We start from the raw sequence: 57,671 nt of genomic DNA, 5'->3' as shown, positions 1-57,671 counted from the left end.
TTAGAATAATGCCTAATCCCACATAGGCTCCGGCTAATAAAGTGGCAATAAAATAACCGAAGGGCTGCTGCTTCATATAATCACGCTTTGCTGCACCTGCTTCAGCAATCGTTTCTACGTTTTGTTTGAACATGTACATTCCTCTTTCACGTAGGATTCAAAGTTCCTATCTTATCAAGCCTTATCAAACCTTATTAAGCCCCATCATTACCGCACAACGTTACACATAAATGTATACCTTGTCATCATCAATAGCAGTATCATACGTTGCTACATATCCGTCATCTGGCTCTTGAACCGCTCCATCGAGCAAGGAAACTTTGAAATCATGAAGGGGACAGTACACATACTCGCCAGAAACGATGCCTTCAGCAAGCGGCCCTTGTGTATGAGGACAAACCCCGCCAATGGCCTTAACACGGTCATCCAGCAAGCGAAAAACGGCAATTTTAACGCCATCTACCACGATTTCACGTCCAATTCGCTGCGGCATCTCATCAAAATAAGCGACAAATATTTTTTGCTTGAATGGTGTCATTGTCATGGTTATCCTCTCCCCACGGTAAAGAGCTCTTTCTCTCTGCGTTCATTTTCACGAATTGTTGTCCATGGATCATTGCGTTTGCCAGCGACTGCCTCATCGAGTTCAGCAAGCAAACCTTTGCACTGTTGCGGGTCTAGCAGGACAGATTTAATATGATCCAACCCAAGTCTCTCCACCCACGGCGCAGTACGTTCTGTATAGATGCCCGTTTTGCGATAGTATTGAATCATCGCTCCACAAAGATCAATTACCTCTTGCTCCGTCTCAACCGTAGTTAGCAGTTGTGCCTCTTTAATTTCGGTTCCACCATTTCCTCCGATATAAATTTGGAAGCCGTTCTCCAAGCCTATGACACCAAAATCTTTCACTCCACTTTCTACGCAGCTGCGAGGGCAAGCAGAAACGCCCATTTTAAACTTATGCGGGGTGTCGATATACTCGAATCGTTCCTCCAGTTTAATGCCTAGGCCCATGGAATCCTGTGTACCGAATCTGCAAAAATTAGCACCGACACAAGTTTTGACAGAGCGGACTGCTTTTGCATAGGCGGAAGCAGATGTCATATCTAGCTCCTCCCAAATATCAGGCAGATCTTCTTTCTTTACACCGAATAAGCCAATACGCTGACTGCCTGTTATTTTAACAAGTGGAACCTCATATTTATCTGCAACCTGTGCAATTTTCAACAATTGCTGTGCTGTTGTTTGTCCGCCGCGCATCCTAGGAATAACAGAGAAGCGACCATCCTTTTGAATATTACCATGCATCCGTTCATTAACAAAGCGAGATTCTTTTTCATCTGTATGTTCGTTGGGGAAGGTAACATGAAGGTAAAAATTGATGGCAGGACGACACTTGGAGCATCCCTCAGCGTTGCGGAAGTTTAGCTCCTGAAAGACCTCTTTCGTTGTCGTTAAGCCTTTTTCATGGATCTGTAGTACGATTTCGTCTCTCGTTAAATGCGTACAAGGACAAATACCCGTAGGTGCCGCTGTAACTTTATCTCCGATTACATGCGTTAGTAGTTCATTGATAGTGGTTTTACATTTACCACAGGAATTGCCTGCCTTCGTGCAGCGTGTAACCTCTGCAACAGATGTTAATTGCTGTGCATGAATCGCTTGAACAATGGTGCCCTTCGTCACACCATTACAGCCGCACACCGTATCTGCATCATCCCAATCTGCAACACTCATGCTTGCCCCACCATCTGCTGAAGCCAGCAGTGTCACAGGATTGAGGGTCGTAATATCAACCCCATCGCGCAGCATTTTATAGTATCGATTTTCCTCTGTCGTATCACCATAAAGCACGATGCCAACCACTTTATTATTTTGAATAAACAGCTTCTTATAGCTATTAGCCAAGCCATTATAGGCTTCGATCCCTTTAATATCATCACACTCATGGATAATTCCTGCTGAAAAAAGGTCACAACCAGATACCTTTAAAGAAGTGGAGACCGTGCTGCCTCGATAGCCTTCTGTTGCTCGATCTGTCAATCTATCCGCCAACACGTTTGCCTGTTCATAAAGAGGGGCTACAAGTCCATAGATTCTACGATTATGCTGGGCGCATTCACCTACTGCATAGACACCCTCAGCACTCGCCGCCATAAAGTCATCGACCACAATTCCGCGCTCAACGCTCAGACCAGCATCTTGGGCTAGCCCCGTTACGGGCCTAATGCCAACGGCCATCACAACTAAATCAGCTTCTAGCACACTGCCATCACTAAATTCGAGTGCTTCTACTTTTGTTGTCCCTCGTATTCGAGTAGTTTGCTTCTCCATTAAAAATTGGATGCCTTGCTGCTCCAAATCTTGTTGCAGCAGTCGTCCTGCTTGTTCATTTAGCTGGGTTTCCATTAGCCATTTTTCCAAATGTACAACCGTTACTTCCATGCCTTGATCGATTAAACCTTTGGCTGCTTCAAGACCTAACAATCCTCCGCCAATGACTGCTGCGCGTTTGCAGCTTTTCGCCTGCTCCATCATTTGTATCGTATCGTCAATCGTACGGAAGCCTACCACTTCTTGAAGCTGTGCACCCTCAATCGGTAAAATAAACGGTCTTGAGCCCGTAGCCATAATACATTTGTCATACTTTATACAGATGCCACTCGCTGTTGTTACTTGTTTGTTGTTTGTATCTATTCGTGCAGCAGGATCGTGGTGAATAAGCTGAATGTTATTATCCTTATACCATTGCATGGGGTGGGTAATAGTCTCATCGACCGTCATCTTGTTCTGCAATACATGGGATAACATAATGCGATTGTAGTTGGTGTATGGCTCTTCGCCTATTATTGTTATTTCATATTTGGTGGAGTTGCGTTCCAAGATTGCTTCAATCGTTCTTACGCCTGCCATGCCATTTCCGATTAACAGTAGTTTCTCTGTCCCCATAGCAATCCTCCTCATTGCGAAAACATTCACTTTAATCTGTGAAAAGTTTCACATTTGATAAGTTTATTTTATCATAAATTGGGAAATGGGTAAATTAGAAAGGTCATTGAATAATAAGAAAAGGCTTGAAATATAGTGACCGACACCCTACTTATGTGGAGTGTTGTAGCTAGAGAAGACAAATTCACTAGGTGTAAAGGTTGATCCGAGCTCCTTTTGCTCGTATTCCCATAATCCATGTTGGTTGCAATACGCATACAACTTTCCAGCGGACAGCTTGGGGAAGCGTACTTCTGCTGGTTGTTCAGGGTACAATTTGATAATCATCATTCTGTCGTACGAGCAATACGCTGCAAATGATATATAGTGGTCTTTGCTCATTTCGTGCGCCATTGTAACAAAGTAGTCATCCTCCAGTTCGAGAACCGTTATGTGATGATCAGCGTTATCCGGCTTTGGCAGCAGAGGCTCCAGCGTTCTGCCGCAGCATGAAAGGCCCGCAGCTCCCGTACTGGTCATTACATTGTCACAAGTTTGGCAGACGTAAAATTTCACGTTCACCATATTTCCTTTATCCTGCTCGTTAGGATCTAAGTTACCTAATAGAATTTGCTCGATATTTACCCCTAACACGTTGGATAGTTCTCCAAGTAAGGACACATCGGGGCAACCTAACCCCCGCTCCCATTTTGAAATCGTCTTATCACTAATATTCAAAAGATGGGCTAATTCACTTTGCGTCATCTTTTTCTCTTTACGAACGGTATAAATCAGTCCTCCGACCTTACGGCAATCCATATAGTACACCTCCTGTACATGAAGAGTAACAATTATTAGCAGCTCCTTCAATAAACGCTCCGTAGAGTTTACGAATCCAATCTGGATTCCTAACGATCCCGAAAGGTTATTTTAGGAAATGGGCCGAGAAGTTGCTTTGTTTCTCCATTTGTCATTTATAATGGTACAATCGGGTTACAATAGAAGAACAGAGATAGAGTAAGGAGTTGAGAGAGATGAAGTTAGTAGTAGAAACAATGGCGGCACGTTGGTACAAAGAGCAAATGGAGTTAGTAGAAGGTGACAACCTGCGGATTTTCGTAAAGATGGGTGGCTGCGGAAGTGTGTGCCCGGGATTATCACTTGGTGTTACGAAGGATGAACCTACAAGACCAGGACTTACCCATACGGTAGAGGGCATTCATTTCTATATGGAGGAAGATAATCTCTGGTATCTGGACAGCAAAGATCTAACCATTTCTTTCGATGAAAAGTTGGAAGAGATCCATATGATCGTTGGATAAATGGTTGACCGCGTAAATTGTATAGAGAGGTATTTGATATAATGGATAATTTTTGGCGTGATTTGCCACGACCTTTTTTTGTACTGGCCCCGATGGAGGATGTAACGGATGTTGTGTTTCGCCACGTCGTAAGTGAAGCAGCCAGACCGGATGTGTTTTTTACGGAGTTTGCGAATACGGAGAGCTATTGTCACCCAGAGGGGAACCATAGTGTGCGCGGGCGTTTGACTTTTACAGAGGATGAACAGCCGATTGTAGCGCATATTTGGGGAGATAAGCCGGAATTCTTTCGTCAAATGAGTATCGGCATGGCGAAAGCAGGGTTTAAAGGTATCGATATCAACATGGGTTGTCCTGTAGCGAATGTAGCTGGGAATGGGAAGGGAAGCGGACTGATCTGTCGTCCCGACGTTGCAGCGGATATTATCCAGGCCGCCAAAGCCGGGGGACTGCCCGTCAGTGTAAAAACAAGGCTCGGTTTCACAGCAGTAGATGAATGGCGCGACTGGTTAACCCATGTTCTAAAACAGGACATTGTGAATTTGTCCATTCATCTGCGGACTAGAGAGGAAATGAGCAAAGTAGACGCTCACTGGGAGCTGATTCCCGAGATTAAGAAACTTCGTGATGAGGTGGCACCAGATACACTGCTAACGATTAACGGGGATATTCCAGATCGTCAGACGGGATTGCAGCTCGCTGAAAAATACGGTGTAGATGGAGTCATGATTGGGCGTGGTATTTTCCAGAATCCGTTTGCGTTTGAGAAGGAGCCGAAGGAACACAGCAGTAAGGAATTGCTGGATCTGCTGCGGCTGCATCTGGATCTCCATGATCACTATTCAGCACTGATTCCACGTTCGTTCAGCGCTCTTACGCGCTTCTTCAAAATCTATGTCCGTGGATTCCGAGGAGCAGGTGAATTGAGAAATAGCTTAATGAATGCCAAGTCGACGAGTGAAGCACGTGCCTTGCTCGATGAATTTGTGGTGGAGGAACAGTAAAGGTTCATACTGTAGACTTAGGAGGGAGGCGTTTAGCCTCTCTCTTTTTATTTTTTTGGCGACAGGGTTATAAAAGGTTTAGGGTGCTAGTTTTAGAAAAATGCGAGCAAGTATATTAAAATGACAGGCAATCATACAACAGGAGATGACTTAGCATGAACAAACTGGTTATACTATTCATTGCGGCAGTAACTATACTGACTGCTTGTAGTAATCAAGCAGATATCAGCAATCCGTACAGACAGAAGCCGTGCAAGAAAAGAAACCACTTACAAAAGAAAATACGAACTATGATGAATGGTCTACATTACCTGAGTATGACACTATTCGCTTTTAAATGATTCATATGGATGGGGATGGGCTAATTTTCAATGATATTTTGGAAAGTAAATAGAAGGGGGAAATGAATATGACAACGAGTCCAAGCAGCAGTAAAAAGGAATTATCGCTAGAACAACAAGAGGAACTACTTAAAATATTAAAAGCACGATTTGAGAAAAATATGGACCGCCATTCAGACCTTGAATGGACTAACGTTCAAGCGAAGCTCGAAGCTAATTCTGACAAACTGTGGTCGCTCTATGAGATGGAGAAGACGGAAGGCGAACCGGATGTTGTTGGTTATGATGAGCAATCAGGCGAATACATTTTCTATGATTGTTCAGCGGAAAGTCCTAAGGGGCGCAGAAGTGTTTGTTACGATCATGAAGCATTGGAGTCCAGAAAGCAGCACAAACCAGAAAATAGCGCCATAAATATGGCGGCTGACATGGGCATTGAACTGTTAACGGAAGAACAATACCGAGAGCTTCAGAAGCTTGGGGAGTTCGATAAAAAAACATCGAGTTGGGTGCAAACACCGGCCGCTATTAGAAAGCTTGGCGGGGCTATTTTTTGCGATCGACGTTATGATATGGTCTTTGTGTACCATAATGGAGCAGAATCGTATTATGCGGCTAGAGGATTCCGTGGCTCACTAAGGGTATAAATAATGGACAAAAGGTAAAGATGGACGTAGCCCTTCAAGTAGTAACAGATTGACTTGGATGTGATGCGATCTATGCTTCGTGGGGAATTGGGTGCTTACACGTAAGGTTGGGCCTGATCAATCCTGCCTAATTAAATATAAATCCCTAACCATATTTATAATGGGTTAGGGATTTTGCTTTTAGTATGTAATTCATAGTATGCAAGTATTCCACTTTTCATTGCCGTAACGCCTATTTTTATAGTTATCAATTTTCCATGTATCGGCCTTTCTCAATAACACAAACAGATATTCATCATCAAAGTTAGTTTCTGTTTTGATATAAACTTCTGCACGGTTTTTATTCTTACGTTCAACACTTGTTTCAATAGGGTGCTCTATCCCATTGAATTTCACCGGGAAACCAAAGCTCTGTCTGCTTGTACCGCCATACACCCTCTTTTTGTCGGTGCAGTATTCAACAAAAATAGGGCTGATTAGCCCCGAAAATTCTTCATGCCAATCTGTTCGTGTTACAAAATGATATTCATCACCGGTATATTTTTCTCTTAATTCAGCTTCTTCTTGTGTAAACTGCTTATAAATGCGATCTTCGATGACGTTCCATTTTGATCCGTATTCTTGGACGATATTAACTAAATGTTTGTTCAACTCTTGATTATCCATGGCTTAACACCTCTAATAGTGTGAAATTAGGCTATTACGTGTCCGATAATTGATTTTAATACGCTTGCTGACAAATGGATTAGCCGTAATAAGACTTATGGCCTCTTCCATAGTTTCTCATATATGAAGTAATAACTTCAATTTATATATAGTAGAGAATCAAAATGAAGTAGGAGATGATGGGATATGGCTAATACGATATATGTAAATGTGCGACATTGGCTATTTTGGTATGGAGTATATGGATTCTGTGAAAAAAGTTGTAATGATGAAATTGTATTATATTTAGATGAAGAAAAAACCAACTTTTTAGGACATTTTGATTTATTGACTCAACCTTGTCTCCTTAATTTATTAAACAATGAAATTGATAAAAATAATGTAGATAAAGATTTTTGTGACGGAATTAATAGCTTTATTAGAGGTAGCAAAGATGTTGATTATAGTTATATATATCCGAGGAACGAAGAAGAAATCGTATATCAAGTTAATCACGCTGCTCCAATAAATGATAAAGGACATAAGCCTACTTACATTTATGTATATTCAAAGCTGTCTCAAGAGTGGGATAAAATGAGTGTAGAGAGAATAGTCAGAATATTAGCTAATGATTTCTTTCACATGAACATTGAAAAAGTGGAATTTTTAGAAACTCCGACACTTGAAGAGACGAAAATATCATATGAAAATGATTATGAACCTTACATATAAAATTCGAGCAAGGAGCTGTAATTTAAAAGGTAGCCCCAGTCTGATTGCTTCAAAAAGGTGCAGGCTAGGGGGGCCTTTTTGTATAATAGGGAAAGCAGAGTAAGGATTACATGAGTCATAAAATCAATGGTTATAATCTTAATAGAAACCTTCAAGGAAAGAAGTGATATATGATGAATTTTGAAACGGTGATTCAAGAGCTTGAAGCGCTCGGTAAAGAACGAACGAAGAAAATATATATGTCTAGTGGTGCGCACGAGCCGCTTTTTGGTGTGGCTACAGGCCAAATGAAGCCAATTGCGAAGAAGATCAAGATCAATCAAGAGTTGGCTGAGCAGCTTTATGCCACAGGGAATTATGACGCTATGTACTTTGCTGGCATAATTGCAGATCCGAAAGCAATGACGAAGGCGGATTTTGATCGGTGGATGGATACGGCTTACTTCTATATGCTTTCCGATTATGTGGTTGCGGTAACGTTGGCTGAAGCAGATATTGCACAGGAAGTGGCAGATGATTGGATTACAAGTGGCGAGGAGCTCAAAATGTCAGCAGGCTGGAGCTGCTACTGCTGGTTGTTGGGCAATCGCAAAGACCATGAGTTTTCGGAAAGCAAAATCGCTAGCATGCTTGAAACGGTGAAAAATACGATTTATGATGCTCCTGAAAGAACGAAGTATTCTATGAATAATTTCCTGTATACGGTAGCAACTTCCTACATGCCACTTCACGATCTGGCGGTTCAAACTGCGAAGGCAGTAGGCTCGCTCGAAGTCCAAACAGAGAAAGGAAAAAGCAAGTTTATTAACGCGTCCGAAAATATTCAAAAGGCAATTGATAAAGGACAGGTTGGCTTTAAGCGTAAGCATGTAAGGTGTTAGTCCCTTATTTGTTAAGCTTCCCATATCAACCTTGTGAAGAGTAATATGAATTACGGAATGCGCGATGTGGATGGTTCGACATCAAAAGAACAGTGTGACTTATAAAGTAGTAAGCACGTATAGTAGCTTAGTTTAGAAGAGTGACGAGGGAACACACAATGCCTAAAAACGATAATATGCTCGCCATCCTATGGATGTTGAACGCTGGCGGAAAAATAACTGCAAAGCAAATAGCAGAAAAGTTAGAAATCAACATAAGGACCGTATATCGGTATATAGACGCCTTGTGTGCCAGTGGAGTGCCTATTATATCCGACGCAGGTCATCATGGCGGATATAGCTTGCTGAATCATTTCATTAAAGCGCCGCTAATATTTGATATGGATGAGAAGAAGGCGCTCCTTCATGCTGCTGTTTTTGCAAAAGAAGCGGGATATCCTCTGAGTGATGCATTAGAAAATGCGACATCAAAGTTGAAAATGTATTCCAATCAGGAGCAAGAAGCTAACCTTAGTCGTCAATTAACAGGATTTGAAGTTATCAATCGTACGGCAGCTCTTCCTTCTGTTCAGACGATATTGGCAGAATTGGAGCAGGCTGTAGCAAGCGAGTTTTCTGTAGAAATGGAATATCGAACAAACCGTGAAGAGCAACCGAAGCACAGGTTGGTAGATCCTTATGGAATGGTTTACTGGAACGATAAATGGTATACGGTTGCCTTTTGCCACCTTAGAAATGAGATTCGCTGCTTTCGCATAGACCGTATTCAACAAATCAAGCGTACTCAACATCTATTTGAGCGTCCTGATACTTTTTCGGCCCGTGAATTTTTTATGCAAAATTTGCTGCATGATGCAGCGGGCAAGAATGGTTTAGTTGCTGTAACTATCGGAGGCAGACCAGAAGCATTGGATGATCTATGCCTACATTGGTACTTGGGACATCATCTGAAAGATCGAACATCCAATCAAGCAACCTTTATACTTGAGGAAGAAGCCAGCCATAGCTATATCCCTTATTTACTACTACCCTATGGGAAATCCATTCAAGTCATCGAACCTCAAAGTGTGAAGGATGCACTTCTTGCAGTGGTGTCGGAATTAATGGAACATTATCAACTTTAACAGCTTCACTGACAGCAGTTGTCAGTGGAGCTATTTTATTATGGAGATAATCAATGATTAACGATGAATAGCAAGTTGATAGTATTCAACGGATAGTGAACTATGGGGGGATTTACTTAATGAATCATACGGTATATCTATATGTTTTTGACACAATGGCAGATTGGGAAATAGGTTACTTAACTGCGGAGTTGAACTCGGGAAGATATTTTAAGAAAGGCCTGTCCCCATGCAAAATCGTTACGGTAGGAATGGAAAAGACCCCTATAACGACTATGGGCGGATTGAAAATACAGCCTGACCTTCAACTGGATGATTGCAGCATTGAGAGCATAGATGCATTGATTTTACCTGGTGGAGATACGTGGACGGAAGCCATTCACCAACCCATTTTAAAAATGGCAGCGAGCTGTTTAAATGAGGGGAAGTTGGTGGCAGCGATTTGTGGTGCTACCATGGGACTTGCTCAGGCAGAATTGCTACATTCACGTTGGCATACAAGCAATGATCTGGAGTACCTTAAAATGATCTGCCCTGCTTATACGGGCGAAGCGTATTACAAAAAGGAATCTGCGGTAACGGATGGAGCTTTGATTACTGCATCTGGAGTAGCTCCGTTGGAATTTACGGTACAAGTCCTGAGGGCCTTGAATGTGTTCTCCGCAAAAACTTTAGATGCCTGGTATCGTCTTCATAAGACTCATGAACCTCAATATTATTATGAGTTGATGGATTCAATCCAATGAGTGTATAAGCTGAGCAATAAGCATGTGGGAGCAGGTGGAGTAAACGTAAAGGACGTAGTCGCAAGTGGAGTGGATTGATTGGATATTGAAAAGTTATGGGGGATTTTAGGTTCCTACTGTTACCTTTACATAGGCGAGTGCATAGGATGAGGGTAAACAATGCATTCATGAGAGGAACATGAACATGAGTATGAATTTGTACTGTAAGTCATGCAATAGCTATCAATGGCACAGTCCAAGCATGCCTAACAACGGGAATAACCAACATTCTATGTATAATTGGTATCCTCATCAATATAATTGGAACCCTAGCCAGCACGTCAATGATAGACTGATTCAGTTAAAGGATTATGGCCCAAATCCATTTGTCGTGAATATGGATCAAGCTGCTGAGCAGAATCGTAATTATCGTACGATTCTATGGACGGGTAATCATCTGCAAGTCGCTTTGATGAGCATTAATGTTGGAGATGATATCGGTCTGGAAGTTCACCCTGGCACGGATCAGTTCATACGGATTGAAGATGGTGAAGGGCTCGTACGGATGGGCGATAGGCAAGATAATTTGACGATTGAACAAAGAGTCAATGATGATACTGCGATTATGGTCCCTGCTGGAACCTGGCATAATATTATTAATACAGGTAGAGAACCACTCAAGCTCTACACCATTTATGCCCCGCCAGAGCATCCATTTGGCACCATTCAAGAAACAAAAGCGATTGCAATGGCTGCTGAATAAACGGCTTTACTGTATTTTGCTAGCAGATGAAGAAGAGTTTAATCGAGGGGTGCAAGTGAACAATTAGATTGCAAGACGCGGAATTGTGTTTCCGTGTCTTTTTACATTCTCGGTCCGGCTTCGTTCAAGCTAGGATACGTCATTCTGCGCCTCTTTCCAACTTATATACCTGCATTATTGTCACAATTTAAACGAAAAAGAACAAATACATACCATAAAATCACAACCAACAAAGTGTGTTAAATGTATCGGAATGGAGACAGAGGGATGAAGAAAAACATTTACTTTAACCATGACGGCAGCGTTGATGATTTAACTTCATTGTTCTTGCTGCTGCAAATGGACAATGTAAATTTGACGGGGGTCTCGGTGATTCCAGCGGATAGCTACTTAGAGCCAGCTATGTTGGCAAGTCGCAAAATTATTGACCGCTTCGGCAGTGGCAGAAACTTGGAGGTTGCAGCGTCTAATTCCCGAGGGAAAAATCCTTTTCCGAAAGAATGGCGTATGCATGCTTTCTATGTTGAGGCACTTCCGCTGTTGAATGAGTCAGGCAAAATTGTTACTCCTGTAGCTGATAAGCCAGCACATCTGCACCTTATTGATACGCTGCGTGCAACGGAAGGAAAGACGACCTTGCTGTTTACAGGTCCGCTAACTGACCTTTCTCGCGCTTTAGAGATCGATCCTACCATTGAAGAGAAAATAGAGTGCCTTGTATGGATGGGCGGAACGTTCCGTGAAGAAGGCAATGTGGAGGAGCCTGAGCATGATGGGACAGCAGAGTGGAATGTTTATTGGGACCCTGAGGCTGCTGCGCGGGTATGGGGGAGCGGAATTGAAATTGTTCTCGTCGCATTGGAAAGTACAAATCAAGTGCCCTTGACTTTAGATATTCGTCAGCGTTGGGCGAAGGGGCGTAAGCATGTTGGATTAGATTTCCTTGGACAAAGCTATGCGATCGTTCCGCCGCTAGTTCACTTCGAAACGAATTCGACGTATTACTTGTGGGATGTATTAACGACAGCGTTTATCGGTAAACGCGATTTGGTAAAAGTGCAGCCGATAAATAGCATTGTTATAACGGAAGGTGCAGGCCAAGGTCGGACGGTTGCAACGGATGTAGGCCATCCGGTACAGGTCGTTTATGATGTAGATCGTGAGGCGTTTTTTGATTATATTACAGAGCTGGCGAAGAGAGCGGAGGTACGTATTTTTTGAAAATAGAGAAAAAGCGATGCGGTCGCTTAAAAAAAGAAATTACATTGTCGTTTTACAATTTTGTTCGCACTGCGCATACAATCGACTCCATCCATCTTCTTAGCCTCCCGATTTTGAATGAAAACGAAGGAAGCCAAATGAAGCCATCTTTGCCTAAGGAAGTTATCCATGTATTGCGAATATTGCCAGCATGAATAATGAATAATAATGAGACGAAACCGTTGTGTCATGTGGAAGCGAATTGCAAGTGTAAGAGGCAGAGCAGCAAAAGCAGCAGAAGAAGCAGAAAAAGTAACAGAAGTATATAGAAGTAACAGCATAGGAACAAGAATAGCATTTACAGTAGAACACCGAAGGAAAGTGGGAACATACAAGACAATGAGATTCTTGGGCATGGGCAACTTATTTATATACAGCATCATTATTGGTGGAATTACGGGAGTACTGACATGGAGCTTCTTAGCAGTCGTTTCATTTACCACTCATCTTATTTGGACGGATATACCGAATATGCTGAATATGAAATTCTGGACTGTACTTGTCTGTCTGGTCGGAGGTATTTTGGTCGGGTTATGTCAAAAATATTTTGGCAATTACCCCCGTACGATGGATGCTGTACTTGCTGAATTCAAGTCAACGAACCGAATTGATTATCGCTCTTTATATAAAAGTGTCATCACTGCGATATGTGTTCTTTCTTTTGGAGCCAGTCTTGGTCCTGAGGCGGCGTTGGTAGGTATTGTGGGAGGGCTTGCTACATGGGCAGGAGAAGCCATTAAATCTTTTGTTAAGAAAAGAACAGTTTTGAATGAACATGGGGAATTTGTAATTGAGTATAGTGTGGAAGCGGCAGTGGGCATGATTTTTAGGGCACCGCTGTTCGGTGCTTATACGTTACTGGAAGATAGTAAAGATTCAAAGCGCGTCAAATGGATGAAGACTCTCGTTTATGTCGTGACTACGATCGCAGGCTTTTTTGTATTTATGCTGCTTTCTAAAATAGACAACAGGCAGTTGTCGCTTGCGGATTTTGGCCCTGCAGCAGTTGGGATGAATGAATTAATGGCGACAATCCCACTAATTCTAGTAGGTGTATTACTTGCGAAAGTATATAAATATTTCGGACATATTCTACATAAGGGTCTCAAGCCACTGGAGCATTATAAGGTCATAAAAGCGGTAATCGGCGGATTGATACTAGGAACAATCGGAACCTTACTCCCACTCACGTTATTTTCAGGGGAGCATCAGTTGAACATATTAGCGGCAGAGTGGACTCAGATGTCTGCTTATTTATTAATAGGTATTGGGATAGCAAAGTTATTTGTGACCGAAGCTTGCTTAGTTTCAGGATGGCGTGGAGGACATATCTTTCCGATTATTTTTGCGGGGGTAAGTATAGGTTATGGAATTGCGATGTTATTTCCGCTCGATCCTGTAACGTCGATTACGATCGTTACGACTGCGTTAACAAGTGCCGTGCTGAAAAAGCCAATCGCGGTTATCCTCCTCTTTATGCTGCTGTTCCCGCTAAAGCTAATACTGCTAATGGTAGCGGCAGCTTATTTGCCGAAGTATATGGCGAAGTTGACTTGGAATAAATCTGAAGCTTCTTGATGTAAACTGCTTATCCAATAAAAAGAGCCGTGCACGAACACGACTCCTAACCGTTATCTGCTTATTGAGCGTTTGGCTGCAAGAGTGAGATAAGAGATCGATATAGACTGAAACTATAGACTGCGACTATAGATCGTCCCTCTTGGTAGGCGGTCTATTTTGGTTTAGTAAAGAGCTTACACCAACACATCAAAATGTTTGCTGGCATCGAAGGTGATAAACTCCTTTTCCTGACTCACTCGACTTACCAAATCTGGATTGGCAAGGAAAGGACGTCCAAATGCGGCGGCATCAATGGTTCCAGTATGTATAGCCTGTTCGGCAAGCTCGGGATTCAAGTTTCCAACCCCTATAATGCTGCCGTCCCAATATGTACGGACAATCTCATGCAGGGTCAGGCCATCGGCAACGACTTGACTATAGTCCATCGTAGAAGGATGGATCATCGTTAATCCACTCTCCTTAAATGCTTCCACAAACGTGCGGACAGCCGCATCGGGATCTTCCCACATATAGTCACGCGCATCATCTTTGAAGGCAGAGAAGCGCATAATGGTCCGATCGGCACCAATTTCGGCTATAACGGCCTTCGTCACTTCTTTCATAAAGGTTAGGCGCTGGCGTAAGTCACCGCCGTATTGATCTTGACGGTGGTTCGATAGCTCGGAATTGAATTGGTCAATCAAATATCCATGCGCGCCATGAATTTCAACACCGTCAAAGCCAGCGCTACTAGCATTGTGTGCCGCCGACGCATATTGCTGAATGACTTCTTCAATGTCAGCTGCTGACATTTCTTCTGGGATATCGTATGGCTTACCGATCCTATGAACATGGCCGTTCGCTTGGATAGCAGAAGGTGCTTGCGGCGGAAGGCCGCCTGCAATCTCATGATGCGTAAGTCTTCCCACATGCCAGAGTTGCGCAATAATCGTTCCACCTGCTTGATGGACGGCATCGGTTACTTTTGACCAACCTTTTATTTGATCCTCTGTATACAAACCAGGTAAACCAATCGTACCCTTTGCACGAGGGCTGATCGTAATGCCTTCTGAAATAATGAGGCCAACACCATCAGCCGCTCGTGTGCGGTAATATTCGACCACATCGAGGCCGACAACTCCTGTTTCACGATCGGCAAAGCAGCGTGTCATTGGTGCCATAACAATTCGGTTGCGAAGATTCCATGCTCCCATTTCAATCGGCTGCAGTAATTGCGCTTTTCCTATACTCATAAAGGTATTCCTCCCATTTTAATAGTCTGTCTTTGCTTTATCGTTTCTTACGACTCCGTTTCCTTATGATTTATGGTAAAGGATCAGCATTTCATTTTACAGGTGACATTGAAGGAATTATGCTATAGTGAATTTGAAATTCAAGTTTTTAGGAAGATATTTCTTTTAAAATTAAAGGGGTGTTTTCGAATGGATCAAGTGGACAAGGAAATTGTCATGATCTTGCAGGAACAGGCACGCATTTCGATGACGGAATTAGGGAAAATGATCGGCTTGTCCCAACCCGCAGCTACCGAGAGGGTTCGCAGGATGGAGGAGAAAGGCGTCATTACCCGATATCGAGCTGTTGTTTCTCCAGAGAAGATGCATAAATGCATTAGTGCCTACCTGCTTTTTCATACGAAGCGCTGTGAGAAGTTTGTTGAATTTTGCAAGGAATATCCCGATGTTATGGAACTGCACAGAATAAGCGGACAATATAACTATTTGCTAAAAGTCGTCACCGATACGATGGAGACATTGGAGGCATTTATTAATGCTAGTGGAGAGCACGGAGATTCCACCACATTAATTGTTATGTCGTCGTTAATCGATCAGAAAAGTATCATTCCTACGATCCAAGAGGAATAAGTCTGTGTAGAGGATTTATGCATTCATTTATCGAGTAAGTCTAACAAGATAAACCAACATGAGTGAGGATGAGATTGTGATACTTATAAAAGAACGTAATGAATGGTTGGCTAGTCGATTGATTAGGAGCAGCAGTGATATGATGTTTGCAGGAGTCGTTGCTGGTAATAATCCCGGAGTAGTATGGGCCGATGATGCGTCAAATCCTTCATCCGCGTTAGTGTGGTCCAGTGGATTGGGATGCTTTACGTTCATGGGCAATGCTAGCAATATGGCTTTCCATTCATCTTTGGCGAAGTTAATAGAGGATGAAGTTATACCATTTTTACAAAAGAAAGATACTTCTTACTTTGAGTTTTCAGTAGATTCGGAGGATTGGTATCCCGCAATCCATCAGCATATTGGGAATCGTAAAATAGATGAGAGTTATCAGTATGTGTATAAGTCTGTTATTTCGCAAAATAGTCATGTGCCTTACGATGATAAAATAGGCTTATTTAAGGTTGTAGAGATAGATGAAGCGATGCTCGAGCTAGATAAGCGTGAAATTAAAAATGCAAATTTCTTAGTGAATTACATCGAGCAATATTGGGGAACGCTGAGCAATTATATAGGGAAGGGTTATGGATATGCAGCACTTTCCGAATCCAACGAAGTAGCAAGCATCGCGGTATCCTCTGCTAAGTTTCAATCGACACACACGATTGGCGTAGAGACATTGGAGTCTTACCAGAAACAAGGATTGTCCAGCGGATTGGTGACACGTCTGCTGCAAAAGTTCGATGAACAGCGGATTAGCGCATGGTGGGATTGCATGGAGAGTAATATTGCCTCGCAAAAAACGGCGGAGAAGGCAGGGTTAGAGCGCTCGCATCGCTATAAGATTAATTGGTTCCATTTTTAGGATGAACGAAGCCAGTAGAATGCTGCCACTAAGTAACATCAAATAACACGACTGGACACTAGTGCGTTCTACTAAATAACACCGAGTAATACGAAACAACACCAACAAGCACAAAAGTGTGCTACCGAGTAGCACGATCCAACACCAACAAGCACAAAAGTGTGCTACCGAGTAGCACGATCCAACACCAACAAGCACAAAAGTGTGCTACCGAGTAGCACGATCCAACACCACCGAGCACAAAAGTGTGCTATCAAGTAGCACGATCCAACGCTAACGGGTGCCACAGCGGCTATTTAGCTGATTTGAACTTGTTTTGAAATGTAACGGTCGTCAGAGAGCTTATTTTCCAAATAGATCGATGTTTTTCGCTATAATCACTACAATAAGCTCTCTCAAGATCGTTAGCATTCTAATATGCACAATTTTGAGGAAATAGCCTCAATGGCGTCCGTTAGAGTGAAGTCAAGGCATGAATACAGGTTCCGCGCAGACCCCCAGCGGCGAATCGCCAAACGACCAAATAGTCCCTGCCCTTAGAGAGAACGGGAACTATTTGTTGGTTGCGATGTCTCCTTCTATCCAATACCAATATTCATTAATAGACGGGACTGGGTACGTAACATCCTGGAAATGGGTTGATGTCTTGGATCGCAGCAAACGGGTATTGTTTGGCTGCAAATTGATTCTGGTATAAGTACTCTTGAATAATGACTGTACCATTGCTAATGCTGCATAACAGTCCGCTCACACCTTGCCCATTTGCCAAAGATACACCTACTGGCTGACCTTGTAACTGAATCGCTTTTTGATACCAAGGCGGCATTTGTCTCACCTCCTTAGGCATTGTATGCAAATGATGCAGGCTGGTGCAGTGACTTTGCTGATCTTGGCGTCATTAGAAGAACTGGGAATAGACGAGTTGAGGGTAGATAGGGGGAATTGTGATGGTGAAGTGTAATTCGACTGAACAGGATGAGCATGTAGAAGAACAAGCCGTATCCTATTCGGACACGGACAATCAGGAGAAAGATGCTAATCATTCGGTAAATATAGATGGACATTTTCGTACCCAGGTTGGGGTGGTGGGAGCAGGACCTGCGGGTCTCGTTCTTGCACTCTTGTTACAGCAGGCAGGTATTTCATGCATCGTTCTGGAACGCCAAACAAGGGAGTATGCGGAGACACGTGCGAGAGCAGGATTTCTGGAACATCGTATTGTGGAATTTCTGCGCAGGAACGGATTTTCTAACGGCTTGGATCTGCACGGTGTACAACATACGACTTGTGAATTCCGATTAGAGGGGCGGCAGTACATCGTTCCGTACGGGGAAATGGCAGGCTGTGCTCATACGGTCTATCCGCAGCAATTCGTGGTCAGCGATCTCATTGAGCTGTTTATGACGCGTGGTGGTACGATTTTGTTTTCTCATCCGGTTATTAAGATCGAAGGGCTTCAGGATGATACAGCGGTCATTCATTGTCAGTCGCATAGTCTGTTGGAGCATTCGCCTGCCCAGAAACAAGTGGAATGCGACTTTGTTGCGGGGTGTGATGGGTACCATGGTATTGCCCGAGCTTCTATTCCATCCGATCATTTTTCTACGATAACGAAGCAGTATGGCATTGGATGGCTTGCGCTGTTGGCCGAAGTCCCATCTTCGACGGAACGAGTGATCTATGCGCTGCATGAATCAGGCTTCGCGGGTCAAATGCCGCGTACACCACAAGTGACTCGCTATTATTTGGAATGTTCCCCACGCGATAAAGAATCCGATTGGCCCGAAGAGCGTATATGGAGCGAGCTTCGCAAGCGTATGGCTGTGGATGGTCAAGGTGATGATGAACACATTCCCGGCAAAATTATTGAGCGTCGAGTACTTGAAATGCGCAGTGTTGTTACGGAAACGATGCAGTACGGCAACCTATTTCTAGCTGGTGATGCTGCCCATATTATTACGCCAGTTGGGGCCAAAGGGATGAATCTTGCTATTGCCGATTCTGAGTTTCTGGCGGAAGCTTTTATTACCTATTACGGTGAAGGAGACGGAACGCAGCTAAGTAAGTATACGGAAATGCGATTGCCTCATGTGTGGCAGACGATTGAGTTCTCGGATTGGATGCTGCGCTTGATTCATGATTTGGATGAAAGCGGGAGTCGCACTTATTCAGATCGTTTGCGAAGGGCGAGACTTGAGCGTCTGTGTAGGCAAGGTGATTATGCGAACACATTTGCAGCGCATTATGCAGGTAAGTAGGGCATAAGAGCAAAGCAAGTAGAGATCAGGGGGCATTGAGATGAATCAAGGTTGGCAAATCGACACAGATGAAAAAAGACGAAATGTACTAACGAGTGTGCGAAATGTTGCTTTGGCGGCCGTACAGCACTATGATCTAGCGTGGACACGAATTGAGTTTAATAAATTATCAGATACGATTACGTTTAAAATTGAAACCGAGCAGGAAGAGAGCTTCTTGCTGCGCATTCATAACCATAGTAGAGCAAAAGCAGAAATTCGTGCTGAGATGATGCTGCTTCAGGCACTGGGCAGTCGTGGACTTATTGTTCCTGAAGGTCAGGTAAGTCGTAGTGGCGAGTATGTATTGGGACTTGTTTCGGATCAAGGAGAGACGATATATGCTACGCTGATGAAATGGTTGGAGGGTGACCTGTTGAGCGAGGCACCTACCGAACGTCAGGCAAGCAATATGGGGCAGCTGATGGCAAGGCTGCACAATGCTGCTGCGGAATTTACTCCTGACGGCGATCATGCTTTCCCTACTTGGGGAGTGGACAGCTTCCGCAAAAACATGGCTAAACTTGAACAGTACTATCCATGCTTCTTATCTGAAAAAGGGTGGAGTATGTATCAAAGCGCAGCTGCTAAAATGATAGCGGACTTAGAGGCGGTAGAGAAACAGGCATATAACTTTGGCTTGATCCATGCTGATTTGCATATGGAAAATGTTATTTTCAAAGGGGAAGAGGCTTTCCCAATCGACTTTGCAAGATGCGGCTATGGGTATTATTTATATGATATAGCAGGTACGATACTAGGGCTCGGTGGGGAACATCGGAGGATCTTTCTTGAAGGCTATGAAAGCATTAGGAAGCTGGAAGAGGATTATGAGCGACCGCTTGCGAGTATGTTCGTGATGTTTATGATCGAGAATTACTGTTATCATTGTTCTGATCCTAGAGAAACGGCTGGTCTGAACGCAGAACAGCCGTATGCACAGGCGATTATTCAGAGCTATTTGCAGGATCGACCATTTTTATTCGAAGCGCTTGAACCGATAGCGGTGGAATAATCGAATGGTTGTTAGAGATTATGGGTTCTAGCTTTTACTCTCATTTTCAAAACCATAATCCTTATTTCTTAATCGCTTCAAATGTATAACATTGTTGGGCATCGCTTGGTTGTCGTCCATCTACATAATCTGCGGATACTACGATATCGGTAAATCCAAGGCTCTCAAGCACTAGCTTGAATTCCTCAACACCGTACCATCTTATGGCGAAGCGCTGCAACTCTGTTTGTACGAGGTTGCCGTCTCGCCATTTTTCATATTTAAGATGAGAGACTTTACATTGGTTGAATAGATCAGCCTCGACGAGCTTGCTTTCCATTGTAATCAGATCGCCATTTGGAAAATGGAATGTCGAGGTTCCTTCGAATGTGCCTATCTTAAAGTTAGTATCAGGCAAGAAGAGGTCAACAATGAGTTTGCCGCCAGGTTGAAGATGCTCATAAAGTCGCTGCAAAGCCTGAATAGACTGTTGACGATTCTCAATTAATAGAAATGAACCGGTTGGAATAATAATGGCTTCGTACTGATTGGGCAGCGAAAGTTGCAGCAAATCGGCTTGCACTAGATTCGCTTGAAGTCCGCGCGCTTCACAATGTTGGCGGCAGACAGCGAGCATTTCAGGAGAATAGTCTATTCCGTCCACGGCAAAGCCAGCTTCAAGCAGAGGAATCATAACACGGCCAGAGCCAACCATTACCTCTAAAATGCGTCCTTCACATGCTGCGAGCTTCTGTTTATAAAATTCCAGATCCCCATCAATAGAGTGGCCGATTGGCTTAGTTAGCTCATATACTTCGGTACAAAGTTCACCATAAAAACTAAACGACATGTTATTTCTCCTTTGTTTATGATTGTGTAAAATTTACCCAGATTATAAAATTAAAATAGAGAACAGTCAAGAAGTGCGCTGTGAAAGCTTGTTTAGACTAATAAGCGGGTAATTTTTCAAATTCTACTTTACGGCTAATCCAACTAAAACTATAATGAGTAATAGATTTATGCAAACGTTTTCATAGATCAGACTATCAAGAATAGACAAAAGGGTGTGACTCGCATTGAAAATGATGAAACGAATACTTGTTACATGTGTAGCGTTAGGGATGATGATTCCTTATGTTTCAACGGGTTCCAAGGCAGAAGCGGCAGCTAATGCTCATAATGGAACGATGATGCAGTATTTTGAATGGTACCTCCCTAATGATGGACTTCATTGGAAACGTTTGCACGATGACGCTGCCAATCTAGCGGATAAGGGCATAACAGCGGTATGGATACCGCCTGCCTATAAAGGGACACAGCAAAACGATGTCGGCTATGGAGCCTATGATCTATATGACTTGGGCGAGTTTAATCAGAAAGGTACGGTTCGTACCAAGTACGGCACGAAAGCAGAATTAAAGTCAGCTATTCGTGCGCTGCATGCTCAAAATGTGGATGTATATGGCGATGTGGTTATGAACCATAAGGGCGGAGCTGACTTTACAGAGAAAGTAACTTCCGTCGAGGTGGATCCGAACAACCGCAATCGTGAAACATCTGGTGATTATCAGATTGATGCATGGACAGGCTTTGACTTTAAGGGACGTAATCATACATATTCAGATTTCAAGTGGAACTGGTATCATTTCAACGGGACAGATTGGGATGAAGGCAGAGACTTGAATCGTATTTATAAATTTAGAGGTATCGGTAAAGCATGGGACTGGGAAGTATCCAGTGAAAAAGGAAACTATGATTACTTGATGTTTGCCGATCTTGACTTTGATCATCCTGATGTGGCAAACGAAATGAAGCGTTGGGGCACATGGTACGCAAATGAATTGAATCTGGATGGTTTCCGTCTAGATGCGGTTAAGCATATTAAGCATGACTATTTGGGTGACTGGGTGAACCATGTTAGGCAGCAGACAGGCAAAGAAATGTTCACAGTAGCCGAGTATTGGCAGAACGATGTTAATGCCTTGAATAATTATTTGGCGAAAACGAATTACAACCAATCCGTATTTGATGCGCCGCTGCATTACAATTTCCATTATGCTTCGACTGGACATGGTAATTATGATATGAGAAATATTTTAAATGGTACGGTAGTAGCTAACCATCCGACGTTAGCGGTAACGTTGGTTGAGAACCATGATTCGCAGCCAGGACAGGCATTGGAATCTGTCGTAAGCCCATGGTTCAAGCCGTTGGCGTATGCGTTTATTTTGACTCGTGAGCAGGGCTATCCTTCTGTATTTTATGGTGATTACTATGGTACAAAAGGCAGCAGCACGTATGAAATTCCAGCGATGAAGGACAAGCTCGAACCGATGCTGAAAGCTCGTAAAGACTATGCATATGGCAAGCAGCATGATTATCTCGATCATTGGGATGTGATCGGCTGGACGCGTGAAGGCGAGAGCACTCGTGCGAAGTCCGGCTTGGCAACACTGATTACGGATGGCCCAGGCGGCTCCAAATGGATGAATGTGGGTAAGCATAATGCTGGCGAAGTGTGGCACGACCTTACAGGCAATCGCAAGGAGACGGTAACGATTAACCAAGATGGCTGGGGCGAGTTCCACGTGAACGGCGGTTCTGTGTCCATTTATGTGGAGAAGTAAAAGCGTTTAAGAGAGTTGTACTGAAAAATAATAATGATAGAGGCGTCAAAGGCATTAAAAAGGGGCGGTCGCTGTTTTTTTGGACAGAGAGAGCTTAGTGTCTTTGGCGCTTTTTGGCTATGCAACGGTTCAGCATCTTTGCTAGATTGTACAGAATAAGTGATTACGTGATATATTTTTTGTTCATAGTTGGGGCTAAAATGGAAAAGAATCGACCGTTTCCATAGGAATAGGAACGGTCGATTCTGCTATTATATTAAAATCTATAACTTAATTTACGACTTTAATAGGACGAATTTGTTTAATTCCACTGGTCGGATAAACATGGACCAGAGCATCACCAGGGCTTAACGCGGTAACCTTCCCGAATTGGTCTATACTAACTACTCCCTGTCCGCTGATCAACCATGCGCTGTACCCCTTACCGCCAAACTGATACGTTTCCCCTACTTTTAACTCAAGAACAGGATGAACGACATCGAATGTAGTTACAGATGATTGACTTACGCTTTCAGCGCCAAGAGCGCCAACGGAGCCTGACAGAAGACCGAACGCTAATACAGTGGACATCAACAATTTGCTCATATTTTTCATATTCAAATACCTCCATAAGTAGAATGATGTCGATGTTCGTGGAGTATGAGCATTGTGAGTGCAATCGATCTTCCTACTCGATGCGCAAGAGTATGAAGATCCGAACTTGACGACTTCATTTTACGATCAAAGGGGAGCTATTACTATCAAGAAATGGTAAACTTTTGATAAAGGTTAGTTATAGATTGATGAAAATGATAGAAGAGTGAAAACGCACGCTCCATGGAGGGGCGTGCGTATTATGTATGCAAACTGCACTTATAAAGTTTTGATAGTGTTGGATAATGAATGTAGAGATTAATTGTAAAAATCGTTACTCACTAACCTCTAGTTCGATGACTGATCGAATGGGTGGATAAGGTTCCAACTGTTCGAGTTTAGCTTTAATTTTTACTTTCTGTCCAATTTCCAACTTATCTTACAACTCCTTATCAATAAGTTCATTGGGTTTCTTTTTAACGGCTTCTTCTTTGGAAAGGTTAGGGATGATGAGAATAATATGGGCCTTTTCCCAGCGCATCTCTTTCTCTGCAATTGTACCCTCATAAAGACGAACTATATTTAATTTTCAATCCGTGTTAAGAGAACTGGTATTTTCGCATGTCCGTATTTATACGAAAACAGTTTGTGTTTTGAAATATCAGTACTCAACTTGCCTTCTCTCGTGGACTATGACACTATATACAGATACATTGTAAGTCGAAAAGAGTGGAGGAATAGCAGAAATGGAATTGCCTAATTGTCCAAAATGTAATTCATCATATACGTATGAGGATGGAGCGTTACTCGTGTGTCCAGAGTGTGCGCATGAATGGTCTCCGCAAGCAGAAGGCGAGAACAACGACAGCGAGCGTGTGATCAAGGATGCAAACGGCAACGTGCTGCAAGATGGGGACACGGTGTCGGTCATTAAAGATCTTAAAGTTAAAGGCAGCTCTTCGGTTATCAAAATCGGTACGAAGGTTAAAAATATTCGCCTTGTTGATGGCGATCATGATATTGATTGCAAAATCGACGGTTTTGGCGCAATGAAGCTGAAGTCGGAGTTTGTGAAAAAGGTGTAGTAGGGCAGTATTTACGGTATCATCTATATCCACTGAAGCATGGATACTTGGGTGAGTACTTGCCTATTCACTGTATTAGCACACGTATCCGTACACGCATAAGCAGCATTACAGCGGTATAGCATTACGAAGAACCAATATCCATACAGAGTACCAATATCCATACAAAAAAAACCGGGCAGCATCAAGCTTCCGGTTTTTTGATGTCATTTTCGATTCGTTATTATAGGTGAGGAAATAAGGATAGTAGTGACAATCGTGCAGTTATTTAATCGGAATTTTGCTATTTTAGGGGTAATCATGACAAAAATACATTTATTTTTGCAGCATTTCTTCGTTATGAGCATAATCGAGAAAAATAACTGCACATTTGTCGATATTTACGTATATTTTCTACTTTCGAGCGAAAATAACTACACTTTTGCGCATGTTGGATGGTTTGCAGCTTGAGATTATCTTGAGATTTATCTTGAAATGTATTTTGAGCTATACCTTAAAATATAGCGCCTCAACTACAATCCAACCCATCAGAGCCCGTGCTCTATGAATCACGCTGCCTAGAAGGCAAGTGCAAAAAGATAAATATGAGCATCCAAAGGATGCAGCCCAATAAAATATAAAGCCCGCTTGCAGAGACGTCTATGCCTTCAGGGCTAAGTAGGATTCCCGTAAAAAAGCCTAACACCATACTAATCATAATTTCCAGCACTTTCAGCTTCATCTCAAGTCTCCTTTACTTGAAGTAGTGTCTGTCGGCAACTCAAACGGCCCCGAATACTATTTATATTCAAAATACGTTACTATTGATTCAGTTACTATCTGCTCTATATTCAACTATTTACCCATGTAAGTTTCCGATACGCAGCAGGAGTGCATCCTGCAAATTTCTTAAACGTTTTTATAAAATAGCTAGGCTCACTAAATCCAAGCTCATTGCTTATTTGTGCAATTGCCCAATCGGTACACTCCAGCATTTGCTTGGCCCATTCCATCTTCAGGCGGGGGACAAAGGTGGAGAAGCTTTCACCCGTTTCTTTTGTAAATAAGCGACTAAAATAGCTCGGACTAACGTGGCAAAGATCGGCCATATCCGCAAGCTTGATCGTGTCGTTTCTATGCGTGTATATATAGTCAAAAGCAGGCTGAAGTAAGGAGTTAGAAGCCGTTTTATTACTGTTTAAATGGGAAGAAACTGCTTCAACAACAAGGTCTCCACTTGCCGACTGTTCATTTGAAAATGGTTGGTTTAACAGCTTTTCATTTAATAACGGCTTCAATACTGATTTGTCCGACATTTGTTCATAATGCTCTGGCAGCCTAGAAGATGCCAAGGGACTAACATATGATTTTGGCAGTTCAGAACGATGGTCTGTCCCAGAAGCATGCACTTCTATTGCAGAATGCTTTTGCACGACGGAACGTTCTTGCAGCTCAGAAGCATGTACTGCTTGCACTCTAGAAGAACTCGCCGCCAACGCCTGGCGGTAGCTTTCAATCACAGTATTTTTATCTATCGCTTCTTCCACCATATAGTTGCACAAATGATACAGCATATCGGAAATCGTCGTAACCTCATCATAGGTCAGCACCGGAAGCGCGGCATATTCTTGCTCCAAGCTGCGGAACTTATTATCTGTTTCCGCACTAGGAGCGCGCGTTACGATTTGTTCCAGCTCAACCGTAGTGTCATCTTTCAGCAGCACTTGGCCGGCCATAATTGCACCAATATATTGATCGTGCACGATGATCGGAATGGCGATATCTATAATATTAAAGTGGCATTTATAAATATAAGGCTTATTCAATCGCACTGCATCAAGCCCGCCTCTGGCATCACATTTTTGACAGTAGGGAGACAAGGCTTCATCTTGACGCACTGCCTTGCAGAAGCTTTGGCATTGACTGTGCTGTGACACGGGGACGCCTTTGTAGTCGGTCGTAATGATGGCCATTTTCGTGACAAGAGATAGGGAGTCCTGCAGCTTCTGCCACTTTTCCAGGTCGATAATGTTGTCCAATTGAAATTGTTGCGAGCTCATGCTGTTCACCATCTTCCATTTATACGCTTGAATTAAGTATAGCATGATATTACTATGCAAGGACAAGATAGTCCTATTTGTGCCTGCCTATTCACTAAATACGATATGAAAACGCTTTATTTAGGTTTCATTGTTCAATGATCTTAGCATTGGGTAATCCTATAATAAAAGTATACTTCCGAATCATAATAACGAAGTTGTATGAAGTGTTGATGAATTTTGTCGATTTATGTCGATGTTTGATTTAAATCTCACCAACCAAATGACACGACCTATATGTACTACCTGAATGTCACTTTCTATTTTAATAACAAATAAACTATTTACTTACAGCACAGGAGGATGAATAGCATGAGAAGAGCGTTTATTAGTCCAGCTAAATATGTTCAAGGTGAAAATGAAATTTTAAATCTTGGGTATTTCATCAAAACATTTGGTGAATCCGCTTTGTTGATTGCTAGCAAAGATGACGCAGCACGCGTAAAAGATAAATTAGTACACACCATGCAAGAGTATGGGGTTACGATTGTTGAAAGCGGTTTTAATGGAGAGTGTTCTCGTCAAGAAGTTGCTCGTTTGCAGCAGCTGGCGAAAGAGCATAATTGTGCTTGTACGATCGGCCTTGGTGGAGGAAAGGCGATTGATGCGGCGAAATGTGTAGCTGAGGGCGAAGCGCTTATTATTGTGCCGACGATTGCTGCGACAGATGCGCCGACAAGCCATTCCGCAGTATTGTATACACCAGAAGGAGAGTTCGACGACTATGCTTACTTCAAGCAAAGCCCAAGTGTCGTATTGATTGATACGACGGTTATCGCGAATGCACCAACGCGGTTCCTAGTAGCGGGCATGGGTGATGCGCTGTCTACTTATTTTGAAGCAAGAGCAACAGCGAAATCCTACTCTAACGTAAACGCAGGACTTCCATGCGGACGTATTGAAGGTGTAGGCGAGCCAGCAAAAGGAACAAAGGCTGCGCTTGCATTAGCGAAGTTGTGCTATGAAACTCTGCTTGAGGATGGTTACAAAGCGAAGTTGGCTTCAGATGCAAACATCGTGACAACAGCGCTTGAAAATATTATCGAGACGAACATTTTGTTGTCTGGTCTAGGGTTTGAGAGCGGTGGCTTAGCAGCTGCACATGCGATCCATAACGGCCTTACAGCATTGGAAGGCGCGCATCATTATTTCCATGGCGAGAAAGTCGCATTTACGACTATCGTGCAATTGGTGCTTGAAAATGCAAACAAAGAAGAGCTAGACGAAGTATTGGGCTTCTGCGTTTCAGTTGGGCTGCCAGTCTGTCTTGCAGATATCGGTGTTCATGAAGTAACAAGAGAAGAATTGATGAATGTAGCTGTAAAAGCGTGCATCCCAGAAGAATCGATTCATTCGATGCCATTCCCGGTAACTCCAGATGATGTCGTAGGAGCCATTATTGTGGCGGACCAATTGGGACAGCAATATAAGACGACTGTCAATTAAGGCAATAGCTATTTTAGAGGTTGTTCAAAAAGCCGATTTATCGAATACGTACTAATTAAGGTAAGAGGTGTCTTCTATGAAAAAAATAATGAATCAACCAGAAACGCTCGTACGTGAAATGTGCAGAGGCATCGTGCTGGCGCATCCAGAATTGGAGTTCAATAGCAAATATAAAATAATTAAAAAGAAAGACATCAACGAAGACAAAGTAACACTGATTAGCGGAGGCGGCAGTGGTCATGAGCCTGCGCATGCGGGATTCGTCGGCAAAGGGATGCTGGATGCAGCGGTATGCGGCGACGTATTTGCCTCTCCTTCTCAAATTCAGGTGTATCAAGGTCTCAAAGCTTCAGCTAGTAAAAAAGGGACTTTGATGATCATTAAAAATTACAGCGGCGATATGATGAACTTTAAGAACGCTGCTCATCTTGCTGGCGAAGACGGATTAGTTGTTGACTACGTGAAAGTCGATGATGATATCGCTGTAGAAGACAGCTTGTACACGGTTGGCAGACGCGGCGTTGCAGGTACGGTATTCGTGCACAAAATTGCTGGCGCAGCAGCGGAAGAAGGCAAAGAGCTGAGCGAAGTGAAGGCGATTGCGCAGCAAGCGATTGATAATACGAGAAGCATCGGCTTCGCGCTTACTTCTTGCACAGTTCCAGCAAAAGGCACGCCAACGTTCCAATTGAACGATGACGAGATCGAGTACGGCGTCGGCATTCACGGTGAGCCGGGCATTCGCAGAGAGAAGATTGCTTCAGCGGATGTGCTTGCGGGCAAGATGGTCGCGGACCTCATTCGTGATATGAAGCTGAGCGGCAGCGAGCATCATGAGATTGCGCTGTTAATCAATGGATTTGGCAGCTCGCCATTGCAAGAGCTGTACTTGTTGGCTAACTCGGTCGTACATGCGTTGAAAGATAAGAACATTACAATCTTCAAAGTGTTCGTCGGCAACTATATGACGAGCATTGATATGGCAGGCGCTTCGGTAACGATTATGAAGCTGAACGAGCAATTGAAGCACTACTTGCAAGCTAGCTGTGATACGCCAGCACTTCAAGTGAACGGCGAGTTTTTGCCGGTGCAGATTGAGGCAGCAGAAGAGGAGTCGCAATCCGATGCGGAGGTATCGTTCCGCTGTGAGACGGATTCGAAATATGCTGTTGTCCAAGACAACAAGTTCTCCTTGAACAACTTGATCTACCTTGTTGATAAAATGAGCGAGATTATTATTGAGAACGAAGTTCCATTCTGTGAGCTGGATTCGCACGCGGGTGACGGTGACTTTGGCATGAGCGTAGCGAAAGGCTTCCGCCAATTGAAGCGTGAATGGGCGGAGATTATGGAGCATCATACGACGAACATCGGTGATTTCCTGCATGCATGCTCCCTCGTTATTATGGAGCACTGCGGTGGCGCTTCCGGCCCAATCTGGGGATCGGCGTTCCGTGCGGCAAGCAAGGCGGCTGGCGATAAGACGGAACTGTCTGCTCCAGAATTCGCGGCAATGATGCAAGCTGTTGTGAAAGGTATTCAAGATACAGGCGAGCGTTCCTTCGGACGCGGAGCCGTTGTAGGGGATAAGACGCTGGTTGATGCGTTGGCTCCATTTGCGGATGCTTGGGTACAACGTGCAGAAGCAGGCGATGATATGAAGACAGCGGCAACGAAAGCGGCAGAAGCGGCTGTACAAGGTGCGAAGCATACGGAGACGATTGTTGCTCGTATGGGACGCGCGGGTACAGTAGGCGAGCGCAGCCTTGGCTACCCCGATGCGGGAGCGTACGCGTTGGGCGTTATTTTCACGAAGCTGGCTGAAGAGATTAAATAATAGACAATCGAAATGTACGTTATGAACTGAGTGGCTATAAAAAATCTATAACGATGCATAATAATGACATTTTAACAGTGAGTGCCAACCTTCCATTCCACGTACTAGTGGAGCGGAAGGTTCTTTTTTTATTCCTCTTTTATGTGTTGACGAAGTCAGGCCGTTTGGATGCCTCGATTGGTCGTTCTACACGAAAAAGGTATAGGACATTCTGTTCTCATCATAACGTTATTCATAGACCTAGAAGTAGGCAAAGAGTACAACAGCTAGGAGGATGACGATTATGGCCCAAGCAGGTGAGCCGGATAACCGATCAAAGAAGTCCGAAAAAGCAGGTTCCTCGCCACAATCGCTTAACAGTTTTTTAGAAAATTATCAAGAAGTCCGTAAATACGTTCCTTTTCGTGGATTGTATGATCCTTGTCCGCCACTTCCATATAAGACATATGTAGTTCCTATCAATCAATATATTAATTTTCAGCCGCCCAATTGGCCTCAATTTCCGTTTAATCAAGCTCTAAAGCATGGTACCTTGTGGCCTTTTTTGTACAGCTCGTACCAATCGCAACGAGGGGGTACGAAAGATGAACAATGAACTTTTTCGAACACCTGAATATCATCGGGATTTGCGAATACTGCAAGAGGTTGATTTCATATTGGTAGAGCTTAATTTGTACTTGGATACGCATCCAAGCGATGCCCAAGCTATTCAGCAGTTTAACCATTATGTAGGCGAGCGCAAGAAACTGGCCGATGCCTTCCAAGCTCGCTATGGACCACTGATGAATTTTGGGCATTCTGCTTCTGGTACTCCATTTACATGGGCGGAGACGCCGTGGCCGTGGCAGGTGTAGAAGCGTATAACACGTACAGCAAAGGGTGAGGTGATTACCGTTGTGGGTCTATGAAAAAAAGCTGCAATATCCTGTACGAGTAAGTAAGTGTGATCCGCGCATGGCGAAGTTTTTGTTGGAGCAGTATGGAGGGGCTGATGGGGAACTTGCAGCGGCGCTTCGCTATATGAACCAACGGTATACGATACCGGATAAAGTAATTGGACTGTTAACAGATATCGCGACCGAGGAGTTTTCCCACTTGGAAATGATCGCTACAATGGTGTTCAAACTTACGAAGGATGCAACCCCGCAGCAAATGGAGGAAGCGGGACTAGGTGCAAACTATGCCGCTCATGATAACGCACTGTACTATAGCAATGCTGGGGGTGTACCTTGGACGGCTACCTATATTCAAGCCAAAGGCGATCCGCTCGCTGACCTTTATGAAGACATTGCCGCGGAGGAGAAGGCGCGTGCTACATATCAATGGCTGATCAATATGACTGATGATGTGGATTTGCAGGATAGTTTAAAGTTTTTGCGTGAACGTGAAATTGTGCATTCGCTCCGTTTCCGTGAAGCAGTAGAGATAGTGAAAGACGATCAAGGGACTAAGAAAGTGTTCTGATTCATGGCAGCCTTATTAGTAGGGAAACGATATTGTTATATAAAATGAAATCAGCCTGTAGGTTAACGCGAAAATCGTATATCCTACGGGCTTATGGTAGTAGTGCAAGCAAATGCAGAAAGCGGGCAAAGTACATACATCACTTTTATCGTGATATAATTGCTGTAGAAGGGATATTTATTTCAGACTTTCAACCCTTCAAATTTTAATTATCGGAGATGTGTTTACTTATGATCATCAAATTCATTCGTTTGCGTTAATGAGAGGTACAGCGATATAGGCTCAAGTCATTTTGATGAAATTGACCTGAGTTTATTTAACTGTGCCTTTTTCATTCTCTCAAATTTGAATGGATGAGGTGTTTTAGTTGTGTTTACAAATAAAATCAAAATAGATAACAGTATCCGTTTGTTTACTGAGTATGGGACTATTTTTGCATGTCCGATTTGCTCACAATCGATGGAAGTGCAAGCTCGCAGCTTAGTTTGTGGAAATCGTCATAGTTTTGATATTGCCAAGCATGGCTATGTGAATATGCTATCCCGTACTCACACAACGAAATATGATAAGCAATTGTTCACGGCTCGTTCAGCTATAAGTGCAGATGGATTTTTCGCGCCGATGATCGAGGCAGTGTATGCGGCGATTGCACGTGCAGTTGGACCTACCGTTAATGGATTGAAAATACTAGACGCAGGGTGTGGCGAGGGCTCCCTTTTGTCCGACATTCAGAGAAATTTGATGGAGCATTCGCATGGTAAACATCTTGGAGTGGGAATCGACATCGCGAAGGAAGGAATCAGTCTGGCTTCTAGAAAAGGAGCACGAGACTCAGTTGCTTCAAGAGCACTTAAAGGATATCGAGATCATGAAGATCTGGATACTATCTGGTGTGTAGCCGATCTTGCTAATTGCCCATTTGCTGATCAATCATTTGATGTGATTCTAAATGTATTATCTCCTGCAAATTATACAGAATTCCAGCGGCTACTTGTGAAAGATGGTTGCATTGTAAAAGTAGTTCCGAATCGTGCATACTTGCAGCAGTTGCGGGGATTACTTTACAACCAAGTGGATAGTAAGGTTTATTCGAATGAACAGACGTTAGCGTTGTTTAGGCGCCACTTTGAACTACTAGATGTTCAATATATTCAATATGAATATGCATTAAATAGGCATCAATTGAGACAGTTAATTGAAATGACCCCGTTAGCGTGGGGAGTACCAAAAGAGAAGATACAAGAAGTGATACAGTGTGATTCAATGCAGATAACCTTTGATTATTGTATTTTGATCGGGAAGAAGAACAGCCAATGAGCTGTTCTTTTTTATGCTCTGATTATTGAGGAAATATTTTTCGATATATGAAGCAGTGGCAAATTAACAACATAACTTAGATAAATTGATAATAACTTTAAACTGTGTTCGGTTAACGCTTAGTATAATATTAATACGCTTTAACTATAGGAGGTGGAGTGCATTTAGTAGGGAGGAATAGAGAGGCTAGTAACGCTTATTTGTAATGAAAAATGAACACTATTCGTAGAAATGGGAGTGACCATGAGATGAGAAAAATGATAATCGTTTTAACTACGCTTGTTCTGCTGTTATTCGGGGCAGCTTCTGCTTTTGCTGCAAGCCCAGCTACTAGCACTTTGAGTAGCATCGTAAATGACCCTGCCTTCGGAATTACGGCTGCCTATACGGGTAAAGATGCGAATGGAAATCATCATGTGCAATTGTCTTGGGACAATCGGGGCAGTAATGTGACTTCCTATACGGTGTATCGTTATCCAACTTTGTATCCATGGGGTGGAGAAGTAGCAGCAGGATGCGCGAACTTGACGACGACAAGTTGCGAGCATATTAGTACGGCATATGGTCAATATGGATATGTAGTAAGAGCGTATTATCAGGATGGAAGTGTCGTGCAGTCCAAGCCAGCAATCGTAAATATTCATAAATACTCGGGTTCCCCAGCAACACCTGTCATTTACGCAACAGAGCCTGTTAACGGCAGCTTTACCGTTGGTTTCAACATCACGTCTGGCAACAACGCTGATAGATGGGAGTTGAAAGAGAATGGACAAGGTGTCCTTTTATCTCCGAACTATACAGGTTCATTGATTGATAATGGTCAAGAGCCTCAACATGCCTCCCAAGCTTTTTACAACAAACCTTCAGGAACTTATGTATACCAAGTAAAGCTGATTAATTCTTATGGAACTTCACTTTCATCGACGATAACGGTGGTTGTACCTTAATTGAATCGTGTTCTTGCTGCATGTTTGATGCAATTGCAATGAATGCACCTGATAGGAGACAGTTCCTGCTTAGGCGGGGACTGTTTTTTGTTGGTGGAGGATAACGTTCATGTTCGTGCTCGCAGTGCGATATAATGAACGAAAGCTACCATGAATTTCATTTGATATACCGTAGAATTTATAATTTTCCATATAGACATATAAAAGGAGACTTCTATGCATTCAACGATAATGGATACACAGGAAGAAGGCAGTGTGGATCGCATAACTATTGTTCCCTTAGGTGATCGAGCTCTAATCATCGATTGGGGGGGCGGCATTGAGCGTGATACTCACGAGCAAATTCGTACCTTTTGTGTGAAATTGGAGCATGCTGCTATAGCAGGCATCATCGAACTTATACCTTCCTATACAACGATCACAGTAGTCTACGATCCAATGGAACTATGTGATCCAGCGACTGGTGCGCACTGTTATCGTCGCGATGGTCAGATCCTATACTCTCCGTTTGAGCTTCTAAAGGGAATTATGGAGGGAATGCTTGGCTCGCTGGCGTCTACCGTGAAGTCCACCACCGTAGATCTTGCAAATGCCACTACTTCTATTACTGTCACAGATGCTGTAAATAATGCCGCAAATATAGTAGACATTCCTGTTTGTTATGGTGAAGCGTTTGGACCGGATTTGCTAGAGGTAGCGGAGCATACAGGATTGAGCCCGCAAGAAGTTATTGAGCTGCACTGCGGTCAATCTTATTTGGTCTACATGGTCGGCTTCGCGCCAGGGTTTCCGTATCTCGGAGGCATGGATGAACGGATTGCGGTACCGCGTCGAAGCTCCCCACGGACTGCTATTACACCTGGTTCAGTTGGTATTGGAGGAAGCCAGACGGGAATTTATCCATTGGCTACTCCTGGCGGATGGCAGTTAATCGGCAGGACACCGTGCCAATTGTTTCGACCGGATCATCAAGAGCCGAGCTTGCTAAAGATGGGCGATATCGTTCGCTTCTACCCGATTGAGCCTGAACAATTTGCGGAATGGAAAGAGGATGAGCAATGAGCCTAACAATAGTTAAGCCGGGTTTGCTTACAACGGTGCAAGACTTAGGCAGATATGGTTACCAGCAGCAAGGCGTTATTGTAAGCGGAGCGATGGATACATTTGCGCTGCGAGCAGCAAATATATTGGTGGGCAATGCAACGGATGCAGCTGCATTGGAAATTACGCTGCGTGGGCCAGCGATTCGCTTTGGGGTGGATGCGCTTATCGCGATTTGCGGAGGGGTTTTATCACCGACGATTAACGGTGAAGCTGTAGCGTTGTGGCGGCCTGTCCTCGTAAGAACAGGTGAAGTGTTGGAGTTTGGAGAGTGCCGATCAGGTGCGCGGGCGTATTTGGCAGTAGCGGGCGGTATTGACGTGCCGATGGTGCTGCAAAGCCGCAGCACGTATTTGCGTGCAGGTATAGGAGGGCATGAAGGCAGAGCTTTGCGAGCCGGAGATGTGCTATCTATTGGTGCAGCATCGAATCTGGCTGTTTGTTATATGAAGGAGCGTCAAGCTGCACTGCAAGCAGTCCCTTTCCTTGCAGCTACTTGGTTTATTGGCTATACAGCTCAACCAGCTTATCGTTATGAACCTGTTATTCGTTACGTACGAGGGCGTGAATTCGCGAAGTTTACGACAGAGAGCCGAGAGGAACTGGTTCATCGACGGTTCCGTATTAGCCCTCAATCCGATCGAATGGGATATCGCCTTGAGGGAGGCGCACTTCGCTTGGAAGCACCTGTCGAGTTGTTATCAGAAGCTGTGTCATTCGGGACGATTCAAGTGCCGCCAGACGGGAATCCGATTGTATTAATGGCAGATCGGCAAACCGTCGGCGGCTATCCGAAAATCGCACAAGTGGCAAGTGTGGACCTTCCGGTACTAGCTCAAATGAAGCCGGGAGAACGAATCCGCTTTACCGAAATTTCACTAGAAGAAGCACAGCAGCTGTATATTTCAGCACAATTATCATTGCTACAGTTAGCAACATCCGTTCAGCTATATATGAAGACAGGAGGTCCTCGTTAAATGTATACGATAGACTTGAACTGCGATATGGGGGAAAGCTTTGGTGCCTACACGATCGGCAACGATGAGGCTATTCTTGACCTCGTAACGTCCGTGAACATCGCTTGCGGCTATCATGCGGGCGATCCGCGAACGATGCGGCAAACGGTACAGCTGGCCTTGCAGAAGCAGGTAGCGATTGGGGCACACCCTGGGCTGCCTGACTTAGCAGGCTTTGGCCGCCGCAATATGGCGATTACGCCAGAAGAAGCATATGATATGACCGTTTATCAGATCGGTGCCTTGGAGGGTTTTGTTCGTGCCGAAGGTGGAACGATGCAGCATGTGAAGCCGCATGGAGCGCTGTACAATATGGCCGCTCAACAGGAGAAGCTTGCCATAGCGATTGCCGAAGCCGTGTATCGAGTGAATCCAGAACTGGTGCTGTATGGGCTGTCTGGCAGCAAGTTGATTCAAGCTGGTGAACGCATTGGATTGCAGACGGCGAGTGAAGTATTTGCGGATCGGACGTATTGTCGAGATGGAAGCTTAACACCGAGAACAGAGCCAGATGCACTGATCAGTAATCCAGCCGAAGCTGCTGCTCAAATCCTCCAAATGGTCACAACAGGAACGGTTCGTTCGCGTGATGATGTAGAAGTGAAGTTGAAGGCAGAGACGATCTGTATTCATGGCGATGGGGAGCATGCAAAGGTGTTTGCCAGCCATATTCGGGACATGCTCGTAGCGAAAGGGATACAGCTGCAAGCTGTTGGGCGGCGTGCGATCGAGTAGTTGCATTGTATAAAAGAATGCATAAAAGAAGGCGCAATCGGCGTTCGTTACATGTATGACAGGGAGCGGGAGACAGCAGCAAGTTGCACAACAGTGCTAGCGGAGCGAGAACGTTGTTCATTTATTTTACAGGGGCAATTTACTGTTTCATATTCGTTGGGGAATTTGCGCTAACGGTTATTGTCAAAAGGCTAATTCGCATATAGCTAACGGTTGCAGTAGAGGCTAATTTGCCTATATTGACGTATGTTGAAATGTAACGAACACCAGCGCGCTTATTTGCCAGATGGAGCGATAACATTTTTCGATATTGCAAAATAGGCTCTCCCACAACCGTTACACTTCCACAATGGACGATTTCACGAAAATAACGGCAATGGCGCTCATTAGAGGAAGTTGTCCATGATCATTCTGTAAGAAACCACACATAATTTTACTCATTGTTATTGACATGGAAAATTAGGGTGTGTTATATAAAAAAGAGGGATTAGCACTCTATGTCATTGAGTGCTAACAGTGACAGGGTGATGAGCAGATCTGCATCTAAGATCGAGAGCTCCTTTTTCAACTCACAGCCCTATACAACGAACAAGACAACTACATACACATATACATTTTATTTTCCAATCTGAAAGGAGACTTCTTCATGGCTAAAAAACAGTTCAAAGCAGAATCCAAGCGCTTGCTCGAAATGATGATTAACTCTATCTACACGCAGCGTGAAATCTTTTTGAGAGAGCTTATTTCTAACGCTAGTGACGCGATTGACAAAATGTACTACAAAGCACTTGCTGATGAGTCTGTCGTATTTGAGAAAGAGAACTACTATATTAAAGTTGCAATCGACAAAGACAAGCGCACGTTGACGCTTACCGATACAGGTATCGGGATGACGAAGGAAGAGTTGGAGAACAACTTGGGGGTTATCGCGAAGTCTGGCTCGCTTGCATTTAAGACCGAAAATGAAATCAAAGACGGACACAACATTATCGGTCAATTCGGTGTTGGCTTCTACTCTGCCTTCATGGTTGCGGATGTCGTAACGGTTGTAAGTAAAGCGGTTGGCAGCGAAGAAGCATTCAAGTGGGAGTCTAAAGGTGCGGACGGCTACACGGTTACAGCAGCTGAGAAAGCAACTGTAGGTACGGAGATTACGCTTCGCATCAAGGACAACACGGAAGAAGATAACTATGATGAGTATTTGGACGAGTATCGTTTGAAAGCGATCATTAAGAAGTACTCGGACTTCATTCGCTATCCGATCAAGATGGATGTGACAAGCCACCGTCCAATCGAGGGCAGCGAAGATAACGAGCTTGAGACATACACAGAAGAGCAAACGGTTAACAGCATGGTTCCGATTTGGCGTAAAAATAGAAGCGAGCTGACGACCGAGGACTACGAGAACTTCTATAATGAGAAGCGTTACGGCTTCGACAAGCCGTTGAAGCATATTCATATTAGTGCAGACGGTGCTGTGGTATATAACGCGATTCTATTTATTCCAGAAAATACGCCGTTCGATTACTATACAAAGGAATATGAGAAAGGCCTTGAGCTCTATTCCAACGGCGTTCTCATCATGAACAAATGTGCGGATTTGCTGCCGGATTACTTTGGGTTCGTGAAAGGTATGGTCGATTCAGAGGATCTGTCGCTTAACATTTCCCGTGAAATGCTGCAGCATGACCGTCAATTGACGCTTATCGCGAAAAATATTAAGAACAAGATCAAGTCTCAATTGCAAAGCTTGTTGAAAGACGAAAGAGAGCAGTACGACAAGTTCTATCAAGCTTTCGGCAGACAGTTGAAATACGGCGTATACAGCGACTACGGCATGAACAAAGACGTGCTGCAAGACTTGCTCATGTTCTATTCTTCCACAGAGAAGAAGCTAGTTACGTTGGATGAGTACGTATCGAGAATGAAGGAAGATCAGAAGTACATTTACTATGCTTCTGGCGAGTCGATTGAGCGTATTGAGAAATCGCCGCAAACAGAGCTTGTATCCGATAAAGGCTACGAGATCCTTTACTTCACCGACGATATCGATGAGTTCGCGATCAAAATGATCATGAGCTACAAAGAAAAAGAGTTCAAAAACGTATCGAGCGGTGACTTGGGCATCGAAGCGGACGAGAATGAAACTTCTGCGGAAGAAGAGAACGACAATAAGGAACTGTTCGAAGCGATGGCTGGCTTGCTATCAGGCAAAGTGAAGAACGTTAAAGCATCCAAGCGTTTGAAGTCCCATCCAGTGTGCTTGTCCACGGAAGGTGAATTGACGATTGAGATGGAGAAAATCTTGAAAGCAATGCCGAACAGCCAAGATGTTCAGGCTGACAAAGTGTTGGAGATTAACGTCAACCATGACGTGTTCGCATCTTTGAAAGCGGCGCATACATCTGCTGACCAAGAGAAGCTGGCATTGTACACGAACTTGTTGTACAGCCAAGCATTGTTGATCGAAGGCTTGCCGCTGCAAGATCCAGTGGAGTTTACGAACAACATTTGCAAAGTGATGGTGTAGGTTGGAGGTAGACATTCTCTACAATTTAAAACAAGAGAGCTGTCGTTAAGGTGGATGGTGAGCAGTAAGTAATCATTTAGTGATTGTTGCGTATCAGTCTATTTTCTTAAAATGATTCACGTAACAAGGTATCATTCGTTTACCCTGACTCGCAAATGGATAACCCGTTCCGGTGCACGCTGGAGCGGGTTATTGTGCTAATTAAGGGCATATTGCGCGAACCTGTAGCGCACATAAATTCCCTGGGAGGTTCGCGATTGCGCTATGGCGCGGGTTACGAGCCTTTTTATCCTATTTTGGGCTAGAAAATGTTCTGAAAAAAGGGAGGTTCGCACTTTTAGTGCCCTGATCCCTTGTGTTATGCTAGCTGAAAAGACACCTGTCGCTCTCTACGCGAGAGCGTGGATTGAAACCCCTCTGACTCTATTCATCACTTTTTTAATTAGAGTCGCTCTCTACGCGAGAGCGTGGATTGAAACTTGTTATCTGCTATTACCGGCTTTGCAATATCGGTCGCTCTCTACGCGAGAGCGAGGATTGAAACCGTTTATTCAATATGGCTTTGTTGCTCATTTGTATGTCGCTCTCTACGCGAGAGCGAGGATTGAAACATATCAAGTGATGCAAGATTCTGTGAGCGAATAAGTCGCTCTCTACGCGAGAGCATGGATTGAAACACAACGAGACAGCCGTTATGCTCAGAAATAGTGCGGTCGCTCTCCATTACTAGCCGATTTAACCATAATAAAACTTAACGTGAACTACTAATGGATTGAGTGAAAATCTTTACTTTTCAATGATTTGATTTGGTGCGAACCTGAAGTGCACATAAAATCCCTAGGGTATTCGCACCTGCGCAGTGGTGCGGGTTTTGAACATTTTTCTTATTTTTGCACGTTGGAAAATGGGATGAAAAACGAGATTCGCACTTTTGGGCCTCTGAGCCCTTGCGGAGTAAGGGCTCAAGAAGGTCGCAGTCACTCTCTACACGAGAGTGTGGATTGAAACTTTAGAAGATACAGTGTTTGAAATAGAAGAGTTAATGAGTCACTCTCTACACGAGAGTGTGGATTGAAACTACATCATGCCGCCCATATACCCAATTCCTGAAACGTCACTCTCTACACGAGAGTGTGGATTGAAACTCTAGTTGTTCCACTGTGAGAATGGTCTTAGGAGGGAGTCACTCTCTACACGAGAGTGTGGATTGAAACTCTAGTTGTTCCACTGTGTGCGTGGTCTTAGGAGGGAGTCACTCTCTACACGAGAGTGTGGATTGAAACAAACCCTTAGCGAATACTCATTAAATATAGCATACGTCACTCTCTACACGAGAGTGTGGATTGAAACCTCGCTGCCATGGGATGTTAGAAATGCAGTCTCTGTCACTCTCTACACGAGAGTAAGGATTGCCAAGTGATGGACTAACACAACTGATAAGGTATAATAAAGATAATCCGTGTCTGGCACGTACCAGAGCGGATTATCTTTTTTCTGTACATATGGTATAGGATAGGGTATATTTCAACATGCTTGGATTAAGAGCAATTTAGCAGGGACAAACGGTAATGCATCTACACGATCGACCTATAAGTCTGTGCAAAATAGGTAACGGAGTGATCATTTGAGTAAAAGCAAAGGTAAAGGAACGGGGAGAGGAACAGGCAAAAAAGGCTGGAACCGCTGGCAGGCTAGTGAGAAGCGGAGACAGAATGCGCCAAAACCTTACAAAAGCAAGGGTACTAAAAATCCCAATGGAACTAATGCTAGTGACACTAAAGGTGACTGATCGAAATAGAAAGCATGTTGCTAATTCTTTATAGAAGAGAACAAGCATAGTTTGCTGAGTAGTTAAAAGGAGATGGAGTAAATGGAATTGGACAACCAAGAATTGCAACAAGAAGCAGCTTCAAAATATGAGGAATTAAAAAAAGCGGCAAACCGTACATCTAATTGGAGAGAGCGTTTGGATGCTGTTGAACAATTGGGTCAATTGGACAACCCTAAAGCGATTGATGTACTCAAGCATAGATTGACGAATGATTCGGTGTATCAAGTTCAAGAAGCTGCTTACCGTGAACTTAAGAAGCTTGGTGAAGATGTTCAATTGCCGCCAAGAAAAAGTGGTGAAATCGTTAAAGGACTTACGAAACTGTTGGTGAGAATCAAAAAGAGCTTGCCAGCTGATCATACGTATGAGCAATTCAAAGAGAAGCTTCAAAAAATGCGTTCAGACGTATATGATGCTTACGAAGGACAAAAAGGCGATGAGTTCGATCAATGGCTTGAAAGCACATGGGCTTCGCTATCTAACAAGTAGTCATTAATAGGTGTGTTCATCTTACTGAACATGTGAATAGGAAGAAAACGACGATTGCATGGACGTGCAATCGTTTTTTTTATGTGAATTTTTAATATCATATTGCCAACCCCGCTCAACAACAAAACCGTCGGTTATTTAGAACTGCTTACTCCAGCTGTGGAAAAGCATGCCACTAATGGGCATGCTTTTTTAGTACAACGAGCCTCCTATATGACATATGTCATGTCCCCTTATGACGTTTATGACTATTGCCTATGACAGGTTCTTTTTATAATAACATTAGATAAATACGTCTTTGTAGGGTAGGTTCGTTATGCGTCATATTTGGGAGGAATACATGCGATGACTCAAGCTCAACAAGCGAAGTTAAGAAAAGACATGATGCCTTATGAAAAATCAGATCCTAAAAAAAGTATTCGACAAATGATTAACACGCTTATACCGTTGTTTTTACTTTGGTATGCGGCATACGCAAGTTTATCCGTATCGTATTGGCTTACACTGCCGATCTCGATTATAGCAGCAGGCTTTGTTATCCGAACGTTTATTATTTTTCATGATTGTTGCCATCAATCGTTCTTTAAAAGCCGCAAAGCAAACGATATTATCGGTAACATTACCGGTGTAATAACTTTGGTTCCTTATCAACAATGGAAAAATTGCCACGCGATACATCACGCGACGAGCAGCAACCTCGATAAGCGTGGAATCGGAGATATGTGGGTACTGACAGTTGATGAGTATGATGCAGCTCCATTAAAGACGAAAATAGCTTATAGAGTATATCGTAATCCGTTTGTAATGCTCTTCATTGGGCCCATTGCTATCTTTTTAATTGCTTATCGCTTTAACCGTAAAGGTGCTAGAGCGAAGGAGAAAATAAATACGCATATGACAAATGTTGCGATCGTAGCTTTGTATGCATTTATGTGCTGGCTCATTGGTTGGCAGGCATTTGTTCTTGTTCAAGGACCAATCTTCTTTATTTCAGCAATGCTTGGCATTTGGTTGTTCTATGTGCAGCATCAGTTTGAGAATTCTTACTTTGAGCATGAAGATGAGTGGAGTTATGTATTGGCTGCGGTGGAAGGTAGCTCGTACTATAAGCTGCCGAAAGTGCTGCAATGGTTGACGGGCAATATCGGATTCCATCATGTGCATCATCTAAGCCCGAAAGTGCCTAACTATAACTTAGAAAAAGCGCATGATGACACACCGCCGCTGCATCATGCGACGACGATTACATTGCGAACAAGCCTGTCTTCCCTTCGTTTCAGCTTATGGGATGAAGAGAGCAAGTCCTTTATCAGCTTCAAGGATCGGAAGCGCATCATGATGCGTAAGAGCGTGTCATTGAAGTAATCGTAGTAGCTCTTCTTAGAGCATCTTTAATTATCTAATTAAACGGAATCCGACAAGTTTCATCGTGGATATGGTACGATATAAGTAACTTGAGACAGCAAGAGAAAGGGGGGATTCGATGCAGAAGTGGTATCATATTTTTCAAAGAAGTACAGGTCTAAGCCCGTATGTATGGGTCATCTTCTACATCCTCCCTTTCTATTTTATATTTAGTTCCACCTCTATGTACGAAAGCATTATCGGCATCGCTATGGTACTGATGTTCTTTGCTTGCTATGTGCTTTCTTTTGTTTCAACAGGGCGGATCATGTATTTCTGGACAGCGGTGCAAATCTTAATTTCGGTTACGATGACGGTACTGTTCGGTTATGTGTATTTTTCGCTCTTTTTGGCGTTCTTTATCGGAAATATTCAGCATAAAGTAGGTTTTATTACGATGTATTGCATTCACCTCGTGACGACTTTCGTGACGATTAACTACGGGTTTTTAACGAAGAATCCAGTTATGCTCTCCCAGATTCCCTTTATCCTTGTCAGCTTGCTTGGTGTCGTTCTCCTTCCAGTTACGACATACAATCGAAATAAGCGCGAGAAGTTGGAAGTGCAGTTAGAGGATGCTAACAAGCGGATTTCGGAATTGGTGAAGCTGGAGGAGCGTCAACGAATTGCACGTGACTTGCATGATACATTGGGACAAAGGTTATCGTTAATTGGATTGAAAAGTGACCTAGCCAGCAAGCTCATCACGAAGAATCCGGTTCAAGCACAAGCGGAAATAAAAGATGTTCGGCAGGCCGCTCGCAGTGCGTTGAAGGAAGTGCGCGAGCTGGTCACACAAATGCGTGGGGCTAGATTGGACGAAGAAATGTTCCGTGTAGAGCAAATTTTAAAAGCTGCGGAAATTGAACTGGTTGTTAAAGGTGAAGTAAGGCTTCCCAACACATCATTATTAAATGAAAATGTGCTCAGCATGTGTGTGAAAGAGGCCGTTACGAATATTGTGAAGCATAGTCATGCTACGGCATGTACCATTGAGATAGAATCTGCTGAAACGAAGGCAACGATTAGGATTGAGGACAATGGGGTAGGATTACCGAAGTCTTTCAACCTTTCCAAAGGGAACGGGCTTCAAGGCATGAAAGAACGTCTTGAATTTGTGAACGGCACGATGGAAATGATAACCGACAATGGAACGAAGCTCATTATTAGTGTACCGAACGTATTCAGAGCACCTGAACAGGAGGTAGGGAAATCATGATTCGTATCGTAATAGCTGAAGACCAGCGCATGTTGCTTGGCGCACTTGCTTCCCTGCTTGATTTGGAAGAGGATATGAGTGTCGTCGGTCGAGCGAGCAATGGTCAGGAAGCGGTTGAATTAGTACGTCAGCATAAGCCGGATATTTGTGTTATGGATATTGAGATGCCGGGGATGAGTGGTTTGGAAGCGGCAGAGGAGCTAAAAGGATTTGGCTGCAAAGTGCTTATATTAACTACCTTTGCTCGAAGTGGGTATTTTGACAGGGCACTCAAGGCGGGAGCGAACGGCTATTTGCTCAAAGACAGTCCGAGTGAAGAGCTAGCAAGCGCAATTCGCAGCATTATGGCGGGTCGACGTATTTATGCATCAGAGCTTGTCGATGAGTCGTATGGGGAGACGAATCCGTTAACAGACCGTGAGAAAGAAGTTCTTGAGCTGATCGCGGATGGCAAAAATACGAAAGAAATTGCAAGCCAGTTGTATTTAACGACAGGGACGGTTCGCAACTACATTTCGGTTATTTTGGATAAGCTCGACGTCAGCAACCGGATCGAAGCGATTATGCGCTTCAAAGAGAAGGGCTGGTTTAAATAGTCGAATAGGTCAATAGGTTGAATAAGTGAATATGTTGAACATGGTAAAAGACCGTTTGGAGATGAGTTGACTATCTCTGACGGTCTTCATTTGAGTTAATTGAGTTGATGCAATAAAAATAAATGGATGCAAACATGCATCTTTTTAAAGCTCATTTTATGAGAGAAATAGAAATTGATGCGAATATGCATTTATTTCTGCTTATTTTCCATGTGGGGCACTTATTTCGTAAAAATGCCTGCACATTTGCAGTTATTTTCCTCAACCAGTTGTTTTCAACTCCAATTAGATGCACTTTTGCATGAATTCAAGGAAGAAGATAGACAAAGTCGCATCATCATTAGCTTGGATGTAGACTGATCTAACTCGATACACTTGATACATTTACAATTCCTCGCCCGAGTATTCATGGCCAATGTCAACGTATTCAAATGGCTGCTCTTCTTCTGCTACTGCTTGAATTTCTTCCGCTCCAATAGCGAGGTAGCGATACCCATCCTCTGCGTGTTTTTTTAAAGCCCGTTCCTTTACAAACTTAGGGCTGGCCTCTGCCGCGTCTTCATCATATACGAGCAATATCCCATCTGTTTTGCGAAATAATAGATCATCACGAGCGACGAACTGCCATTTTCCGATATAGGGGCCGTTGCTAACTGCGGCATAATGGTCCACCTGCTGCAAAATCTGCTCGTAGCTTGCTTTTTTATCATCGCCCCATTGCGGGTCAGGCTGAGTGAAGGCGGTAATTATCGAACATTTCAGATGGGGATATTGCTGCCGAAGGGATATCGCAGCCTCAATGGCCCACAGATCGACTCCATGCTGTCCTGGAGTAATAACCCACTCTAGTCCTTCTTCCACCAATGGAATTAATCGGTTTGTAATTGCTTTACGGATATAGGTGATGCCTTTATGTTTCTGGCTGAAAATACCGAGCTCGTGTGCTCGATAGCCAGTTATAAGCAGGTTCTTCACAATGTATTTCCTCCAACTTTACGTGCGATTTCATCTTGTAATCTTATATTATTATAATGGTTGAAAGCCTCTGTATACAGTTTATCTCTGTCAGGATGGGATTCAAGTTGAGAAAAATGATGATTTAGATGTAGTTGCACTTGTAACAAAGTGTATCGATATTCAGTTCTTTGGCCTATTTAAAAAGTGAATTAATAGTTAAATAGTTCCAAATGACCACATATTTAGTCCTCGGATCTTGTCTTATTAGGCCTTACTTACCTGTTTTTACAATGATACATTTGGGTAATATTAGGTGAATATAAATCTTGGGAGGAACTTGTTTTGAAGAAATGGACAGTAGCACTACTTAGCGCAATTCTCGTCTTAGGTATTACGGCTTGTGGAAATGATAAGGGGGCAACTGGCACAACTACAGACAATAAGCCAGCTGCAACAGAGACACAACAGAAGCCAGCTGCAGCAGTACCGACAGCTGAAGAACTTATCACAAAGACAGTTGAAGCGGGTAAAACATCCAAGAATTTTGCAATGGAAGGTACGATTAAGCAAAACATTACGGTTGGTGAAGGCGATCAGAAGCAAGAGCAGAAGGTCGATATTTCATTGAAGAGTGAGATTACAAAAGACCCAATGCATCTTTATCAAGAAATGAAAATGTCTTTGGCTGGTCAAGAGCAAAACATGAAACAATATATTGCTAAAGAAGGTATGTTTGTTGAAGTTGAAGGCGCTTGGGTCAAGCTTCCTAAAGAAGCTGAAGCTGAATTGTTGGCTCAAGTACAAGGACAAATTAGCCCAGAACAGCAGTTTGAAGCGTTCCGTGCTGCTGCGAAAGATATGAAAGTAGCTGAAGAAGGCGATCAGTATGTGATGAATGCTGAATTGTCCGGTGATGGAATGAAGGAAATGGTTAAGAAAGTAATGAGCCAATCTGCAAGTGGTAAAGATCCACAAACGTTAGCGATGATTGAGCAAATGAACATTAAAAGTGTAAAGCTTTCCTTTGCTGTGAATAAAGAAACATTTTTGCCAACAAAGTCTGACATGGTGATGGATTTGACGATGGAAGAAGGCGGGCAAAAAATGAGCTTGCTTATGGATATGAAATCTACTTTCTCCAAGCATAATGAGATTGGCGAAATCAAAGTGCCGCAAGAAGTAATTGATAGCGCTAAACAACAATAATACGATTATGACCGCTGAGCCTAAGGCTTGGCGGTTTTTTAATTTAATTGCTGTGATCATAGCACTATATTTTACCAAGCAAAGCCGCTATATTAAAACAAGTGTGTAATGTAAATATACTTGGGTGGAAATATTCTCCCCGTCCGAGTATGACAAGTGACCTAGTCCATTCATTATTAGTAGTAGAATAAAGGGGATGTATGATGAGAGAGCGGCTTCGTATGTTTTGCACAAGATTAACACTGTTGGTAGTCATAACGGTTTTCTGTATTCCAGTTGCGACAGTAAGTGCGAGTAGTAAGGGAGGATCAGAAACGTATACGATTAAGAAGGTGGATGGTTCAGGCAAGATGAAGCCTGCTTACTATTCAACGGCATGGAAATTCCAATTTCCAAAAGAGTGGGAGATTGGAGCTACCGTTGTAGATAAAAAACGTAATATGATGATTGTTATGTACGCTGTAAAAAGTAAAGAGAATGAATTATTTAGTTCTACAAAAAATAAGGAATACGGGCTAGCAAGTTATGACTTAACGACAGGTGAGCGCGTATGGAAAATCTCTTTGTCAGGATTGTTTGAAGGAGATTTCAGCACCTATGCTTATATGGATGAATTGGAAATTCAGCATAATGGTGAAATCATAATAACGGGTTATATAACTAAAGAAGTTCAAAAGATGAGCGAAACAGGAGACAGTTATTTTCAGAGCGAGACGATCGGTGATGCGATATTAACAGTCCAATCAGCTACAGGAAAGATTACAAGGAAAATTGTGACGCCAGTATTAGAAAATAATGATTTTACAGTAAAAGGGCCATGGCTTCTGTCCGATGGCAGGTTAATGACAGCGTCTTCGCTAGATTTCGATGCTAATAAGACACTTTTGAGATATTATGATAGGACAGGGGAACTAATAAAGTCGATTGAGCACAATGGTCATTTAGCCCATTTTAGCAATGGTGAATATGTGTATATCGTAAAGTACGAACATGATTTTAATAAACTAACGGTTACTGTGCGAGATGAAGCGGGTAAAGTACTACGAAATTATACATACAATCGTGAACAAGGAAAATTGAAAAAAAATCAAGTGGAAAATGCGTGGAAAGCTGAGTTTTTGCCAGACGGAAAGTTCGTAGTATCTGCTAATATTTATAAAAATACAAAGGAACAACCGCTTCTTTTCAAAAGAATAAGTGTCTTTTCTAAGCATGGTAAACGGCTATGGATGCATAATGTAGCGGCGTCAGATTCAGATCGAGATTCTCTCTATTATACAATCATAGGTGATCGATTGTACGTAATGAATTATAAAGCTTCTACACTTGCAGAGATTCATAATGGCAAGATGCTGAAGCCAGTTAAGCTTGGAACAGGGCCGCTTAGTGAAAGAATGACTATATTAGGGGATGGTATGTTTTATACCCAGAAGAGAAGTCATTTGGATCATAATAAAGGTTACTATTATGTCGGCGCAGTGAAACCTGTACGTAATATCCTTCAAGTAACAGTTCCAGATCATACAAGTCTAAAATGGACTGATTCTACACGAGTATTGTTGTTTAACTATTCAAACAATCAGATGACCTTGCTTCGTGTAAAGTAAGTTGGTAAGCGCAAGCATCTATACTGCCACATACGATGGAACGGGACTAGGAGAAGCTCAAGCAGAACCAACTGCTTGGGCTTCTTTGCTGTGTATACATCGCGAGGTTGAAGCCATACACTTCATATTACAGCCAGTCTATAGTAAAGTTAGATGTAGTCATTATTTTAAATAACGTTAAACGTACACATAGATAGAGACATATGAGGAATGAGGAACTACAGTTGAGACAATTTAAAAAGGTTTACATCGAAATTACGAGCGTATGCAACTTGGCATGTACCTTTTGCCCACCTACCGAAAGGGCGAAAGGCTTCATTAAGCTCGATACGTTCAATCACGTGCTCGACCAAGTAAAGCCGCATACGGATTATATTTATTTGCATGTGAAAGGCGAGCCTTTACTCCATCCGAAAATTGACGAGTTGCTTGATGCTGCACATGAGAAAGGGCTCAAGGTCAATATTACGACGAATGGAACGTTGATTACGAAAAATAAACATAAGCTGCTCGGCAAGCCTGCACTTCGCCAAATGAACTTCTCGCTGCACAGCTTCGATGGCCATATCGGTTCTGAGAATCGGGAGAAATATTTGCGTGAAATTCTCTCGTTCGTTCGTGAAGCAGAAGAACATAAAGTTATTTTCTCGTTCCGCTTGTGGAACTTAACGCAGGACAATATGACCAATCTAGAGAAGCAGCGCAACCGTGAAACGTTGGAAGTGTTGGAGAAGGAATTTAACCTCGACTTTAAAATTGAGGAAAAGGTCGTTCCTGGCAGCGGTGTTAAAATAGCGAATCGTATTTATTTGAATCAAGACCATGAATTCCAATGGCCGAGCCTCGATGCACCAGAAGACGATGGCAAAGGGTTCTGTTATGCGCTGCGCAGCCAAGCAGCTGTACTCGTTGATGGAACAGTTGTGCCATGCTGTCTGGATGGTGAAGGTGTTATCAATTTGGGCAACGTACACGAGAAGACATTTACGGAAATTATCGATGGGGAACGGGCGAACAATCTGTATTACGGTTTTTCCAACCGTGAAGCAGTAGAAGAATTGTGCCGCAGGTGCGGATATCGACAGCGTTTCGGAACGTAGTCGATAAATGTGAGTGATCGAAACCCGCAAGATTTTATTTAAAAATTTTGATTGACAACTTTTTCATATGTGTGTAATATTTCTTTCAATGCAACTTCATATTTTTACCTTATCAAGAGCGACTGAGGGAATAGGCCCTACGACGTCCGGCAACCTTACCATCGAGTAAACGGTGCTAAATCCTACGGAATGAGAACCATTCTGAGAGATAAGTTAGCCAATGACACAAGTCTAACCTCTTTCTCTAGCGAAAGAGGTTTTTTTTTATATAAAGAGACTATACGGCGGTATTGGCTAAGCAGCGAGAATGAAGCAATGGGGTGAGAGAGATGATCGAGATACAGAATCTCGTAAAAGAGTACAAGAGCAAGAAAGCAACCGTGCTCGGGGTAAACAATGTTTCCTTAACGATTAACAAAGGAGAAATTTTCGGGATCATCGGTCGTAGTGGAGCAGGCAAAAGTTCCTTGCTGCGCTGCATCAATTTACTGGAGGAGCCGACTTCAGGGCATGTGTTCGTAGACGGTGTCGATCTGACAACGCTCAAGGGAGAGCAGCTGCGGCAAGCGCGCCTAAAAATCGGGATGATTTTTCAGCATTTTCATCTCATTCGTGCGAAGACCGTTTATGAAAATATTGCATTCGCACTCAAAGCGAATCACAAGTCCCCCCAAGAAATAGAGGTACGTGTTACGGAACTGCTCGATATGGTTGGACTAGCGGATAAGCGGGATGCGTATCCTGCGCAATTGAGCGGTGGGCAAAAGCAGCGCGTTGGTATTGCAAGGGCTTTGGCCAATGATCCGCATGTTCTGCTGTGTGATGAAGCGACTTCTGCCTTAGATCCAGAGACGACGCAGTCGATTCTAGAACTGCTGAAGAAGATTAACCGTGAGCTGCAGCTGACAATTGTGCTCATTACACATGAGATGGAAGTTGTGAAAGACATTTGTGATCGGATGGCAGTTATGCAAAACGGCATAATTGTCGAGGAAGGCAAAGTATATGATACGTTCTCTGATCCGAAGCACCCGACGACGCAGTCATTTATGAAGAGTTTGTTCCAATTCGAGCTGCCAGAACGCATGTTGAAGCAATGCCAAGGAACGATTGTCAAAATTCACTTCGTTGCTCCGCAAGCAGAGGAAGCTGTCATAACAGAGGTACTGCGGACGTTCGATGTTAAGGGTAACATTTTACACGGCAAAATCGAGTACATCCATGACAACCCGCTCGGCATTCTAATTTTAGAGTTAATCGGAGACGGTGCTGAAGTACAGCGGGCAATTGATTATATTGCGAAGCGAACGCATCGAGTGGAGGTGCTGCATCATGTTTGATTTTTCATCCGTGATTGAAATACTGCCTGATTTAAATAAATCATTTTTCCAGACGCTTTACATGGTAGGAATTTCGCTTGCAGCAGCCATTGTAGTCGGATTGCCGATAGGAATTGTACTGTTCGTGACGGATCGCGGTTTATTTCTTGAAAATGTGGCGGTAAAGAACATGTTAGGCTTCATCGTAAATATGATCCGATCGATTCCATTTATCATTTTGATGGTGTTGTTGTTCCCATTTACGAAGATGATTACAGGAACAACCATTGGCCCTACAGCTGCATCGGTATCGTTGTCGGTCGCTGCCATTCCGTTCTTTGCAAGATTAGTAGAGCAAGCTTTGCGTGAAATTGATAAGGGAGTCATTGAAGCTGCGGTGTCAATTGGCGCAACACCATGGATGATCATTAAAGATGTGCTGCTTCCTGAAGCAAAGCCAGGCATTATCCAAGGCATTAATATTACAGCGATTAGCTTGGTTGCCTACTCAGCTATGGCTGGGATTATCGGCGGTGGCGGTATCGGGGACTTGGCCATTCGCTTTGGCTACAATCGCTATGACGATACGATTATGTTTACAACGGTTGTCATTCTTATTTGCTTAGTACAGCTCATTCAATACGGCGGTGACTTCATCGCGAAAAAAGTAGACAAGCGCTAAGATGCATACATATTTATATTAAGTGGAGGGGTATCATCATGAAAAAATTTGCACTTATTTTATCTGTTATTTTAACGATTGGCTTGCTGGCAGGCTGCGGTTCTTCATCGGACAAGGCTGGTTCTGCAAATGAAGATACGAAAGCGTTGAAGGTTGGTGCGACAGCTGGACCGTACAGTGATATGGTTACGAAGGTTATTAAGCCGATTATGGAGAAACAAGGATATACAATCGAAGTGATCGAGTTTGGCGACTATATACAGCCGAACCGTGCGCTAGGGAATGGAGAATTGCATGCGAACTTGTTCCAACACAAAATTTACATGGACAATTTCGCGAAAGAAAATGGGCTCCAGTTGTCTGAACTTGTTATCGTACCGACAGCGCCAATGGGCATCTATTCGAACAAATATAAGTCTTTAGAGGAAATTGCAGAGGGAAGCACTGTTGCGGTTGCAAATGATCCAACGAACTTGGCTCGTACGCTCGGCTTGCTGCAAGATGCAGGCTTAATTACAGTAGACAGCAACGTTGACCCGCTGCGTGTATCTGAAAAAGATGTGAAAGATAATCCGAAGCAGCTTGTTTTCCAACCAATCGAAGCGGGACAATTGCCGCGTGCAGTTGATAGTGTTGACCTATCGCTAGTTCCAGGTAACTTCGCACTTGCAGCGAAGATGGATTTGTTAAAGGCTTTGCAGCTGGAAAATATGCCGGATGACTACCGTAACCGTGTCGTTGTGAACACAGCTGACTTAGAGAAGCCATATGCAAAAGCATTGAAGGCGGCCGTAGAATCACCAGAATTCGAGAAAGCGATCGACGAGCAGTTCAAAGGCTTTGGCAAACCTGAGTGGATGTTGAAAAGGAAGTGAGTGACATCGTGACAGCGTCAGCGTTGGAACAACGAATTGTCGTCAGAGGTGCGCCTGCTCTTTACTATTGTGAAGATGGGATATTAGGCAAGTTGGAGTCATTGCTTCAGCCTTATGGCTTTCAAAGGGTGCTCGTCATTCATGGCGAGCGTTCTCTAGAGGCTGCGCAGCCTTATTTGCCTCAATTGAAGCAAACGCAGGAGCAAGATCAGGATCAGGAGCTGCAACATGCTTTTGAGCATGGATTGACCGAAGAATTGATAGACGAGCTTGCAAAGGAGAGGGAGGATTCGTACCTTTCCCTCATCTATGTTCGTTATCAAGGCGAGTGTACGTTAGTCGAAGCTGCGCGGCTTGCACAAGCTGCTCGAAATGAGCGGGCAGATGTGATTGTGGCCATTGGCGGCGGCAAAGTGCTTGATGTAGCAAAGGCGGCAGCTCATGAAGCGGAGTTGGAAGTCATTATGGTGCCGACACTGGCATCTAATTGTGCAGCATGGACACCGCTGACCGTATTTTATAATGAACAGGGGCAATTCACGCATTATACGATATTTCCGAAAAGCTCGTTAATGGTAATCGTGGAACCGCGTATTTCCCTAGAAGCACCTGTCGATTACTTGCGTGCAGGCATTGCGGATACGATAGCGAAATGGTATGAGGCGGATGTGCTTATACGCAAGTTGGAGCAGCCTGTTGCCGCGGTGCAAATTGCTCATCTAACAGCTCGTTTGTGTCAACGTGTACTATTAGAAGATGGTCTACAAAGCATTCAAGATGCGAAGCGCGGGGAACTTTCGCCTGCATTTGTGAAAGTGCTGGAGACGATTATGATGACGGGTGGTATGGTCGGTGGCTTTGGCGATCATTTAGGTCGTATTGCAGGTGCGCATTCCGTTCATAATGGATTGACCGTTGCCCCTTCTACTCATCATTTACTGCATGGTGATAAAGTTGCCTATGGCATTCTTGTGCAATTGGTGTTGGAGGGTAACCTAGCAGAAGTAGAAAAGCTGCTAAGCTTCTATCAGGAGATGGAACTGCCTTATCGGTTGTCGGATCTAGGGTTGTCTGTTCAAGATGAAGCTTTATTGAAGCTGGTGGCTTCTGGTACAACGAATCCGCAGGAATCTATTCATTTAATGGCTGAGGGAATAACAGCGGAGTCGGTATATGAGGCGATTATACGTCTTGAACAAGTTACCCAACATTTTTATAGTAATAGAATTGGGGAATAAGTGCGAAGCGGGTAAACGGAAAGATAGTTAGTTGATTACCATTACCATTAAAATATTGGGCGTGTTGCATCCGAGGGCAAAGGTTATTCTGGACTAAGAGATAATCTGATCGACATGTCATCTTGTAAAATAAAAGTAAGGCAGAGTAACCATCTAGTGGTTAGAAGGAGCTCTGCCTTGTTCTTTTACAAAGGGGAATTAAAAATTAGCCGCGCGATGGAAATATTCCATTGAGACAAATGATATAGTTTTGTACAAGGTATGGCTGCATATTGTTATGCGGTTGAGAACCACCTGATGTTTGCAGAGCATATATCGACATCGCTGCATTCGCGGTTGCATTATACAACGGTTCTTGTTTTTCGCGACCAGGTCTGCCTTCTTTAGGAGCTTGTGCCCATACGTGATTACTTGGCTTCTCCGTATCACCGACTTGATTAGCAGCTTGAGGATTATGGGTGTGAGCTGGCATTTCAGTATGCAGCAAAGTCACCACAGAAGTCCCTGCCTCCTCCCCGATAGTGCGAGGTGACAGCCCATGACCTTGACCTTGGTGCATGGGGGCTTTCCCCGTTAAGTTAGGCAGGGCAAAGGTGTTTTTTCCATCTCCGCCGTATTGATTGCCAATGATAGAAAACAGTACAGTATATTGTCGAATCTGCAACAGTTGTCCATTGCATAATGCCCAACCATTTGGGGCATAGTTACCTGCAAATATACGAATTTCTCCAGTATACGGGTCCATAATTCGATCTCCTCTCCTTTAACTTCTAGGTGGATAGATGCCATTTATAGCAATACAGTAATGGAAAGCCATATAAGGCTGCATATTGTTATGTGGCTGTGATTGTCCGGTAATGCCAATAGCTTGCGGATTCATCGGTTTCGGATGATCTAAGGATGTTTCGTAAAGATGAGCTGCTTCTGCCCACACATTATTTTGCGGGGAGACGATCGAAGCAGGACTGGATGATGCTTGTACTTGATGGTTATGCATCGGCATCTCGTTCATGGTTAATGTATGTGTGTCTTCGCCACCCGTTCTAGCAAATGGGAGTTGTGCTGAAGTATGAATGGAGACTTTACCGCGCAAGTCAGGCAGAGAGAAAGTAGTTCTTCCATCTCCGCCATAATAAGTGCCAAGTAAAGAATATAGGGCCTGATTCGTTTGGATATTTAGTATTTGGCCATCACATAACGCCCAGCCCCGAGGTACCGTATTATACGGGAACATTCGAATTTCTCCTAAAAATGGTTCTGCCATCGTACATCACTCCTTCTATTATTGAGAGCTTGGAAATACGCCGTAGAGTGCGATAATAAATGTGATCGTCATAGAGGGCATCATGTTGTCATGGGGCTGGCTTCCCCCAGTAGGTGTAATAGATTGTGCGTTCATAGGAACAAGGGCACCTTGTTGTCCCTGTCCAAAGTTAGTTGTTGGTGCTCCTGCCCACAGGGCATTAACAGGCGAGGCAGTATTCCCAGTCGTTTCGACTGACAGTGCTAGATGTGTATGTGCTGGCAGTTGGCCTGTTGTCAGGGTCACTGTTTCCGTACCACCTATTCTGCCAAGTGGATACGTAGTGCTTCGATGAATCGGAATGCGACTTTGCAAGTTAGGCAGGCCAAAAGTAGTCTGTCCATCCCCGCCGTAAGTATTTCCTACTAGCATAAACAGCGCTTCATTTTCAGCAATGCTGAGCAGTTGTCCGTTGCACAAAGCCCAGCCAGTTGGTGCATAATTGCCGGCAAACATGCGAATCTCCCCTAAATAAGGCTCGCTCATTTGTACATCACCTCATGTTTAATTGTGTGAATTCCATTCCATAGAGTAGTATAGTCCGTTGTTGTCGGTTCTTTTGAATCCCAGACGTTCATACAGTTTAAATGCAGGATTGCTGTGCAGGACGGAAAGGTGAAGGGACTTGGAAGTAGAAGCGGCTTCTGTCTGCAATTCGGTAAGTAGGGTGGTTCCAATCTTCTGATTCTGGTACTGCTTTAAAATCGTAATGTCCACGAGTACGATCTTGTGATCATAACGCGAGACGATAATACGACCCACTTGAACATCCTCTACGTATACAATAAGTTGTTCAGCATGCGGGTATTGTGCGGCATAGGAATGCTTTTGCGCCATCCACTGCATGTGAAGAAAAGCGTCTTGTGCTGATTCCTCCCATCCCCATAATTGCACTTCATCCATTCGACTTTCTTTGTACAACTGAAATAGAAAAGGTTCATCTTCTGGGTCTGCTTGCGTGTAGTACATTAGGGCACCTCTTGTGGAAAATTGGTGAAATTTGTAGATGGCTTGCTATGAATATATCACAATGATAAGTCAAATCAACAACATTTTTAACGTGTATTTAGTAGAAAAGTCATATATAATGACAGAGAATAAATTGGAAAAAGATGTAATATGTCATATCCGACATATTAACTTTTTGTCATTTTGTATCGGATTTTAATAGAAGGGGAAAGAGGTGGAACGGTTCAATGAGGAGAAGGGGAAATGAGATTCGTTTTTGGCGAGGCGTAGGTATTGTCCTGCTTAGTTTTGCTATTATTTTGACGGGAAGTATAGGGCCTTGGTTCGGGAATGTGCAGGCAGCTTCGAGTTGGAATGCTCATACTTCAGGTACGACGAAAGACATTAATAATATTGCATATGGTAACGGGCGTTGGGTGGGAGTTGCCAATCAGGGGCAAATTATTACGTCTACAGATGGAGCTTCGTGGAGTATGAAAGCAATAGCAATTTCACCGTTAGGTGTACTGTATGCAGGAAATCGATGGATTATGGTGGGTTATGCAGGGAAGATGTACACTTCTGTCGATGGAGACACGTGGATTCAGAAAACGACGAATGTATCGGCTGATCTTAGTTCAATTGCTTATAACGGAAGTATCTATGTTGTTGTAGGAGCAAACGGCACGATTCTAACTTCGAATGACGCGGATACTTGGACAGTCAAAAAACAAGGTACAGATTCTTTGAATGCGGTTACTTATGGCGGAGGAAAATTTGTAGCGATTGGATCTGGAGGAGTTATTTATACTTCCTTTGATGGTGGAAGCTGGGTGAAGGTATCATCTGGAGTAACTACGCAGCTATTCGGTTTAACGTACGCGAATAGTAGATATATTGTAGTTGGTGAGAACGGTACACTGCTTACTTCAATGGATGGCACTACATGGACACAACAAGCATCACCGGTGGGTACCTCTTTTTACGGTGTAGCATATGGCGGCAATAAATTTATTGCGGTTGGAGACTCCATTATTTCTTCTTCTGACGGAGTTAACTGGGTTCCAGAAGACCCGGGAAGTCCTCATTATTTTAATCATATTGCATTTGGGGATGGGAGATTTATAGCGGGAGGGGAAAACGGAAGGCTAATATCGCAATTAGTACCAAAGTCGAGCAATGCGAACTTGAGTAACTTGACGCTAAGTGCGGGAACGCTGAGCCCAGTGTTTGCATCTGGCACATTGAGTTACACGGCGAACGTGGCAAATGCTGTAACGGAGCTGGATGTAACGCCAACGGTAACGGATAGCAAGGCGAGCGTGAAAGTGAATGGCGCGACGGTAGCAAGCGGAAGTGCATCGCGAGTAGCATTGAATGTAGGAGCGAACACGATTACGGTAGTCGTGACGGCGGAAGATGGAACGCCGAAGACGTATACAGTGACGGTGACACGAGCAGTGCCGAAGTCGAGCAACGCGGACTTGAACAGTCTGGCGCTGAGTGTCGGGACGTTGAGTCCGACGTTTGCGTCTGGACAAACGAGCTACACGGCAAATGTGGCAAGTGGAGTAACGGAGCTGAATGTAACGCCAACGGTAGCGGACAGCAAAGCAACTGTAACGGTAAATGGTGCGACAGTGGCAAGTGGAAGCGCATCGCGAGTGTCGTTGAATGTGGGTCCGAACCCGATTGCGGTGGTCGTTACTGCGGAAGATGGAACAACGAAAACATACACAGTAACGGTAACGCGAGCGCAGTCAAGCAATGCAGACTTGAGCAGTTTGACGCTGAGTGAGGGAACGTTGAGCCCAGCTTTTGCAACAGGAACCACGAGCTATACGGCGAGTGTGGCAAATAATGTAGCATCGCTAGATGCGACTGCAACGGTAGCGGATAGCAAAGCAACTGTAACGATAAATGGTGCGTCAGTGGCAAGTGGCAGTGTAACGCGAGTGTCGTTGAATGTAGGTTCGAATCCGATTACGGTAGTCGTGACGGCGGAGGATGGAACGCCGAAGACGTATACAGTAACGGTGACGCGAGCGAAGTCAAGCAATGCGGACTTGAGCAGTTTGATGCTAAGCGCGGGAACATTGAGTCCAGCGTTTGCCTCTGGTACGACAAG

General features: G+C 43.6%; 56 protein-coding genes, 1 pseudogene, 2 CRISPR repeat arrays and 1 riboswitch (1 of these 60 running past the window's edge). Of the genes and pseudogenes, 41 read left to right on the top strand and 16 right to left on the bottom strand.

From position 1 onward, the window contains the following. The 4 genes from H580_RS0110890 to H580_RS23995 all read right to left on the bottom strand — a co-directional run. On the bottom strand, positions 1–133 hold the start of the coding sequence (locus H580_RS0110890) for a formate/nitrite transporter family protein (RefSeq protein WP_028594815.1). It extends 647 nt beyond the left edge of the window; 133 of the gene's 780 nt are visible here — the first part of the coding sequence; the start codon lies at positions 131–133; its stop codon lies beyond the left edge, outside the window. Between the two features lie 87 nt (positions 134–220). Next, positions 221–538, bottom strand: a complete 318-nt coding sequence (gene nirD / locus H580_RS0110885) for a nitrite reductase small subunit NirD (RefSeq protein WP_028594814.1) — start codon at positions 536–538, stop codon at positions 221–223. Positions 539–546: 8 nt separating this feature from the next. After that, positions 547–2,952 (bottom strand): nitrite reductase large subunit NirB, encoded by a 2,406-nt coding sequence (gene nirB / locus H580_RS0110880; protein WP_028594813.1) that lies wholly within the window; start codon positions 2,950–2,952, stop codon positions 547–549. A gap of 147 nt (positions 2,953–3,099) precedes the next feature. After that, on the bottom strand, positions 3,100–3,750 hold the full coding sequence (locus H580_RS23995; RefSeq protein WP_051217398.1) for a helix-turn-helix domain-containing protein: 651 nt from the start codon (positions 3,748–3,750) through the stop codon (positions 3,100–3,102). Between the two features lie 215 nt (positions 3,751–3,965). Here H580_RS23995 and H580_RS0110870 point away from each other — a divergent pair, with 215 nt between their 5' ends. From H580_RS0110870 to H580_RS0110855, 3 genes are all read left to right on the top strand, one after another. After that, complete coding sequence (locus H580_RS0110870; protein WP_028594812.1) at positions 3,966–4,253, top strand: HesB/YadR/YfhF family protein; 288 nt, start codon at positions 3,966–3,968, stop codon at positions 4,251–4,253. Positions 4,254–4,291: 38 nt separating this feature from the next. Further along, positions 4,292–5,257, top strand: coding sequence for a tRNA dihydrouridine synthase (locus H580_RS0110865; protein ID WP_028594811.1), 966 nt, complete (start codon positions 4,292–4,294; stop codon positions 5,255–5,257). Positions 5,258–5,666: 409 nt separating this feature from the next. Continuing rightward, the gene (locus tag H580_RS0110855; protein ID WP_028594809.1) at positions 5,667–6,245 is read left to right on the top strand and encodes a DUF4256 domain-containing protein; all 579 of its coding nucleotides are present in this window, start codon (positions 5,667–5,669) and stop codon (positions 6,243–6,245) included. Positions 6,246–6,437: 192 nt separating this feature from the next. Here H580_RS0110855 and H580_RS0110850 read toward each other — a convergent pair whose 3' ends face one another. Next, on the bottom strand, positions 6,438–6,911 hold the full coding sequence (locus tag H580_RS0110850; protein ID WP_028594808.1) for an NTF2 fold immunity protein: 474 nt from the start codon (positions 6,909–6,911) through the stop codon (positions 6,438–6,440). A 186-nt stretch (positions 6,912–7,097) separates the two neighbouring features. Here H580_RS0110850 and H580_RS0110845 point away from each other — a divergent pair, with 186 nt between their 5' ends. From H580_RS0110845 to H580_RS0110810, 8 genes are all read left to right on the top strand, one after another. After that, positions 7,098–7,622 carry a hypothetical protein gene (locus H580_RS0110845; protein ID WP_028594807.1) on the top strand — a complete coding sequence of 175 codons (525 nt, stop codon included), beginning with the start codon at positions 7,098–7,100 and terminating at the stop codon, positions 7,620–7,622. Positions 7,623–7,795: 173 nt separating this feature from the next. Beyond that, a complete protein-coding gene (locus tag H580_RS0110840; protein ID WP_028594806.1) occupies positions 7,796–8,503 on the top strand; it encodes a DNA alkylation repair protein in 708 nt (235 codons plus the stop codon). 158 nt (positions 8,504–8,661) lie between these two features. After that, on the top strand, positions 8,662–9,627 hold the full coding sequence (locus H580_RS0110835) for a helix-turn-helix transcriptional regulator (protein ID WP_028594805.1): 966 nt from the start codon (positions 8,662–8,664) through the stop codon (positions 9,625–9,627). A gap of 119 nt (positions 9,628–9,746) precedes the next feature. Next, on the top strand, positions 9,747–10,373 hold the full coding sequence (locus H580_RS0110830; protein WP_028594804.1) for a type 1 glutamine amidotransferase family protein: 627 nt from the start codon (positions 9,747–9,749) through the stop codon (positions 10,371–10,373). Between the two features lie 196 nt (positions 10,374–10,569). Beyond that, positions 10,570–11,115, top strand: a complete 546-nt coding sequence (locus H580_RS0110825; protein ID WP_028594803.1) for a cupin domain-containing protein — start codon at positions 10,570–10,572, stop codon at positions 11,113–11,115. 267 nt (positions 11,116–11,382) lie between these two features. Beyond that, positions 11,383–12,336: a nucleoside hydrolase gene (locus H580_RS0110820; protein ID WP_028594802.1), complete on the top strand. Its 954-nt coding sequence runs from the start codon at positions 11,383–11,385 to the stop codon at positions 12,334–12,336. Next, the gene (locus H580_RS0110815) at positions 12,333–12,530 is read left to right on the top strand and encodes a hypothetical protein (RefSeq protein ID WP_028594801.1); all 198 of its coding nucleotides are present in this window, start codon (positions 12,333–12,335) and stop codon (positions 12,528–12,530) included. The genes H580_RS0110820 and H580_RS0110815 overlap by 4 nt, the downstream gene beginning before the upstream one ends. A gap of 34 nt (positions 12,531–12,564) precedes the next feature. Continuing rightward, a complete protein-coding gene (locus H580_RS0110810) occupies positions 12,565–13,953 on the top strand; it encodes a chloride channel protein (protein ID WP_245583542.1) in 1,389 nt (462 codons plus the stop codon). 176 nt (positions 13,954–14,129) lie between these two features. On the opposite strand, the pseudogene H580_RS23990 reads toward H580_RS0110810, so the two are convergent. Beyond that, a pseudogene (locus H580_RS23990) lies at positions 14,130–15,206 on the bottom strand (oxidoreductase); the annotation flags it as partial. Positions 15,207–15,377: 171 nt separating this feature from the next. Here H580_RS23990 and H580_RS0110800 point away from each other — a divergent pair. Continuing rightward, positions 15,378–15,818, top strand: a complete 441-nt coding sequence (locus H580_RS0110800; protein ID WP_028594799.1) for an Lrp/AsnC family transcriptional regulator — start codon at positions 15,378–15,380, stop codon at positions 15,816–15,818. A 76-nt stretch (positions 15,819–15,894) separates the two neighbouring features. After that, entirely contained in the window at positions 15,895–16,722 is an 828-nt protein-coding gene (locus tag H580_RS0110795; protein WP_169449363.1) for a GNAT family N-acetyltransferase, read from the top strand. Between the two features lie 598 nt (positions 16,723–17,320). On the opposite strand, the gene H580_RS0110790 is transcribed toward H580_RS0110795, so the two are convergent. Beyond that, positions 17,321–17,548: a hypothetical protein gene (locus H580_RS0110790; protein ID WP_036605067.1), complete on the bottom strand. Its 228-nt coding sequence runs from the start codon at positions 17,546–17,548 to the stop codon at positions 17,321–17,323. Between the two features lie 121 nt (positions 17,549–17,669). Here H580_RS0110790 and H580_RS0110785 point away from each other — a divergent pair, with 121 nt between their 5' ends. Then, positions 17,670–18,980 carry a 4-hydroxybenzoate 3-monooxygenase gene (locus tag H580_RS0110785; RefSeq protein WP_051217396.1) on the top strand — a complete coding sequence of 437 codons (1,311 nt, stop codon included), beginning with the start codon at positions 17,670–17,672 and terminating at the stop codon, positions 18,978–18,980. Positions 18,981–19,020: 40 nt separating this feature from the next. Continuing rightward, positions 19,021–20,034: a phosphotransferase enzyme family protein gene (locus H580_RS0110780; protein ID WP_028594795.1), complete on the top strand. Its 1,014-nt coding sequence runs from the start codon at positions 19,021–19,023 to the stop codon at positions 20,032–20,034. Positions 20,035–20,095: 61 nt separating this feature from the next. Here the strand turns inward: H580_RS0110780 and H580_RS0110775 are convergent, their stop codons facing one another. Continuing rightward, positions 20,096–20,863, bottom strand: a complete 768-nt coding sequence (locus tag H580_RS0110775; RefSeq protein ID WP_028594794.1) for a class I SAM-dependent methyltransferase — start codon at positions 20,861–20,863, stop codon at positions 20,096–20,098. Positions 20,864–21,095: 232 nt separating this feature from the next. Between H580_RS0110775 and amyS the strand changes: the two genes are divergently transcribed. Further along, positions 21,096–22,640: an alpha-amylase gene (gene amyS, locus H580_RS0110770; protein ID WP_028594793.1), complete on the top strand. Its 1,545-nt coding sequence runs from the start codon at positions 21,096–21,098 to the stop codon at positions 22,638–22,640. A gap of 270 nt (positions 22,641–22,910) precedes the next feature. On the opposite strand, the gene H580_RS0110765 is transcribed toward amyS, so the two are convergent. Next, positions 22,911–23,234 (bottom strand): BLB8/JUQZ-1 family protein, encoded by a 324-nt coding sequence (locus H580_RS0110765; protein ID WP_028594792.1) that lies wholly within the window; start codon positions 23,232–23,234, stop codon positions 22,911–22,913. Positions 23,235–23,959: 725 nt separating this feature from the next. Here H580_RS0110765 and H580_RS0110755 point away from each other — a divergent pair. Next, complete coding sequence (locus H580_RS0110755; RefSeq protein WP_028594791.1) at positions 23,960–24,298, top strand: zinc ribbon domain-containing protein YjdM; 339 nt, start codon at positions 23,960–23,962, stop codon at positions 24,296–24,298. A gap of 541 nt (positions 24,299–24,839) precedes the next feature. On the opposite strand, the gene H580_RS23985 is transcribed toward H580_RS0110755, so the two are convergent. Next, positions 24,840–25,019 (bottom strand): hypothetical protein, encoded by a 180-nt coding sequence (locus tag H580_RS23985; protein WP_036605066.1) that lies wholly within the window; start codon positions 25,017–25,019, stop codon positions 24,840–24,842. A gap of 109 nt (positions 25,020–25,128) precedes the next feature. Then, on the bottom strand, positions 25,129–26,337 hold the full coding sequence (locus H580_RS26650; protein WP_028594790.1) for a PocR ligand-binding domain-containing protein: 1,209 nt from the start codon (positions 26,335–26,337) through the stop codon (positions 25,129–25,131). Positions 26,338–26,688: 351 nt separating this feature from the next. Here H580_RS26650 and H580_RS0110740 point away from each other — a divergent pair, with 351 nt between their 5' ends. The 16 genes from H580_RS0110740 (at position 26,689) to H580_RS0110660 (ending at position 44,308) form a co-directional block, all read left to right on the top strand. After that, the gene (locus tag H580_RS0110740) at positions 26,689–27,822 is read left to right on the top strand and encodes a glycerol dehydrogenase (RefSeq protein WP_028594789.1); all 1,134 of its coding nucleotides are present in this window, start codon (positions 26,689–26,691) and stop codon (positions 27,820–27,822) included. A 76-nt stretch (positions 27,823–27,898) separates the two neighbouring features. After that, positions 27,899–29,659, top strand: a complete 1,761-nt coding sequence (gene dhaK, locus H580_RS25850) for a dihydroxyacetone kinase subunit DhaK (RefSeq protein ID WP_084509149.1) — start codon at positions 27,899–27,901, stop codon at positions 29,657–29,659. Between the two features lie 283 nt (positions 29,660–29,942). Beyond that, positions 29,943–30,254, top strand: coding sequence for a spore coat associated protein CotJA (locus tag H580_RS26190; RefSeq protein ID WP_157282849.1), 312 nt, complete (start codon positions 29,943–29,945; stop codon positions 30,252–30,254). After that, positions 30,244–30,513: a spore coat protein CotJB gene (locus H580_RS0110725; RefSeq protein ID WP_028594788.1), complete on the top strand. Its 270-nt coding sequence runs from the start codon at positions 30,244–30,246 to the stop codon at positions 30,511–30,513. The genes H580_RS26190 and H580_RS0110725 overlap by 11 nt, the downstream gene beginning before the upstream one ends. Positions 30,514–30,553: 40 nt before the next feature. Beyond that, positions 30,554–31,123 carry a manganese catalase family protein gene (locus H580_RS0110720; protein ID WP_028594787.1) on the top strand — a complete coding sequence of 190 codons (570 nt, stop codon included), beginning with the start codon at positions 30,554–30,556 and terminating at the stop codon, positions 31,121–31,123. 369 nt (positions 31,124–31,492) lie between these two features. Further along, the gene (locus tag H580_RS0110715; RefSeq protein WP_051217395.1) at positions 31,493–32,440 is read left to right on the top strand and encodes a putative RNA methyltransferase; all 948 of its coding nucleotides are present in this window, start codon (positions 31,493–31,495) and stop codon (positions 32,438–32,440) included. Positions 32,441–32,688: 248 nt separating this feature from the next. Then, the gene (locus tag H580_RS0110710) at positions 32,689–33,387 is read left to right on the top strand and encodes an early set domain-containing protein (RefSeq protein ID WP_028594785.1); all 699 of its coding nucleotides are present in this window, start codon (positions 32,689–32,691) and stop codon (positions 33,385–33,387) included. Positions 33,388–33,603: 216 nt separating this feature from the next. Next, positions 33,604–34,449, top strand: coding sequence for a 5-oxoprolinase subunit PxpB (pxpB, locus tag H580_RS0110705; RefSeq protein ID WP_245583541.1), 846 nt, complete (start codon positions 33,604–33,606; stop codon positions 34,447–34,449). Further along, positions 34,446–35,465: a 5-oxoprolinase subunit C family protein gene (locus H580_RS0110700; RefSeq protein ID WP_028594783.1), complete on the top strand. Its 1,020-nt coding sequence runs from the start codon at positions 34,446–34,448 to the stop codon at positions 35,463–35,465. The genes pxpB and H580_RS0110700 overlap by 4 nt, the downstream gene beginning before the upstream one ends. Continuing rightward, positions 35,466–36,239 (top strand): LamB/YcsF family protein, encoded by a 774-nt coding sequence (locus H580_RS0110695; protein WP_028594782.1) that lies wholly within the window; start codon positions 35,466–35,468, stop codon positions 36,237–36,239. A gap of 646 nt (positions 36,240–36,885) precedes the next feature. Beyond that, complete coding sequence (htpG, locus tag H580_RS0110690) at positions 36,886–38,769, top strand: molecular chaperone HtpG (RefSeq protein WP_028594781.1); 1,884 nt, start codon at positions 36,886–36,888, stop codon at positions 38,767–38,769. A gap of 381 nt (positions 38,770–39,150) precedes the next feature. Beyond that, a CRISPR array of direct repeats spans positions 39,151–39,446; the repeat unit is 32 nt. Positions 39,447–39,744: 298 nt separating this feature from the next. Then, positions 39,745–40,185: a CRISPR direct-repeat array (repeat unit 32 nt; unit sequence GTCACTCTCTACACGAGAGTGTGGATTGAAAC). A 208-nt stretch (positions 40,186–40,393) separates the two neighbouring features. Beyond that, a complete protein-coding gene (locus H580_RS25845; protein WP_084509147.1) occupies positions 40,394–40,558 on the top strand; it encodes a DUF3934 family protein in 165 nt (54 codons plus the stop codon). A gap of 87 nt (positions 40,559–40,645) precedes the next feature. Beyond that, positions 40,646–41,089: a HEAT repeat domain-containing protein gene (locus tag H580_RS0110675; RefSeq protein ID WP_028594779.1), complete on the top strand. Its 444-nt coding sequence runs from the start codon at positions 40,646–40,648 to the stop codon at positions 41,087–41,089. 345 nt (positions 41,090–41,434) lie between these two features. After that, entirely contained in the window at positions 41,435–42,454 is a 1,020-nt protein-coding gene (gene desA, locus H580_RS0110670) for a Delta(5) desaturase DesA (RefSeq protein ID WP_028594778.1), read from the top strand. A 118-nt stretch (positions 42,455–42,572) separates the two neighbouring features. Beyond that, positions 42,573–43,712 (top strand): sensor histidine kinase, encoded by a 1,140-nt coding sequence (locus H580_RS0110665; RefSeq protein WP_028594777.1) that lies wholly within the window; start codon positions 42,573–42,575, stop codon positions 43,710–43,712. Beyond that, positions 43,709–44,308, top strand: coding sequence for a response regulator transcription factor (locus H580_RS0110660; RefSeq protein ID WP_028594776.1), 600 nt, complete (start codon positions 43,709–43,711; stop codon positions 44,306–44,308). The genes H580_RS0110665 and H580_RS0110660 overlap by 4 nt, the downstream gene beginning before the upstream one ends. A 384-nt stretch (positions 44,309–44,692) precedes the next feature. Here the strand turns inward: H580_RS0110660 and H580_RS0110655 are convergent, their stop codons facing one another. Then, positions 44,693–45,283, bottom strand: a complete 591-nt coding sequence (locus tag H580_RS0110655) for an SLOG family protein (protein ID WP_028594775.1) — start codon at positions 45,281–45,283, stop codon at positions 44,693–44,695. A gap of 324 nt (positions 45,284–45,607) precedes the next feature. Here H580_RS0110655 and H580_RS0110650 point away from each other — a divergent pair, with 324 nt between their 5' ends. From H580_RS0110650 to H580_RS0110620, 7 genes are all read left to right on the top strand, one after another. Continuing rightward, positions 45,608–46,471, top strand: a complete 864-nt coding sequence (locus H580_RS0110650; RefSeq protein ID WP_028594774.1) for a DUF6612 family protein — start codon at positions 45,608–45,610, stop codon at positions 46,469–46,471. 200 nt (positions 46,472–46,671) lie between these two features. Further along, the gene (locus tag H580_RS0110645; RefSeq protein WP_157282843.1) at positions 46,672–48,078 is read left to right on the top strand and encodes a hypothetical protein; all 1,407 of its coding nucleotides are present in this window, start codon (positions 46,672–46,674) and stop codon (positions 48,076–48,078) included. A 224-nt stretch (positions 48,079–48,302) separates the two neighbouring features. Beyond that, positions 48,303–49,178: a radical SAM/SPASM domain-containing protein gene (locus tag H580_RS0110640; RefSeq protein WP_028594772.1), complete on the top strand. Its 876-nt coding sequence runs from the start codon at positions 48,303–48,305 to the stop codon at positions 49,176–49,178. A 106-nt stretch (positions 49,179–49,284) separates the two neighbouring features. Continuing rightward, positions 49,285–49,393, top strand: a riboswitch (SAM riboswitch). A 114-nt stretch (positions 49,394–49,507) separates the two neighbouring features. Next, positions 49,508–50,518, top strand: coding sequence for a methionine ABC transporter ATP-binding protein (locus H580_RS0110635; RefSeq protein WP_028594771.1), 1,011 nt, complete (start codon positions 49,508–49,510; stop codon positions 50,516–50,518). Beyond that, positions 50,511–51,179 (top strand): methionine ABC transporter permease, encoded by a 669-nt coding sequence (locus H580_RS0110630; protein WP_425414127.1) that lies wholly within the window; start codon positions 50,511–50,513, stop codon positions 51,177–51,179. The genes H580_RS0110635 and H580_RS0110630 overlap by 8 nt, the downstream gene beginning before the upstream one ends. 38 nt (positions 51,180–51,217) lie before the next feature. Continuing rightward, complete coding sequence (locus tag H580_RS0110625) at positions 51,218–52,054, top strand: MetQ/NlpA family ABC transporter substrate-binding protein (protein WP_211224402.1); 837 nt, start codon at positions 51,218–51,220, stop codon at positions 52,052–52,054. Positions 52,055–52,062: 8 nt separating this feature from the next. Continuing rightward, positions 52,063–53,292, top strand: coding sequence for an iron-containing alcohol dehydrogenase family protein (locus H580_RS0110620; protein WP_245583540.1), 1,230 nt, complete (start codon positions 52,063–52,065; stop codon positions 53,290–53,292). A 205-nt stretch (positions 53,293–53,497) separates the two neighbouring features. On the opposite strand, the gene H580_RS0110615 is transcribed toward H580_RS0110620, so the two are convergent. The 4 genes from H580_RS0110615 to H580_RS0110600 are packed head-to-tail and all read right to left on the bottom strand — an operon-like array spanning position 53,498 to position 55,564. Further along, positions 53,498–54,040: a phage tail protein gene (locus H580_RS0110615; protein WP_028594767.1), complete on the bottom strand. Its 543-nt coding sequence runs from the start codon at positions 54,038–54,040 to the stop codon at positions 53,498–53,500. 15 nt (positions 54,041–54,055) lie between these two features. Beyond that, positions 54,056–54,556, bottom strand: coding sequence for a phage tail protein (locus tag H580_RS0110610; RefSeq protein WP_028594766.1), 501 nt, complete (start codon positions 54,554–54,556; stop codon positions 54,056–54,058). Between the two features lie 18 nt (positions 54,557–54,574). Further along, positions 54,575–55,081, bottom strand: coding sequence for a phage tail protein (locus H580_RS0110605; RefSeq protein ID WP_028594765.1), 507 nt, complete (start codon positions 55,079–55,081; stop codon positions 54,575–54,577). Positions 55,082–55,099: 18 nt separating this feature from the next. Further along, positions 55,100–55,564 carry a GNAT family N-acetyltransferase gene (locus H580_RS0110600; RefSeq protein ID WP_028594764.1) on the bottom strand — a complete coding sequence of 155 codons (465 nt, stop codon included), beginning with the start codon at positions 55,562–55,564 and terminating at the stop codon, positions 55,100–55,102. 227 nt (positions 55,565–55,791) lie between these two features. Between H580_RS0110600 and H580_RS25480 the strand changes: the two genes are divergently transcribed. Beyond that, positions 55,792–57,671: cadherin-like beta sandwich domain-containing protein (locus tag H580_RS25480; protein ID WP_051217394.1), on the top strand; the 1,880-nt coding region annotated here is incomplete at its 3' end.

Origin of the sequence: Paenibacillus assamensis DSM 18201 (assembly GCF_000422445.1) — a bacterium.
GTDB lineage: Bacteria > Bacillota > Bacilli > Paenibacillales > Paenibacillaceae > Paenibacillus_B > Paenibacillus_B assamensis.
Note: the sequence above shows the minus strand (reverse complement) of the source record. Positions and strands in the feature narration are given on the sequence as shown.

Excerpts from the sequence above, each read along its gene's own strand:
- htpG (WP_028594781.1), top strand. The coding sequence starts at position 36,886 with ATGGCTAAAAAACAGTTCAAAGCAGAATCCAAGCGCTTGCTCGAAATG.
- nirB (WP_028594813.1), bottom strand. The coding sequence starts at position 2,952 with ATGGGGACAGAGAAACTACTGTTAATCGGAAATGGCATGGCAGGCGTA.
- H580_RS0110835 (WP_028594805.1), top strand. The coding sequence starts at position 8,662 with ATGCCTAAAAACGATAATATGCTCGCCATCCTATGGATGTTGAACGCT.
- H580_RS0110785 (WP_051217396.1), top strand. The coding sequence starts at position 17,670 with ATGGTGAAGTGTAATTCGACTGAACAGGATGAGCATGTAGAAGAACAA.
- H580_RS0110855 (WP_028594809.1), top strand. The coding sequence starts at position 5,667 with ATGACAACGAGTCCAAGCAGCAGTAAAAAGGAATTATCGCTAGAACAA.
- H580_RS0110740 (WP_028594789.1), top strand. The coding sequence starts at position 26,689 with ATGAGAAGAGCGTTTATTAGTCCAGCTAAATATGTTCAAGGTGAAAAT.
- H580_RS0110625 (WP_211224402.1), top strand. The coding sequence starts at position 51,218 with ATGAAAAAATTTGCACTTATTTTATCTGTTATTTTAACGATTGGCTTG.
- H580_RS0110790 (WP_036605067.1), bottom strand. The coding sequence starts at position 17,548 with ATGCCGCCTTGGTATCAAAAAGCGATTCAGTTACAAGGTCAGCCAGTA.
- H580_RS0110845 (WP_028594807.1), top strand. The coding sequence starts at position 7,098 with ATGGCTAATACGATATATGTAAATGTGCGACATTGGCTATTTTGGTAT.
- H580_RS0110780 (WP_028594795.1), top strand. The coding sequence starts at position 19,021 with ATGAATCAAGGTTGGCAAATCGACACAGATGAAAAAAGACGAAATGTA.
- H580_RS0110830 (WP_028594804.1), top strand. The coding sequence starts at position 9,747 with ATGAATCATACGGTATATCTATATGTTTTTGACACAATGGCAGATTGG.
- H580_RS0110810 (WP_245583542.1), top strand. The coding sequence starts at position 12,565 with ATGTGGAAGCGAATTGCAAGTGTAAGAGGCAGAGCAGCAAAAGCAGCA.
- H580_RS0110660 (WP_028594776.1), top strand. The coding sequence starts at position 43,709 with ATGATTCGTATCGTAATAGCTGAAGACCAGCGCATGTTGCTTGGCGCA.
- H580_RS0110775 (WP_028594794.1), bottom strand. The coding sequence starts at position 20,863 with ATGTCGTTTAGTTTTTATGGTGAACTTTGTACCGAAGTATATGAGCTA.
- H580_RS0110725 (WP_028594788.1), top strand. The coding sequence starts at position 30,244 with ATGAACAATGAACTTTTTCGAACACCTGAATATCATCGGGATTTGCGA.
- H580_RS0110840 (WP_028594806.1), top strand. The coding sequence starts at position 7,796 with ATGAATTTTGAAACGGTGATTCAAGAGCTTGAAGCGCTCGGTAAAGAA.
- H580_RS0110710 (WP_028594785.1), top strand. The coding sequence starts at position 32,689 with ATGAGAAAAATGATAATCGTTTTAACTACGCTTGTTCTGCTGTTATTC.
- H580_RS23985 (WP_036605066.1), bottom strand. The coding sequence starts at position 25,019 with ATGAAGCTGAAAGTGCTGGAAATTATGATTAGTATGGTGTTAGGCTTT.
- dhaK (WP_084509149.1), top strand. The coding sequence starts at position 27,899 with ATGAAAAAAATAATGAATCAACCAGAAACGCTCGTACGTGAAATGTGC.
- H580_RS0110765 (WP_028594792.1), bottom strand. The coding sequence starts at position 23,234 with ATGAAAAATATGAGCAAATTGTTGATGTCCACTGTATTAGCGTTCGGT.
- H580_RS0110755 (WP_028594791.1), top strand. The coding sequence starts at position 23,960 with ATGGAATTGCCTAATTGTCCAAAATGTAATTCATCATATACGTATGAG.
- H580_RS0110600 (WP_028594764.1), bottom strand. The coding sequence starts at position 55,564 with ATGTACTACACGCAAGCAGACCCAGAAGATGAACCTTTTCTATTTCAG.
- H580_RS0110605 (WP_028594765.1), bottom strand. The coding sequence starts at position 55,081 with ATGAGCGAGCCTTATTTAGGGGAGATTCGCATGTTTGCCGGCAATTAT.
- H580_RS23995 (WP_051217398.1), bottom strand. The coding sequence starts at position 3,750 with ATGGATTGCCGTAAGGTCGGAGGACTGATTTATACCGTTCGTAAAGAG.
- H580_RS0110800 (WP_028594799.1), top strand. The coding sequence starts at position 15,378 with ATGGATCAAGTGGACAAGGAAATTGTCATGATCTTGCAGGAACAGGCA.
- amyS (WP_028594793.1), top strand. The coding sequence starts at position 21,096 with ATGATGAAACGAATACTTGTTACATGTGTAGCGTTAGGGATGATGATT.
- H580_RS0110630 (WP_425414127.1), top strand. The coding sequence starts at position 50,511 with ATGTTTGATTTTTCATCCGTGATTGAAATACTGCCTGATTTAAATAAA.
- H580_RS0110645 (WP_157282843.1), top strand. The coding sequence starts at position 46,672 with ATGATGAGAGAGCGGCTTCGTATGTTTTGCACAAGATTAACACTGTTG.
- H580_RS0110870 (WP_028594812.1), top strand. The coding sequence starts at position 3,966 with ATGAAGTTAGTAGTAGAAACAATGGCGGCACGTTGGTACAAAGAGCAA.
- H580_RS26190 (WP_157282849.1), top strand. The coding sequence starts at position 29,943 with ATGGCCCAAGCAGGTGAGCCGGATAACCGATCAAAGAAGTCCGAAAAA.
- pxpB (WP_245583541.1), top strand. The coding sequence starts at position 33,604 with ATGCATTCAACGATAATGGATACACAGGAAGAAGGCAGTGTGGATCGC.
- H580_RS0110665 (WP_028594777.1), top strand. The coding sequence starts at position 42,573 with ATGCAGAAGTGGTATCATATTTTTCAAAGAAGTACAGGTCTAAGCCCG.
- nirD (WP_028594814.1), bottom strand. The coding sequence starts at position 538 with ATGACACCATTCAAGCAAAAAATATTTGTCGCTTATTTTGATGAGATG.
- H580_RS0110850 (WP_028594808.1), bottom strand. The coding sequence starts at position 6,911 with ATGGATAATCAAGAGTTGAACAAACATTTAGTTAATATCGTCCAAGAA.
- H580_RS0110610 (WP_028594766.1), bottom strand. The coding sequence starts at position 54,556 with ATGGCAGAACCATTTTTAGGAGAAATTCGAATGTTCCCGTATAATACG.
- H580_RS0110820 (WP_028594802.1), top strand. The coding sequence starts at position 11,383 with ATGAAGAAAAACATTTACTTTAACCATGACGGCAGCGTTGATGATTTA.
- H580_RS0110700 (WP_028594783.1), top strand. The coding sequence starts at position 34,446 with ATGAGCCTAACAATAGTTAAGCCGGGTTTGCTTACAACGGTGCAAGAC.
- H580_RS26650 (WP_028594790.1), bottom strand. The coding sequence starts at position 26,337 with ATGAGCTCGCAACAATTTCAATTGGACAACATTATCGACCTGGAAAAG.
- H580_RS0110635 (WP_028594771.1), top strand. The coding sequence starts at position 49,508 with ATGATCGAGATACAGAATCTCGTAAAAGAGTACAAGAGCAAGAAAGCA.
- desA (WP_028594778.1), top strand. The coding sequence starts at position 41,435 with ATGACTCAAGCTCAACAAGCGAAGTTAAGAAAAGACATGATGCCTTAT.
- H580_RS0110695 (WP_028594782.1), top strand. The coding sequence starts at position 35,466 with ATGTATACGATAGACTTGAACTGCGATATGGGGGAAAGCTTTGGTGCC.